General features: G+C 65.4%; 39 protein-coding genes and 1 pseudogene. 23 read left to right on the top strand and 17 right to left on the bottom strand.

Annotated elements, in window-relative coordinates; genetic code table 11:
* Positions 1–194: 194 nt before the first annotated feature.
* The 7 genes from AC628_RS23475 to AC628_RS23505 form a co-directional block, all read right to left on the bottom strand.
* Positions 195–830: a LysE family translocator gene (locus AC628_RS23475; RefSeq protein WP_050406001.1), complete on the bottom strand. Its 636-nt coding sequence runs from the start codon at positions 828–830 to the stop codon at positions 195–197.
* Between the two features lie 79 nt (positions 831–909).
* Positions 910–1,539, bottom strand: coding sequence for a LysE family translocator (locus tag AC628_RS23480; RefSeq protein WP_283806714.1), 630 nt, complete (start codon positions 1,537–1,539; stop codon positions 910–912).
* 56 nt (positions 1,540–1,595) lie between these two features.
* On the bottom strand, positions 1,596–4,649 hold the full coding sequence (gene polA, locus AC628_RS23485) for a DNA polymerase I (RefSeq protein WP_074129085.1): 3,054 nt from the start codon (positions 4,647–4,649) through the stop codon (positions 1,596–1,598).
* 221 nt (positions 4,650–4,870) lie between these two features.
* On the bottom strand, positions 4,871–5,608 hold the full coding sequence (locus AC628_RS23490; protein WP_074129086.1) for a response regulator: 738 nt from the start codon (positions 5,606–5,608) through the stop codon (positions 4,871–4,873).
* Positions 5,605–7,350, bottom strand: coding sequence for an ATP-binding response regulator (locus tag AC628_RS23495; protein WP_074129087.1), 1,746 nt, complete (start codon positions 7,348–7,350; stop codon positions 5,605–5,607). Before AC628_RS23495 ends, AC628_RS23490 begins: the two co-directional genes overlap by 4 nt.
* Positions 7,320–9,386, bottom strand: coding sequence for a sensor histidine kinase (locus AC628_RS23500; RefSeq protein ID WP_074129088.1), 2,067 nt, complete (start codon positions 9,384–9,386; stop codon positions 7,320–7,322). The genes AC628_RS23495 and AC628_RS23500 overlap by 31 nt, the downstream gene beginning before the upstream one ends.
* A gap of 34 nt (positions 9,387–9,420) precedes the next feature.
* Positions 9,421–10,419 carry a TRAP transporter substrate-binding protein gene (locus AC628_RS23505; RefSeq protein WP_074129089.1) on the bottom strand — a complete coding sequence of 333 codons (999 nt, stop codon included), beginning with the start codon at positions 10,417–10,419 and terminating at the stop codon, positions 9,421–9,423.
* A gap of 186 nt (positions 10,420–10,605) precedes the next feature.
* Between AC628_RS23505 and ugpB the strand changes: the two genes are divergently transcribed.
* From ugpB to AC628_RS23555, 10 genes are all read left to right on the top strand, one after another.
* Entirely contained in the window at positions 10,606–11,925 is a 1,320-nt protein-coding gene (ugpB, locus tag AC628_RS23510) for a sn-glycerol-3-phosphate ABC transporter substrate-binding protein UgpB (RefSeq protein WP_074129119.1), read from the top strand.
* A gap of 112 nt (positions 11,926–12,037) precedes the next feature.
* A complete protein-coding gene (locus AC628_RS23515) occupies positions 12,038–12,991 on the top strand; it encodes an aminoglycoside phosphotransferase family protein (protein WP_074129090.1) in 954 nt (317 codons plus the stop codon).
* 379 nt (positions 12,992–13,370) lie between these two features.
* Positions 13,371–14,993 (top strand): ABC transporter substrate-binding protein, encoded by a 1,623-nt coding sequence (locus AC628_RS23520; RefSeq protein WP_074129120.1) that lies wholly within the window; start codon positions 13,371–13,373, stop codon positions 14,991–14,993.
* Between the two features lie 283 nt (positions 14,994–15,276).
* Positions 15,277–16,290 (top strand): ABC transporter permease, encoded by a 1,014-nt coding sequence (locus tag AC628_RS23525; RefSeq protein ID WP_074129091.1) that lies wholly within the window; start codon positions 15,277–15,279, stop codon positions 16,288–16,290.
* A 3-nt stretch (positions 16,291–16,293) separates the two neighbouring features.
* Positions 16,294–17,193 (top strand): ABC transporter permease, encoded by a 900-nt coding sequence (locus tag AC628_RS23530; protein WP_074129092.1) that lies wholly within the window; start codon positions 16,294–16,296, stop codon positions 17,191–17,193.
* 243 nt (positions 17,194–17,436) lie between these two features.
* A complete protein-coding gene (locus AC628_RS23535; protein ID WP_074129093.1) occupies positions 17,437–19,155 on the top strand; it encodes a dipeptide ABC transporter ATP-binding protein in 1,719 nt (572 codons plus the stop codon).
* A 19-nt stretch (positions 19,156–19,174) separates the two neighbouring features.
* On the top strand, positions 19,175–19,354 hold the full coding sequence (locus tag AC628_RS23540; protein WP_074129094.1) for a DUF4089 domain-containing protein: 180 nt from the start codon (positions 19,175–19,177) through the stop codon (positions 19,352–19,354).
* 7 nt (positions 19,355–19,361) lie between these two features.
* Entirely contained in the window at positions 19,362–20,759 is a 1,398-nt protein-coding gene (locus tag AC628_RS23545) for an AtzE family amidohydrolase (protein ID WP_074129095.1), read from the top strand.
* 1 nt (position 20,760) lies between these two features.
* Positions 20,761–21,153 carry an oxalurate catabolism protein HpxZ gene (gene hpxZ, locus AC628_RS23550; RefSeq protein ID WP_074129096.1) on the top strand — a complete coding sequence of 131 codons (393 nt, stop codon included), beginning with the start codon at positions 20,761–20,763 and terminating at the stop codon, positions 21,151–21,153.
* A 17-nt stretch (positions 21,154–21,170) separates the two neighbouring features.
* Entirely contained in the window at positions 21,171–21,902 is a 732-nt protein-coding gene (locus AC628_RS23555) for a GntR family transcriptional regulator (protein ID WP_074129097.1), read from the top strand.
* 134 nt (positions 21,903–22,036) lie between these two features.
* On the opposite strand, the gene atzF is transcribed toward AC628_RS23555, so the two are convergent.
* Both atzF and AC628_RS23565 read right to left on the bottom strand, forming a co-directional pair.
* Positions 22,037–23,824, bottom strand: coding sequence for an allophanate hydrolase (atzF, locus tag AC628_RS23560; protein WP_074129098.1), 1,788 nt, complete (start codon positions 23,822–23,824; stop codon positions 22,037–22,039).
* Positions 23,825–24,060: 236 nt separating this feature from the next.
* On the bottom strand, positions 24,061–24,585 hold the full coding sequence (locus tag AC628_RS23565; protein WP_074129099.1) for a MarR family winged helix-turn-helix transcriptional regulator: 525 nt from the start codon (positions 24,583–24,585) through the stop codon (positions 24,061–24,063).
* 156 nt (positions 24,586–24,741) lie between these two features.
* On the opposite strand from AC628_RS23565, the gene AC628_RS23570 reads away from it, so the two are divergent.
* Complete coding sequence (locus AC628_RS23570; RefSeq protein ID WP_074129100.1) at positions 24,742–26,601, top strand: feruloyl-CoA synthase; 1,860 nt, start codon at positions 24,742–24,744, stop codon at positions 26,599–26,601.
* Between the two features lie 418 nt (positions 26,602–27,019).
* Here the strand turns inward: AC628_RS23570 and AC628_RS23575 are convergent, their stop codons facing one another.
* Positions 27,020–27,544 (bottom strand): MarR family winged helix-turn-helix transcriptional regulator, encoded by a 525-nt coding sequence (locus AC628_RS23575; RefSeq protein WP_050426221.1) that lies wholly within the window; start codon positions 27,542–27,544, stop codon positions 27,020–27,022.
* 82 nt (positions 27,545–27,626) lie between these two features.
* Between AC628_RS23575 and AC628_RS23580 the strand changes: the two genes are divergently transcribed.
* Positions 27,627–28,829, top strand: coding sequence for a cytochrome P450 (locus AC628_RS23580; protein ID WP_074129101.1), 1,203 nt, complete (start codon positions 27,627–27,629; stop codon positions 28,827–28,829).
* Between the two features lie 42 nt (positions 28,830–28,871).
* A complete protein-coding gene (locus tag AC628_RS23585; RefSeq protein WP_074129102.1) occupies positions 28,872–30,098 on the top strand; it encodes an ABC transporter substrate-binding protein in 1,227 nt (408 codons plus the stop codon).
* Positions 30,099–30,337: 239 nt separating this feature from the next.
* Here AC628_RS23585 and AC628_RS23590 read toward each other — a convergent pair whose 3' ends face one another.
* Positions 30,338–30,997 (bottom strand): isochorismatase family protein, encoded by a 660-nt coding sequence (locus AC628_RS23590; RefSeq protein ID WP_074129103.1) that lies wholly within the window; start codon positions 30,995–30,997, stop codon positions 30,338–30,340.
* A 148-nt stretch (positions 30,998–31,145) separates the two neighbouring features.
* Here AC628_RS23590 and AC628_RS23595 point away from each other — a divergent pair, with 148 nt between their 5' ends.
* Complete coding sequence (locus AC628_RS23595; protein ID WP_074129104.1) at positions 31,146–32,096, top strand: AraC-like ligand-binding domain-containing protein; 951 nt, start codon at positions 31,146–31,148, stop codon at positions 32,094–32,096.
* Positions 32,097–32,284: 188 nt separating this feature from the next.
* Here the strand turns inward: AC628_RS23595 and AC628_RS23600 are convergent, their stop codons facing one another.
* Both AC628_RS23600 and AC628_RS23605 read right to left on the bottom strand, forming a co-directional pair.
* Positions 32,285–33,559: an NAD(P)/FAD-dependent oxidoreductase gene (locus AC628_RS23600; RefSeq protein WP_074129105.1), complete on the bottom strand. Its 1,275-nt coding sequence runs from the start codon at positions 33,557–33,559 to the stop codon at positions 32,285–32,287.
* Positions 33,560–33,674: 115 nt separating this feature from the next.
* The gene (locus AC628_RS23605; RefSeq protein ID WP_074129106.1) at positions 33,675–35,081 is read right to left on the bottom strand and encodes an MFS transporter; all 1,407 of its coding nucleotides are present in this window, start codon (positions 35,079–35,081) and stop codon (positions 33,675–33,677) included.
* A gap of 182 nt (positions 35,082–35,263) precedes the next feature.
* On the opposite strand from AC628_RS23605, the gene AC628_RS23610 reads away from it, so the two are divergent.
* Positions 35,264–35,572: a hypothetical protein gene (locus AC628_RS23610; RefSeq protein WP_050426227.1), complete on the top strand. Its 309-nt coding sequence runs from the start codon at positions 35,264–35,266 to the stop codon at positions 35,570–35,572.
* Between the two features lie 29 nt (positions 35,573–35,601).
* On the top strand, positions 35,602–36,498 hold the full coding sequence (locus AC628_RS23615; protein ID WP_074129107.1) for an RNA polymerase sigma factor: 897 nt from the start codon (positions 35,602–35,604) through the stop codon (positions 36,496–36,498).
* Between the two features lie 183 nt (positions 36,499–36,681).
* Here AC628_RS23615 and AC628_RS23620 read toward each other — a convergent pair whose 3' ends face one another.
* Entirely contained in the window at positions 36,682–37,230 is a 549-nt protein-coding gene (locus tag AC628_RS23620; protein ID WP_074129108.1) for a hypothetical protein, read from the bottom strand.
* A gap of 391 nt (positions 37,231–37,621) precedes the next feature.
* Here AC628_RS23620 and AC628_RS23625 point away from each other — a divergent pair, with 391 nt between their 5' ends.
* From AC628_RS23625 to AC628_RS23645, 5 genes are all read left to right on the top strand, one after another.
* The gene (locus AC628_RS23625; protein WP_074129109.1) at positions 37,622–38,794 is read left to right on the top strand and encodes an ABC transporter substrate-binding protein; all 1,173 of its coding nucleotides are present in this window, start codon (positions 37,622–37,624) and stop codon (positions 38,792–38,794) included.
* A 256-nt stretch (positions 38,795–39,050) separates the two neighbouring features.
* A complete protein-coding gene (locus AC628_RS23630; protein WP_074129110.1) occupies positions 39,051–39,968 on the top strand; it encodes a branched-chain amino acid ABC transporter permease in 918 nt (305 codons plus the stop codon).
* Positions 39,965–40,912: a branched-chain amino acid ABC transporter permease gene (locus tag AC628_RS23635; protein ID WP_074129111.1), complete on the top strand. Its 948-nt coding sequence runs from the start codon at positions 39,965–39,967 to the stop codon at positions 40,910–40,912. The genes AC628_RS23630 and AC628_RS23635 overlap by 4 nt, the downstream gene beginning before the upstream one ends.
* Positions 40,905–41,672, top strand: a complete 768-nt coding sequence (locus AC628_RS23640) for an ABC transporter ATP-binding protein (RefSeq protein WP_074129112.1) — start codon at positions 40,905–40,907, stop codon at positions 41,670–41,672. Before AC628_RS23635 ends, AC628_RS23640 begins: the two co-directional genes overlap by 8 nt.
* Positions 41,665–42,408 carry an ABC transporter ATP-binding protein gene (locus tag AC628_RS23645; RefSeq protein ID WP_074129113.1) on the top strand — a complete coding sequence of 248 codons (744 nt, stop codon included), beginning with the start codon at positions 41,665–41,667 and terminating at the stop codon, positions 42,406–42,408. Before AC628_RS23640 ends, AC628_RS23645 begins: the two co-directional genes overlap by 8 nt.
* A gap of 320 nt (positions 42,409–42,728) precedes the next feature.
* Here the strand turns inward: AC628_RS23645 and AC628_RS23650 are convergent, their stop codons facing one another.
* Together AC628_RS23650 and AC628_RS23655 are read right to left on the bottom strand one after the other, a co-directional pair.
* Positions 42,729–44,165 (bottom strand): glutamine synthetase family protein, encoded by a 1,437-nt coding sequence (locus AC628_RS23650; RefSeq protein WP_074129114.1) that lies wholly within the window; start codon positions 44,163–44,165, stop codon positions 42,729–42,731.
* A 160-nt stretch (positions 44,166–44,325) separates the two neighbouring features.
* The gene (locus tag AC628_RS23655) at positions 44,326–45,684 is read right to left on the bottom strand and encodes an aromatic ring-hydroxylating dioxygenase subunit alpha (RefSeq protein ID WP_074129115.1); all 1,359 of its coding nucleotides are present in this window, start codon (positions 45,682–45,684) and stop codon (positions 44,326–44,328) included.
* A 114-nt stretch (positions 45,685–45,798) separates the two neighbouring features.
* On the opposite strand from AC628_RS23655, the gene AC628_RS23660 reads away from it, so the two are divergent.
* The gene (locus AC628_RS23660; protein WP_074129116.1) at positions 45,799–46,584 is read left to right on the top strand and encodes an IclR family transcriptional regulator domain-containing protein; all 786 of its coding nucleotides are present in this window, start codon (positions 45,799–45,801) and stop codon (positions 46,582–46,584) included.
* A gap of 110 nt (positions 46,585–46,694) precedes the next feature.
* Here AC628_RS23660 and AC628_RS23665 read toward each other — a convergent pair.
* A pseudogene (locus tag AC628_RS23665) lies at positions 46,695–47,612 on the bottom strand (helix-turn-helix transcriptional regulator); the annotation flags it as partial.
* Between the two features lie 167 nt (positions 47,613–47,779).
* Between AC628_RS23665 and AC628_RS23670 the strand changes: the two are divergent.
* Positions 47,780–49,306: a benzoate-CoA ligase family protein gene (locus tag AC628_RS23670; protein WP_074129117.1), complete on the top strand. Its 1,527-nt coding sequence runs from the start codon at positions 47,780–47,782 to the stop codon at positions 49,304–49,306.
* Positions 49,307–49,521 lie beyond the last annotated feature (215 nt).

Genomic DNA, 49,521 nt, shown 5'->3' on the forward strand with positions numbered 1-49,521 from the left:
TCATCGCTTGCGCACGGAAGCTGCTGATCTATGCCAACACTGTCGTCCAGCGCGGAACGCCTTGGCTCGAAACAACCGTCACGGCTTAATGGTTGCTACGCGCTGGAGAGAACCCCCACCCGCCGCGCTTCGGACGACGCTTCGCGTCGCTCGGCGCGCGTCGGCCTCCCCCGCAAGCGGGAGAGGCAAGCAAGTCACGCCCTCCGCGCCTCGAGCGCCATCTTCATCGCAAGCCCTGCGAGCACCGTGCCCATCAGCCAGCGCTGCACCAAAAGCCAGGTCGGGCGGGTGCCGAGGAACACCGCGATCGAGCCGGCGGCGAGCGCGATCATCGCGTTGACGCTGACGCTGATCACGATCTGGATCGAGCCGAGCGCGAGCGACTGCGTCAGCACGCTGCCGCCTGCGGGATCGATGAACTGCGGCAGCAGCGCCAGATAGAGCATGGCTATCTTCGGATTCAGCAGATTGGTGAGGAAGCCCATTGCGAACAATTTGCGCGGGCCGTCGACCTTCAGCGCCTTGACCTGGAACGGCGAGCGGCCGCCGGGCTTCAGCGCCTGCCACGCCAGCCAGAGCAGATAGGCGGCACCAGCGAAGCGCAGCGCGTCATAGGCATAGGGAATCGCAAACAGCAGCGCGGTGATGCCGAACGCCGCGCACAGCATGTAGAACACGAAGCCGAGCGCGACGCCGCCGAGCGAAACGATGCCGGCCGCCGGCCCTTGCGTGATCGAGCGCGAGATCAGGTACATCATGTTCGGCCCCGGCGTCAGCACCATGCCGAGGCAGACGAGCGCAAAGCCGAGCAGGGCGGATGTATGGGGCATGATGGGTCTCGCGAGGGGATGCAGACACTTCTAGCGTGTCATCCGCCGCGCGGCCATGCTGGAATTGCTCTCGGATCAATTATCGCGGGTGGCCGGTCGTCACCGCGAACCATATCGCGATGCCGACCAGTGCCAGCGCAAAGGCGCCGCGAATGGTCCGGCGGTTGTTCGCGACGTCGATAGTCGACTGCATGGCGCCGGCCAGCGTGACGATGGTCGAATGGATCAGCGTGGCGATCGCGACATAGATGAGACTGAGCAGCAACGTCTGCGACGCGACGGATACAGCATCGGGCCGAACGAACTCCGGCAGCACGGCAACGTAGAACACCGCGGCCTTCGGATTAAGCAGATTGGTGATCAGGCCGCGCCGAAATGCAGGCCATGGCCGCTCGTTCCGTGCCGCGTCCGCCGCGCCGTCGGCTTGACCCGACCAGGCATCCCACGCGAGCCACAGCAGATAGAGCACGCCGCCCCATCGCAGCAGGCCGTAGAGCAGCGGCGAATTGTCGATCACGGCGGCCAGCCCGAAGGCCGCGATCATGCCGTAGGTCATCAAGCCGAGTGCGATGCCTCCGACGGCGGCGAACCCGGTGCGCATGCCGCTCGATAGCGACAGCGCGGCGAGGTAAGTCATGTTGGGGCCGGGCGTGATCTCGATGACGAGCGCGGTCAGCGCGAAGGCAAGCAGCGGATGGATCTCAGCCAAGGGTCAACTAAGGCTCCCATCCACATGATGCATCCGATTGCGCCGCGAACCGCTCGTCAATGCGCCTCGTCCCAATTGTTCGCAGCGCGGGCGTCGACCTGCAGCGGCAGCGACAGGATCACGGCCGGGAACGGCGCGTCCTGCATCACCTTCTGCACCACCGGCAGCGTCGCCGCGACTTCCGCGTCGGGCACCTCGAAGATCAGTTCGTCATGCACCTGCAGCAGCATCTGCGCCGAGAGCTTCTTCTCGGTGAGCGCGTCCTCGACCCGGATCATGGCGCGGCGGATGATGTCGGCCGCGGTGCCCTGTAGCCGCGCGTTGATCGCGGCGCGTTCGTTGAAGGCGCGCACCGAGGCGTTCGACGCCTTGATGTCGGGGTAGTACATCTTACGGCCGAACAGCGTCGTGACATAGCCGTTGCGGCGGCAGGAGTCCTTGGTCTCGTCCATATAGGCGCGGATGCCGGGGAAGCGCTCGAAGTACTTCTTGATGTAGGCCGAAGCCTCCTCGCGCGCGATGCCGAGCTGGTTGGCAAGGCCGAACGCCGAGATGCCGTAGATGATGCCGAAATTGATCGCCTTGGCGCGGCGGCGCACCTCGCTCGGCATGTCCTTGATCGGCACGCCGAACATCTCGGACGCGGTCATCGCGTGAATGTCGAGCCCGTCGCGGAATGCCTGGCGCAGCACCGGCACGTCGGCGATCTCGGCGAGCAGCCGCAATTCGATCTGTGAGTAGTCCGCCGACACCAGCTTATGGCCCGGCGTCGCGATGAAGGCGCGGCGGATCTTGCGGCCGTCCTCGGTACGCACCGGGATGTTCTGCAAGTTCGGCTCGTTCGACGACAGCCGGCCCGTCGTGGTCGCCGCCAGCGCGTAAGTGGTGTGGACGCGATGGGTCTGCGGATTGACATAGGTCGGCAGCGCGTCGGTGTAGGTCGATTTCAGCTTCGAGACCTGGCGCCACTCCAGAATCTTCTTCGGGAATTCGTGGCCCTGCTCAGCGAGATCGTCCAGCACCTGCGCGGTGGTCGACCACGCGCCGGTCTTAGTCTTGCTGCCGCCGGGCAATCCCATCTTGCCGAAGATGATGTCGCCGATCTGCTTCGGGCTGCCGACATTGACCGGCTCGCCGGCGATCTCCTGGATCTCGGCCTCGACCCGCGCCGCGGTCTGGGCGAAATCGCCCGACAGCCGCGACAGCACCTGGCGGTCGATCGAGATGCCGCGGCGCTCCATTCGCGCCAGCACCGAGACCAGCGGCCGCTCCAGCGTCTCGTAGACCGTCGTCATGCGCTCGGCGACCAGGCGCGGCTTCAGCACGCGCCACAGCCGCAGGATCACGTCGGCGCTCTCGGCCGCGTATTCGGTCGCCTTGTCGATCGTGACCTGGTCGAAGGTCAGCTTGCCCTTGCCGCTGCCGACGAGGCCGCCGTAATTGACGACGGCATGGCCGAACCAGCGCTCGGCGAGCGCCTCCAGCGCGTGCGAGCCGCGGCCGGCATCGAGCGCGTAGGACATCAGCTGCGCGTCATCGATGTTGCGCAGCGTGACGCCGTGCTGCGCCAAGGTCACCGCGGTGAACTTGACGTTGAAGCCGACCTTCTGGATGCCGGCGGACTCCAGCAGCGGCTTCAGCGCCTTCAGCGCATCGGCGGTCTTAAGCTGCCCGGGGGCGAGGCCGGCATCGAACAGGCCGGCGCCGCCGCCGGCCTCTCTGTGGTTGAGCGGCACGTAGCAGGCGTCGTTTGGCGCCAGCGCCAGCGCAAGGCCCGAGAGCTCGCCCTGCATCGGGTCGATCGATTCCGACATCGCCTCGATCGCGAGATAGCCGGTGTCGTGGGCGCGCGCGATCAGGGCGTTGAGCTGATCGAGACTGCCGATCGCCTGATACGCCTTGCGGTCGAAGCCGGTGTTGCGGATCGCTTCGCCACGGGCCTCGGCCAGCGTCGCCGGCGTGCCCTTGCGGTTGGAGTTCTTGTCGTCGCGCGCGCCGGTCGGCTTGGCCTTCGCAGGTGGTGCCGCGCCGGCTATCGGTGCGTCGCCCGGCGCCGGCGTCACGTCCGACGGCGGCAGCGGCGAGAACACGCTGGCGCCGCTCTTATTGCCGGGATCGGCGTCGACATTGGCAGGGTCGATCTGCGCATAGTCGGCGACGCGGCGGGTGAGGGTGGTGAACTCCATCGCCTTGAGGAAGGCGATCAGCCGGCGCGAGTCCGGCTCGTGCACCGCGAGGTCGTCGAGCGGCACTTCGAGATCGACCTTGTCGTCGAGCAGCACCAGCTGGCGCGAGATGCGCGCCTTCTCGGCGTTCTCGAGCAGCGCCTCGCGCCGCTTCGGCTGCTTGATCTCGGTGGCGCGGAACAGCAGCTGATCGAGATCGCCATATTCGATGATCAGCTGCGCCGCGGTCTTGATGCCGATGCCGGGCACGCCGGGCACGTTGTCGGTGGAGTCGCCGGCCAGCGCCTGCACCTCGACGACCTTCTCCGGCGGCACGCCGAATTTCTCGATCACCTCCGGGATGCCGATGCGGCGGTCCTTCATCGTATCGTACATCACGACCTTGTCGGTGACGAGCTGCATCAGGTCCTTGTCTGACGACACGATGGTCGTGCTGGCGCCGCGCTCATTGGCCTGCCGCGCGTAGGTCGCGATCAGATCGTCGGCCTCGAAGCCCGCCTGCTCGAGGCAGGGCAGGTCGAAGGCGCGCACCGCCTCGCGGATCAGCGCGAATTGCGGGATCAGATCATCGGGCGCCGGCGGCCGGTGCGCCTTGTAATCCGGATAGAGCTTGTTGCGGAACGTGATCTCCGACTTGTCGAACACGATCGCCAGATGGGTCGGCCGGTTGTCCTCCGGCATGTCGCGCAGCAGCTTCCACAGCATGTTGCAGAAGCCGAGCACGGCATTGACCTGCAGCCCGTCGGACTTGCGGTTGAGCGGCGGCAGCGCGTGATAGGCGCGGAAGATGTAGCCCGACCCGTCGACCAAAAAGATATGGTCGCCCTTGGCCGCGGGCTTGCTCGCAACCGGCTTGGCGGCGACGGGCTTGGGGGCGGTGTTCGGAGCGGGCTTGGCGGGGTCTTTGGAGGCTGTTTTCGGCATGGCCGAAACTTAGGGATTTTTGCGGAGAATGACAGCCTTACGTGTGTGGATTCCGGGTGTGCCGCACAGCCAAATCGTCGTCCCGGCGAAGGCCGGGACCCATAACCACAGCCGTTCGTTGTGGAAGCCCGCTGCGCCCCATCGTCGTCTCACCGCAGGCAGTCGGGGTAATGGGTCCCGGCCTTCGCCGGGACGACGATCAAAATTCGGACGACACCGAGCTACGCCTTATCCCCGGTCGGCGAGAACAGGTAGCCGCCGCCGCGGATGGTGCGGATCACGGACGGCTTGGTCGGATCGAACTCGATCTTGCGGCGGATGCGCATGATGCGGAGGTCGACGGCGCGGTCGAAGGCCTCGGCGTCGCGCGCATTGGCCAGTTCCAAAAGCCGCTCGCGCGACAGCACGCGCTTCGGGTTGGCCGCGAACACTTTCAGCAGGCCGAATTCGGAGGCCGTCAGCGGGTGCTCATTGCCCTCGTCGTCGCGCAGCGCCTGGGCTTCGAGATCGAGCCATTTGGTGCCGAACCGCACCAGCTGCTCCTTTCCGGCCTTCGCGCTCGCCGGTTCCGGCGCGGCTGACTTCGCCGGCCCGCTCCGCCGCAGCACCGAGCGAATCCGCGCCATCAGCTCGCGCAGCTCGCAGGGTTTTGCCACGTAATCGTCGGCGCCGAGCTCGAGCCCGACCACGCGGTCGATCGGGCTGGCAGTAGCTGTCAGCATGATGACGGGGACGTTGATCTTGCTCTTGAGGTCGCGAATGATCGACAGCCCGTCTTCCTCGGGCATGTTGAGGTCCAGCACCACGAGATCGGGCGTGCTGCTCTCGATCTCCTTGCGCAGGCTCTTGCCGCCATCGCACAGCGTCACGCCGAAGCCATGCATCTTGAGGTAATCGCCGACCATCTCGCGGGCCGGCGCCTCGTCGTCGACGATGAAGATATGCGGGTTCTGGTTCATGTCTCTGTCGCCGGCAGTGTAACCGTAAAGGTCGACCCCTGTCCGGGGCCCGGGCTCTGCGCGGTCACATGGCCGCCATGCATGTCGATGATACGCTTGACGATGGAAAGGCCGAGGCCGGTCGAGCTTTCGCCCGCGGTCGGCTTGGCCGACAGCCGCTGGAACCGGCCGAACAGCCGGCCGAGATCCTCCGGGCTGAGGCCGGGGCCCTGGTCGGCGATCCGGATCACGGTGTCGTCGCCCTCGTGACTGACCGCGACCGTGATCTTGCCGCCGATCGGCGAATATTTGATGGCGTTGCTGACCAGATTGTCGATCGCCTCGCGGATCCGGTCGGCGTCGCACATCGTGACGAACTGCTGCGGCCCCGAGACCGAGATGCTTTGCTGCTTGTTGACGGCCGAGGGCAGATTGGCCTCGGTGACCTCGTTGACGAGGGCCGCGACATCGACCGGCTCGCGGCGGATGGTGATGTCGAAGGCATCCGCCATCGCATCCGAGATCAGGTGATCGACCATCGAGGTCAGCCGCTTGGTGGCGTCCCGGATGTGCTCGACCTGCGCGGTGACGTTCTCCTTCGGCGAGCCGGCGCCGATCAGTTCGGTCAGCATTTCGGTGCGGCCGAGGATCACGCCGAGCGGATTCTTCAGGTCGTGGGCGACGGTGCCGAGGATCTCGTTCTTGAAGCCGTTGGCGCGCTGCAGCCGCAGCCATTGCGCCGACAGCCGCCGGTTGGCCTGCATCAGCGCGCGGGTGCGCTGCGTGACGCGGTCCTCGAGCTGGGTGTTGGCCTCGTGCAGCTGCTGGTACAGGATCACGTTGTCGAACGCGATCGACAGCCGGCTCGAGAATATCTCGACCAGCGCACGGTCGGTGTCGGAGAGCTGGCGCTCGGCCTGCAGCAGCACCACGACCTCGCGGCCGCTGCCGGTGCGCGAATAGAGCACGCTGCGGTGGTCGGCGAATTCGTTCTTGCGGGCCTGGAAGGCCGCCTCCACCATGTGCCTGAGGTCAGGATCGAGCGCCTTCGAGGAGGTGGTGCCGATGAAGCGGCTGTAGCAGCCCGAGCAGGCCAGCACCGAGAAATCACATGCGGCCGCATTGCCGTCGTCGCGCAGCACCAGAATGCCGGCGCAATCGACGTTGAGCAGCGAGGCGAGTTGTGTCAGCACGCCCTCGGCCAGCCGCTGCATCGACTTGAAGTCGTACAGCGTCGAGGCTGCGTCGATGATGATCTCGAGCCCGCGCCGCGTCTGCACCATGCGCTCGAGCTGCTGGTAGCTGCGCAGCGCCGCGGTCAGCGAGGTGAACAGCTTGTCGGCGGTGAGCTCGGTCTTCGCCTTGTAGTCGTTGATGTCGTATTGCACGATGACGCGCCGCTCCGGCGCCTGGCCGGGCTGGCCGGTGCGCAGGATGATGCGGACGGTCTCGTTCCTGATCTCGTTGCGGATGTATTCGACGAGCTCGAGGCCGGCGACGTCGGTCTCCATGATGACGTCGAGCAGCACGGCCGCGATGTCGGGATTGTCCCGCATCAGCGTGCGGCCTTCGGCCGCAGAGTAGGCCGACAGGATCTCCAGCGTTGCGCCGTTCAGATTGTAGTCGCTCAGTGCGAAACGGGTGCCCTCATGGACGGCGTGATCGTCGTCGATCACGGCGATCTTCCATTTGCGAGCCGACGAGTCCTCCTGGGGGCTCTCGGTGTCGTCGATCAGTTGGAGGACATCGTCCTGTTCGGCCATTGACTGGTTCCGTCGGCTGCTGCGTCAGTGATCGTGGGCTCGCCCTTGGGAGCCCCCTTGGCGATCCTGGGCATGATAATGCGAAAAGTGGTGCCTTGTCCTACCCTTGACTCCAGCATCATGCGCCCGCCGAGCTGCTGGGTGACGAGGTTATAGACGATATGGAGGCCGAGGCCCGTACCACCTTCGTTGCGGCGTGTCGTAAAGAACGGGTCGAACGCCTGTCGCTGCACGTCCGGCGTCATGCCAGCCCCGTCGTCTGCGAAGATGATCTCGACATCGTCAGCGCCGCGTCCACGCGCCGAGATCGTGATGTTGCCGGAGCGGCCGTCGGCAAAGGCATGATTGACGGCGTTGAGGAAAAGATTGGTTAAGATCTGGCCATAGGCGCCGGGATAGCCGTCGATCAAGAGGCCATCGGGCACATCGACGGACAGTGCGATCGCCGCCTTCTTCAGCACCGGCCGCAGGCTCGCCACGATCTGGTCGGTGGATTCGCTTAAAGAGAACTGGCGGCGCTCGGCATGCGAGCGGTCGACGGCAACCTGCTTGAACGACTGGATCAGCTCGCCGGCGCGTTGCAGGTTCGAGACCAGTTGCTGCGATGCGTCACGCGAGGCGCGCACGAAGTCGTCGAGCCTGGAGCGGCGCAGCGGCTCGGTCTTCAAATCGTTCTCGAACATCTCGCTGCGGCGGGCAAAGCTCGAGGCGACCGTCAGGCTGATGCCGATCGGATTGTTGACCTCATGGGCGACGCCGGCAACCAGGCCGCCGAGCGCGGCGAGGCGCTCGGCATCGATCAGGTTCTGCTGCGCGGTGTTGAGCTCGAGCAGCGCGCTCTCGGCCTTCTCCTTGGCGGTGCGCAGCTCGTCCTCGGTCTCGCGCTTGGCGATCGCATTCTCGCGGAACACCTCGACGGCACGCGCCATCGCGCCGACCTCGTCCTTGGCCGACGTGCCCTGCACCGGCCGGTCGAGGTCTCCAGAGGTGATGGTGCGCATCGCGGCCATGATCTGCGCCAGCGGCAGCCGGATCGACAATGCGATCATCACGCCGGCGGACATGATGACGCCGAGGAAGATCACCGCGATCGACAGCACCCGGCGCGAGATCGACGTCAGCGTCTTGTCGAACGTCTCCTGCGCCTTCTGCTCGCGCTGGCGCATCTTCACCGAGAGATCGTCGATCGCGCCGATCGCGTCGGCCTGGCTGGCGTCGATCGAATTGCGCAACAGATCGGTGCGGTTGGTGAGCTGTTCGCTGAGCTTGCCGAGCCCGTCGCGCAGCTCGGCGGTCTTGACCTTGAGCCGCGCCAGCGCCATGCGCTGCAGATCGTTCTCGGCCAGATCGGTCATGACCGGGATCGTCTTCTCGATCGTATCGATGTTGCGGCGGGCTTCCTCGGCCGACGAGGAGGCCAGCGAGAGGTAGTAGGCGTTCGCGGCGACCAGCAGCGAGGTGAACGCCTCGCGCGATTTGCCGAGCGCGGGCCAGATCAGCGCGTCGCGATGGCCGGTGGCGCCCTCTATGATCGAATACAGCCCGGCCATGTCCCTGGTCGGCGTCAGCACCTGCTCGTCATAGGTCTTGGAGATCTTGGTCTGCACCGTGCGCAATTCGCCGAAGCCGTCGAGGAAGCGGCTGGTGGCGCGTTCGAGCTGCTCGACCGAGCCGGACAGCATCGGGTCGGTCGAGGCGCGGTTGGTCAGCGTGCCGAGCACGGCCTCGCGCAGCAGCAGGATTTCCGCGAACAGGTCCGGGCTCGGCTGGTTGATGTAGCGATGGATCAGGTTCTGCAGCCGGCTGGTCTCGCTTTCGAGCTTAGCCAGGATCTTGTCGGATTCCCGCACCTGGCGGACATCATCCCAGGCCGAACCGAGCACCTTCGAGCCGTTCCAGATCAGCACCGCGAGCACGATCACGACTGCGGAGTTGAGCAGCGCGATCGAGAGGATGCGCCAGCGGATCGGCACCGCACGCAGCAACTGGACGATGCGGAAGCGGCCCTGCGGCCCGAAGGCCGCCGGTCGTCGCATCGTCACGTCCTGTTGAGGTGCGTCCAAGATCCGGTCACTCCACGTTGCGGATGCGTTCGATCAGCGCTGCGATCGCCGGATCGCGCTCGGCCTTGGCATAGATGCCGGCCATCGCCGCCTCGAACGGCTTGCGGTCGAAGTCGGTCACGACCTTCACGCCCGCAAGCTCCGCCTGCTTGCGCGAGCGCTCCTCGAGATCCCGCCACTTCTCGCGCATGTAAAGGCTGGAGCGCTGCGCGGCGTCGCGGAAGATGGTCTGCTCGTCGGGCGAGAGGCTGGCCCAGGCCTTGCGCGACATCACCAGCACTTCGGGGCTCACGGTGTGTTGGGTCAACGTGTAATAGCCGGCATATTTGTAGTGGCCGGTGGTGACGAAGGACGGCCAGTTGTTCTCGGCACCGTCGATCAGCCGGTTGGCAAGCCCGGTCATTACCTGGCCGTAGGCCATCTGGACCGGCTGGGCGCCGAGCGCGCGGATCATATCCGACATCTGTTCGGATTGCTGCACGCGCAGCCGCAACCCCTTGAGGTCGTCGAGCGAACGCACCGGGCGCACGCTGTTATAGATCGAGCGGCCGCCGGAATCGTAGAAGGTGAGCCCGACGAAGCCGTGGGCCTCGAGACTGCCGAGGATCTCGTTGCCGATCGGCCCGTCCAGCACATGCTGCAGGTGCTCATGTGATCGAAACAGGAACGGCATCGCCAGCACGTTGACGGACGGCACCATGGTCCCGATCAGCGCGACATTGGTCCGGTTCAGATCGATGGCCCCGACCCGGGTCTGCTCCAGCGTCTCCTTTTCCTCGCCGAGCTGGCGGGAATGGAAGACCACGATGCGGTGCCGGCCGCCGGTGTGTTCGGCGATCAGACGGTCCATGTAATTCAGCGCCTGGACGGTCGGATAGTCTTCATTCTGGGTGTCGGCGGTGCGGAACTCGCGCGCAAAAGCACTCGCCGAAACCGCTGCCCATAACAGCGCGACGGCAAGCGTTATTGTCCGCGAAAGGCCGGCGCGGCGGTACACAGGCTGCATTTCCCCTTGTGATTTGTGTCCAGGGCGGGAGGAAAAGGTTCAACGCTTTTTAGCAGAATGGCGATGGTTCGCCCATCGGCCAAGCGTTAATTCGGCGCTGCAACTTGCGGTGTCGATTGAATTTGCGGTTGTAGCGCCTTATGACGGCGTGCTCGCACCCGGGAACGACTCGTCGTGAAGTTCGCCTTGAAGCTTGCCTTGAAGCTCCTGCATCTCCTCGTCGTGACCCTTCTGCTTGTGGCGCCGGCGCAAGCGGCGACCGATATCATGTGGTGGCACGCGATGTCGGGCGAGCTCGGCAAGCAGCTCGAGAAGCTCGCCGCCGACTTCAACGCCTCGCAATCCGACTACCGGATCGTGCCCGCCTACAAGGGCAACTACACCGAGACCGTCACCGCGGCGATCTTCGCCTTCCGCTCGCGCAGCCAGCCGGCGATCGTTCAGGTCAACGAGATTGCCACCGCAACCATGATGGCGGCGCGCGGCGCGATCTATCCGGTGTTCGAGCTGATGCGCGATCAGTCGGAGGCGTTCGTGCCACAGGCCTACCTGCCCGCGGTCGCCGGCTACTATGCCGATGTCGATGGCAACATGCTGTCGTTCCCGTTCAACGCCTCGACGCCGATCCTCTACTACAACAAGGATATGTTCCGCTCCGCCGGGCTCGATCCGAGCGAGCCGCCGAAGACCTGGGCCGAGCTCGGTACGATGGCGAAGCGGCTGCGCGCGGCCGGCGCGATGTGCGGCGTCACCACGTCATGGCCGTCCTGGATCAATGTCGAGAATTTCTCCGCCTTCCACAATCTGCCAATCGCGACCAGGGCCAACGGCTTTGCCGGGCTCGACGCGCAGCTGGTCTTCAACAACCCGATCGTGGTGCGTCATATCGCGCAGCTCGCGCAGTGGCAGGCCGACAAGTCGTTCGACTACAGCGGCCGCGGGCAGGCGGCCGAGCCGCGCTTCCAGAAGGGCGAGTGCGGCATCTTCATCGGCTCGTCGGGCACCCGCGCCGACATCAAGGCCAATTCGAAATTCGAGGTCGGCTACGGCATGATGCCGTACGAGGCCGACGTGCAGGGCGCGCCGCAGAACTCGATCATCGGTGGCGCCACGCTGTGGGTGCTGCGCGACCGGCCGCGCGCTGAATATGCCGGGGTGGCAAAATTCTTCGCCTATCTGTCGCGGGCCGAGGTGCAGGCGGACTGGCATCAGAACACGGGCTATCTGCCGATCACCCGCGCCGCGTTCGATCTCAGCCGCGCGCAGGGCTTCTACGATCGCAATCCCGGCGCCTCGATCTCGATCGAGGAGGTCACGCTGAAGCCGCCGACCGACAAGTCGAGGGGGGTCCGTCTCGGCTCGTTCGTGCTGGTCCGCGATGTGATCGAGGAGGAGCTCGAGCAGGTGTTCGCCGGCAAGCGTTCGGCGCAGGCCGCGATGGACAACGCCGTCGAGCGCGGCAACCGTCTGCTGCGCCAGTTCGAGCGCGCCAATCCGGACCGGTGATGGTGCAGCCGCTCTTCCCCCGTCATTGCGAGCGAAGCGAAGCAATCCATCATGCCCCACGCTCGGCTATGGATTGCTTCGTCGCTGCGCTCCTCGCAATGACGATTGTTATATGACTGCGCTCCTTCCACCCATCACCACCTACGACACCTACCGCGCCTGGCGCGGCGACACGTCGCGCTGGCTGCCGGTCGCGCGCGATATTGCCGATGGCCGCGGGCTATCATGCGCTACGCCGCATGTGTTCTCGACCGGCACCAACCTCGTCGTCGGGCTCGACGGCGACCTGATCCTGAAACTTTTCCCGCCGTTCCTGCGCCCGCAATTCGTGTCCGAGCGCGGCGCGCTCGCGCAGTTACGGGGACGGCTCGGCATTCCGATCCCCGACCTCGTCGCGGAGGGGGAGCGCGACGGCTGGCCTTATCTCGTCATTACGCACCTCGCCGGCACGGTCGGCTCGGAGGTCTGGCCATCGTTGACGGAAGCCGAGCAGGAGCGCGTGCTCGCCGAGATCGGCGCCGTGATCGCCGACGTGCAGCGCGTGCCGCCCGGCGGCCTGCTTGCGATCGAGCCGCGCTGGGAGGCCTTCATGCGAACCCAGATCGCGCAGTGCCGGGCGCGGCATGAACGGCTCGGCCTGCCGGCGAAATTCCGCACATCGCTCGATGATCTGCTGCGTGACGCCACTGAGTTGATCCCGATGCACGCGCCGCCGGTGATCCTGACCGGCGAGTACATCCCGGAGAATTTTCTGCTCGGCCGCCGGGCCGACGGCTGGCACGTCGCCGGCCTGTTCGACTTCGGCGACGTCCGGACCGGATGGGGCGAATACGATTTGCTCGGTCCCAGCGCCTTCATGGCCGCCGGGCATCCTCGCCTTGTGCGCAGCCTGTTCGACGGCTTCGGCATCCCGCGCAGTGAGGTGAATTTCACGCTGAAGCGGCGGCTGATGGCGCTCATGATGCTGCACTCGGCGAGCGATCCGCTGCGGCACATCTGCATCGCGGGCTGGCCGGACCGGGTCGATGACTTCGTGAAGTTGCAGGAGCTGATCTGGCCGGGCTAGCACTACCGCGCCAGGGTGCTCCCTCTGCCGTCATTGCGAGGAGCGCCAGCGACGAAGCAATCCATCTATCCGCGCTTGCGGCCTAATGGATTGCTTCGCTTCGCTCGCAATGACGCTGGCAGCCTTCCCGCTGCGCAGGAGTGCTAGCCATCGGCGCACGGCCACAAAACAAGCATCCTTTGTGCTGTGCATATATTTTGAGCAAACTTCCGGCCTTTGTATGCAATTTCATGTCCCTCCTCGGACGGCAGTCTAAGATACCATCGTTGATTTTTTCAAATATTACAGCGCGTTAACTCCCTCATAAGCCTTCGTTAAGGGTTGGCACAATCCTTGCGAACTGAGTTCCAAGGCCCGCTCCCGGGCGTTGGAGCATCACATGAAGCGTCGCGATTTCCTCAAATCGGTGTCTGGACTGGCCGCGGGGGCGCTGGCGCCGACCGCGCCTGCGATCTGGTCGCCGGCCAAGGCCGATGCGCGCGCCGAGACGCTGCTGATCGTCTCCGAGGGCGGTCCCAACAATCTCGATATCCACGGCGTCGGCACCAACGTGCCCGGCTATGAGGTGTCGTGGAATTGCTACGACCGCCTGATCAGCCACGAGATGAAGAGCGGCCCGGGCGGCGTGCCTTACTACGACCGCGACAAGTTCAAACCCGAGCTCGCCGAGGATTTCAACATCGGCGACATGTCGGTCACCTTCAAGCTGCGCAAGAACGCCAAATTCCATGACGGCACGCCTGTCACGGCGAAGGACGTCAAATGGTCGCTCGACCGTGCCGTCTCTGTCGGCGGCTTCCCGACCTTCCAGATGAGCGCGGGCTCGCTGACCAAGCCCGAGCAGTTCGTGATCGTCGACGACCATACGGTGCGCGTCGACTTCCTCAGGAAGGACAAGCTCACGATCCCCGACCTCGCTGTGATCGTGCCCTGTGTCGTCAACTCCGAGCTGGTCAAGAAGAACGCCAGCGAAAAGGATCCCTGGGGTCTCGAATTCACCAAGCAGCAGACCGCGGGCTCCGGCGCCTACAAGGTGACCAAATGGACCGCCGGCACCGAAGTCGTCATGGAGCGCAACGACGATTGGGTCTGCGGTCCCCTGCCGAAGATCAAGCGCGTGATCTGGCGCATGGTGCCGCAGGCCGGCAACCGCCGGGCGCTGCTCGAGCGCGGTGATGCCGACATCTCCTACGAGCTGCCGTTCAAGGACTTCCAGGAGATGAAGGCGAACGGCAAGCTCAACGTGGTCTCGCTGCCGTTCTCCAACGGCATCCAGTATATCGGCATGAACGTCACCAAGCCGCCGTTCGACAATCCGAAGGTGCGGCAGGCGATGGCCTACGCGATGCCCTACCAAAAAATCATGGATGCGGTGCTGTTCGGTCTCGCCAACCCGATGTTCGGCGCGGCCAGGGACAAGCCGACCGAGGTGGCCTGGCCGCAGCCGACCAAGTATTTCACCGACATGGAGAAGGCCAAGGCGCTGCTCACTGAAGCCGGCTACGCCAACGGCTTCGAGACCACGATCTCGTTCGACCTGAATTTCGCTGGCGTCAATGAGCCGCTCTGCGTCTTGGTGCAGGAGAGCCTCGGGCAGCTCGGCATCAAGACCACGATCAACAAGGTGCCCGGCGCCAACTGGCGCACCGAGCTCGCCAAGAAGGAAATGCCGCTGTTCACCAACGTGTTCTCGGGCTGGCTCGATTACCCCGAGTACTTCTTCTACTGGTGCTATCACGGCAACAATTCAATCTTCAACACGATGAGCTACAAGTCGCCGGAAATGGACAAGCTCATCGACGGCGCGCGCATCGCCGCCGCCAACGGCGACACCGCGGCCTACGACGCCGACGTCAAGGGCTTCGTCGATCTCGCCTACGCCGACATCCCGCGCATCCCGCTCTATCAGCCGTTCGTCAACGTCGCGATGCAGAAGAACATCTCGGGCTACCAATACTGGTTCCACCGCCGCCTCGACTATCGCGCGATGGCGAAGGGGTGAGGATCATGTCGATGGTCCGCGACGCATCGGCATCGGCAGTCGGCTCCCTCTCCCGCTTGCGGGGGAGGGTTGGGGTGGGGGCTCTCTCCGCGAGTCACATTGTGGAGAGAGCCCCCACCCGACGCGCGCTGAGCGCGCGTCGGCCTCCCCCGCAAGCGGGAGAGGCGAAGGAGGCCCGCGGACGATCTCCTCAGATGTCATATGCGATTGTCCTCACCCGGAAGAGGGCAGGGGGCCCTGCCAGTCCCGTCGGGGCATTGCAGTTGCAAATCGCGAGGCGCCCATGCTGACCCTGATCGGCAAGCGGCTGCTGTTCGCGATCCCGTCGCTGATCGGGGTCGTGATCGTGACGTTCCTGTTGACGCGCGCGTTGCCGGGCGATCCCGCGGCTTATTTCGCTGGCCCAGCCGCGACCAAGGAGGCGGTCGATCAGATCAGGAAGAAGCTCGGCTTCGACAAGCCGCTGATCGAGCAGTTCGTGCGCTACACCGGCGATCTCGCCCACGGCGATCTCGGCACCTCGCTCACCACCGGCCAGCCTGTCGCCGCCGAGTTACGCAACCGCCTGCCGGCGTCGGCCGAACTCACTTTGCTCGGCCTCGTTGTCTCGATCGTGATCGCGATCCCGCTCGGCGTGCTGGCGGCGACGCGGCCGGGCTCCTGGATCGATCATCTCTGCCGCGTCACCACGACGGCCGGCGTATCGTTGCCGGTGTTCTTCACCGGGCTCGTGCTGGTTTACGTGTTCTACTTCCGGCTCGGCTGGGCGCCCGCGCCGCTCGGCCGGCTCGACGTGTTCTATAGCGCGCCGCCGACGGTCACCGGCTTCTATCTGATCGACACGCTGATCGCGCGCGACTTCGAGGCTTTTCGTTCGGCGCTTAGCCAATTGATCCTGCCGGCGGTGACGCTCGCGATCTTCTCGCTGGCGCCGATCGCGCGCATGACGCGGGCCTCGATGCTGGCGGTGCTGGCGTCGGATTTCGTCCGCACCGCGCGCGCCAGCGGCCTGTCGCCCGGCAAGGTGATCGTGACCTACGCGTTCCGAAACGCGATGCTGCCGGTCATCACCACGCTCAGCATGGTGTTCTCCTTCCTGCTCGGGGCCAATGTGCTGGTGGAGAAGGTGTTCGCCTGGCCCGGCATCGGCTCCTACGCGGTGGAGGCGCTGATCGCGTCCGATTTCGCGCCCGTCCAAGGCTTCGTGCTGACCATGGCGGTCATGTACGTGCTGCTCAATCTGTTGATCGACATCCTCTACGGCGTGATCGATCCGCGCGTCCGGCTGGAGGGTTAGAGCATGAGCAGCGTTGCGCCGACCGTCGAACCCGCAGGTCCCGCCCGCACCTCCGGGCTCGCCGCAGTCTTCGAACAGACGCGCTATGTGCTGGGCGAGAACAAGGTCACCGGCTTCGCCTTCGTGCTCTTGATCTTGATCATGTTCGCCGCGCTGTTCGGTCCGTACGTGGTGCCGTACGACCCGCTCGCGTCCGACACCGCGGCGGCATTGAAGCCGCCGTCCGCGGCGCACTGGTGCGGCACCGATCAGCTCGGCCGCGACATCTTCAGCCGCGTCATCGTCGCAACCCGGCTCGACACCTTCATCGCGGTGGCCTCCGTCGTGCTGGTGTTCCTGATGGGCGGGCTCGCCGGCATCGCCGCCGGCTATTTCGGCGGCTGGACCGATCGCATCGTCGGCCGGATCGCCGACACCATTATGGCGTTTCCGCTGTTCGTGCTCGCGATGGGCATCGTCGCGGCGCTCGGCAACACCGTGCAGAACATCATCATCGCGACCGCGATCGTGAACTTTCCGCTCTATGCCCGCGTCGCGCGCGCGGAAGCCAACGTCCGCCGCAACGCCGGCTTCGTGCAGGCGGCGCGGCTGTCCGGCAATGGCGAGTACCGCATCCTGCTCGGGCACATCCTGCCCAACATCATGCCGATCATGATCGTGCAGATGTCGCTGACCATGGGCTATGCGATCCTCAATGCCGCGGGCCTGTCGTTCATCGGGCTCGGCGTCCGGCCGCCCACCGCGGAGTGGGGCATCATGGTCGCCGAGGGCGCCGGCTTCATGGTGTCCGGCGAATGGTGGATCGCGCTATTCCCCGGCCTCGCGCTGATGATCGCCGTGTTCTGCTTCAACCTGCTCGGCGACGGCCTGCGCGACATCGTCGACCCGCAGCGGAGGACGTGATGCGAGCCGTCATTGCGAGGAGCGAAGCGACGAAGCAATCCATCTATCCGTTATGCTGTGCGATGGATTGCTTCGCTACGCTCGCAATGACGCAAGTTGAGGGTCTGATAGAAGATGCGCGGGTCAAGCGCGCGCATGACGAGCTGAACGAGCGGAGGACGTGATGATTGTCTCGGCGCGGTGTCACGCTACCGCTCCGCTCCTTTGCATGGGGTTGTTTTCGATATTTTGTGGGAGTCGCGCATGACCGCGCAGCCGTTGCTTGACGTCAGCGACCTCACGGTCGAGTTCACCACCCGCCGTGGCATCGTCAAGGCGGTGCAGCACGTCAACATCACGGTGGCCAAGGGCGAGACCGTCGGCATCGTCGGCGAGTCCGGCTCCGGCAAGTCGGTGACATCATACGCCGTGATGCGCATCCTCGATCGGGCGGGGCGGATCGCCGAGGGCTCGGTGATGTTCTCCGGCATCGACGTCAAGGGGGCGACCGAAAGCCAGATGCGCGATCTGCGCGGCCGCGAAGTCTCGATGATCTTCCAGAATCCGCGCGCCGCGCTCAATCCGATCCGCAAGGTCGGGCACCAGATCGAGGACGTGCTGCGCCAGCATGTGCAGCAGGCCCAGGTCACCGACCGCGGCGAGACCGCGATCGAGGCGCTGGAGCAAGTCAAGATCGCGCGGCCGCGCGAGCGCTATCACGCCTATCCGTTCGAACTGTCCGGCGGCATGTGCCAGCGCGTCGTCATCGCGCTGGCGCTGGCATGTAATCCGCAGCTTCTGATCGCCGACGAGCCGACCACCGGCCTCGACGTCACCACCCAGAAGGCGGTGATGGATTTGATCGTCGAATTGACGCGGCGCCGCGCGATGTCGACGATCCTGATCACGCACGATCTCGGCCTCGCCGCCGCCTATTGCGACCGCGTCGTGGTGATGGAGAAGGGCCGCGTGGTCGAGACCGCAAAGTCGGCCGACATCTTCGCCGCGCCCCAGCACGACTACACGAAGAAGCTGATGCGCGCGACGCCGCGGCTGGGAGTGTCGCTCAGGGATTTGTTGCCGGAGGAGGATGAGGCGCCGACGACGGCCGGGACCGCGGCCGTGCCTGCGCCTGTGGAGCGCGGGCAGCCCCTCCTGTCAGTCGAAAAGCTCGTCAAGGAATACCCCCGCCAGGGCGCGGGCTCGGTGCTGACAAAGCTGTTCGGCCGCAAGCCGCCGGTCGAGGAAGACATCTTCCGCGCCGTCGACGGCATCAGTTTCCAGATCGACCATGGCGAGAGCGTCGGCCTGGTTGGCGAATCCGGTTGCGGCAAGTCGACGACGTCGATGATGGTGATGCGGCTATTGGACCAGACCTCCGGCCGCATCATGTTCGACGGCGAGAACATCGGCGGCATCCTGCCGCAATCCTTTGCGCGGCTGCCGCGGCGCAGCCAGATCCAGATGGTGTTCCAGGATCCGACCGACAGCCTCAACCCGCGCTTCACCGCGGCGCGCGCGATCGCGGACCCGATCATGCAACTCGGCGACATCAAAGGGCGCGACGCGCTCCGCGACCGCTGCGAGGAGCTGGCACGGCTGGTCGGCTTGCCGGTCAATCTGCTGGATCGCTTTCCGCATCAGCTGTCCGGCGGCCAGAAGGCCCGCGTCGGCATCGCGCGCGCCATTGCGCTGCATCCGAAGCTCGTGATCCTCGACGAGCCGACCGCGGCGCTCGATGTCTCCGTGCAGGCCGTTGTGCTCAATCTGCTGCAGGACCTCAAGCAGTCGATGGGCATGAGCTATCTGTTCGTGTCGCACGACCTCAACGTGGTGCGCCTGCTGTGCGATCGCGTCATCGTGATGCGCGCCGGCCGCATCGTGGAGCAGGGCACGTCCGAACACGTCTTGGGCAATCCGCAGGATGCCTATACAAAAGAACTGCTGACGGCGATCCCGCATCCGCCGTTGCCGGTTGCTTGAAAAACTCACTGGGAGCGAAATGGCCGATCATCTCGACGACTACGTGAATGCCGCCGCCCGCGCGATGGAGCTGCCGCTGGACGACGCCTGGCGTCCGGCGGTGTGCGCCAACCTAGAGGTCGCGCTGCGGCTGGCGAAACTGGTCGATGACTTCCCGCTGCCCGATGACGCCGCGTCGGCTGCGATCTATTCGGCCTGAGATCGCGATGTCCGAAACTCCCGCGTCCATGTCGGCCGCCGAGACCGCGCAAGCCGTCTCAAGCCGCAAGATCACCGCCCTCGCTGCGACCGAAGCTGCGCTTGCGCGTATCGCTGTTCACGACAAGGTCCTCAATGCCTTCACCGACGTGACCCCCGATCGCGCCCGCGCGAAGGCGCGTACGATCGATGCGGAGATCGCAGCCGGAAAATCCGTCGGCCCGCTCGCCGGCGTACCGTTCGCGGTGAAGAACCTGTTCGATGTGCAAGGGCTCTCGACCCGCGCCGGCTCGAAGATCAATCGCGACCTGCCGGCCTCGCCGCGCGACGCGACGCTGATCGAGCGGATGGAAGCGGCCGGTGCCGTGCTGGTCGGCGCGCTCAACATGGGCGAGTACGCCTACGACTTCACCGGCGAGAACGCGCATGACGGTCCGTCGCGCAATCCGCACGATCCGGCGCGGATGGCCGGCGGCTCCTCGGGGGGCTCCGGCAGTGCCGTCGGCGGCGCGCTGGTGCCGATCGCGCTCGGCTCCGATACCAACGGCTCGATCCGGGTGCCGTCGTCATTCTGCGGCATCTTCGGCCTGAAGCCGACCTATGGCCGGCTGTCGCGTGCGCGCTCCTTTCCGTTCGTCGCAAGCCTCGATCATCTCGGTCCGTTCGCGCGCAGCGTGAAGGATCTCGCCCTCGCATACGACGTCATGCAGGGGCCCGACACTGATGATCCCGCCTGCGTCGCGCGACCGGTCGAGCCCACAACGCCGCTGCTGACCGAAGGGATCAGCGGGCTGCGGGTTGCGATCGCCGGCGGCTATTTCCAGCAGAATCTGTTGCCGGAGGCGGTCGAAGCAATCGCGTGCGTCGCAAAGGCGCTCGGCGCGACGCAGGTCGTGGAGCTGCCGGAAGCCGCGCGTGCCCGTGCGGCGGCCTTCATTATCACCACGACCGAGGGCGCCGCGCTGCACCTCGATCGGCTGCGCAAGCGTCCGAATGATTTCGATCCGGCGGTGCGCGATCGCTTGTTTTCGGGCGCGATGGTCCCGGCGGTTCATGTCGACAAGGCGCAGAAGTTCCGCCGCTGGTATCGTGCCAGGGTGCTGGAGCTGTTCCAGTCGGTCGACGTGATCCTGGCGCCGGCAACCCCGTGCACCGCGCCGAAGATCGGTCAGGCCACCTTTACCCTTGATGGGGTCGAGCTTCCGGTGCGTCCCAATATCGGTCTCCATACCCAGCCGATCTCCTTCATCGGCCTGCCGGTGGCCGCCGTGCCGGTGCCGCTTGAACCGATGCCGATCGGCGTTCAGATTATTGCCGCGCCCTGGCGCGAGGACATTGCGCTGCGGGTCGCCTACGCGCTGGAACAGATGGGCGTCGTGGTCGCGCCGGCGCCAAGGGGATTCTAGTATGGACATCGATCTTCCCGATGTGGTTGCTGAAGTCACCGCGCAGTTCCAGCGATATGAGAAGGCGCTGGTGTCGAACGACGTCGCTGTGCTCGACGAGCTGTTCCGCAACGACAGCCGCACGCTGCGCTATGGCATCGGCGAGAACCTTTATGGCTACGCCGAGATCATGGCGTTTCGCGCCGGGCGCTCGCCGGTCGGCCTGATGCGCAAGATCGATCGTACCGTGATCACGACCTATGGCCGCGACACCGCGATCGCCTCGACGCTGTTCTATCGGGACAGCACTCCGGGTAGGGTGGGGCGGCAGATGCAGACGTGGATTCGCTTCCCCGAGGGCTGGAGAATCGTCGCGGCGCATGTCAGCGTCATCGACGAGCCTAAAGGCGTTTGAACAAGAGCGCTTGAATCATGAGCCTGGACGATCTTCCGACCCGCACGCAGCAAGCCACTGAACCCGAGCCGGCCGTGCCGCGCGTCGATCGCCCGTCGTCGCTGGTCGACAAGGTCACGCGCGCCGAAGAGCTGCGCCTGCAACTCGCCGACGAGATCGTGCGCGGCACGCTGCCGCCCGGCGCCGGTCTCGATGAGACTGACCTTGCGCGCCGCTTCAATGTCTCGCGGACCCCGGTGCGCGAGGCGTTGCGGCAGCTGGCCGCGAGCGGCCTGATCGATGCTCGCGCGCATCGCGGCGCGGTGGTGGCGCGGCCCTCCCTTGAAAGACTCACCGGCATGTTCGAGGCGATGGCCGAGCTCGAGGCGATGTGCGCCGGCCTTGCCGCCGAACGCATGACGCCGGCGGAGCGCCATGCGCTGGAGGCGATCCACGAGGAGCTGCGGGTCTTGAGCTACACCGGCAATCCCGAGCGCTTCCACGAGGTCAATGAGCGCTTTCACAACGCGATCTATGCCGGCTCGCAGAACGCTTACATCGCCGAGATCACCTTGGCGACGCGGGTGCGGGTGCAGCCGTTCCGCCGCGCCCAGTTCCGCAATCTCGGGCGTCTGGCAAAATCCCACGCCGAGCACGACCGCGTCGTCGTCGCCATCCTGCGCGGCGACAAGACAGGGGCTGCTGCGGCGATGCGCGCCCATATCGAGCAGGTGCGCGGGGAGTACGAGACCTACGCGGTGTCGGTGTAGCACTCGCTCCTCCCGTCATTGCGAGGAGCGAAGCGACGAAGCAATCCATCTGTCCATCCACGCGGAGATATGGATTGCTTCGCTTCGCTCGCAATGACGAGGGTGCGAGGCAAGGGAGCGCACCAGCCTGGCGGCTACGCTTTTGCCTTCTCCGCCATGAACGCCCGCCAGCCGCCATAGGCCGAGATATCCTTCGCGCCATGGATCGCGGCCGGCTCGACGATGAAGCCCTTGGCCTGCCGTCCGTCGGCGAGCCGGACCGTGCCGATCGAGAGCGGCGGCGGAATCGCGGCGACGAATTTTCCGAACGCGGCGGCCGACATTGCCCAGAGCTCGAGCTTGATCGATGCACCCGCGCCGGCCTCGATACGCAGCATGCCGGGTTTCGGCGGCGTGGTGTCGAGAGCATAGAGCTTGTAGTCCGCTGCGGTGGTGGTCGCTTCCAGCAGCCGCGCATCGAGCGTCGTCAGCTCATGATTCAGCGCCATGCCGGAGAGATGCGCGCCGACCACCGCGATCGTGATCTCGTCGGCGCTGGCCTGCGCCGGGACAGCGGCCAGCGGCGGCTGCGGCAGCGCCTTCGCGCCGAGCGCAAGTCCGGTGTCGGCGTGGAACACGCGGCCCATGCCGGCAAGCTTCGCATCGCAGCCGGCAGGAGCGAGCAGCGTGATGCCGAACGGCGCGCCGTCGGGACGCATCGCCGCCGGCAGCGCGAGGCCGCAGAGATCGAGCAGGTTGACGAAGTTGGTGTAGGTGCCGAGCCGCGAGTTGAGCTCGATCGGGTTGGCCAGCACGTCGGCGGTGGAATAGACCGTCGGGGCGGTCGGCAGCACGATTGCGTCGAGTTGCGCGAAGGTGCGCGCGGCCACGCCGCGCAGCGCCTGCAGGCGATAGAGCGCGGCGAATGTATCGGCCGCGGTCGGCCGCGCGCCGCCGATGGTGATCTCGCGGGTCACCGGATGGATCGCGTCGGGCGACGATGCCAGCAGGTCGCGGATCACGAGATAGCGCTCGGCGACCCACGGGCCCTCATAGAGCAGCCGCGCGGTCTCGTAGAACGGCTCGAGGTCGAACTCGACGAGTTCGGCGCCGAGCGCCTGCCAGCGTGTCAGTGCCGCGCCATAGGCCGTTTCGGCTTCGCGATCGCCGAAGAAGATCAGCTGGCCGCTCTTGGGAATGCCGAGCTTCAGCTTCGCCGGGAACGCCGCGAGCGGCCCGAGCGGCCGGTCGCGCGAGAACGGATCGGCATCGTCAGGCCCGGCCATCACGGCAAGCGCGGCCAATGCGTCATCGACGGTGAGCGAGAACACCGAAATGCAGTCGAGCGTGCGGCAGGCCGGCACCAGCCCTGCGTTCGAGATCAGCCCGAGGCTCGGCTTGAGCCCGACGATATTGTTGAGCATCGCCGGGACGCGGCCGCTGCCCGCGGTGTCGGTACCGAGCGACAGCGGCACGAGGCCCGCCGACACCGCGACCGCAGAGCCCGAGCTCGATCCACCCGGCACGAGGTCGCCGCGCACCGGGTTCCTGGGAATGCCGTAGGGCGAGCGCACGCCGACCAGGCCGGTGGCGAACTGGTCGAGATTGGTCTTGCCGATGATGATGGCGCCGGCCGCGCGCAGCCTGGCGACAACAGTGGAATCCTTCGCGGGCAGATAGGAGAATGCCGGGCAGGCGGCGGTGGTCGGCAGCCCCGCGACGTCGATATTGTCCTTCACGGCGACCGGCACGCCATAAAGCGGCAGCGTCGGGTCCGTGAGCCGCTCGGCTTCGGCGAGCGCCTCCTGCTCGTCGCGCAGGCTGATAAAGATGGCGGGATCGTTGTGCTCGCGAATGCGCTGGTAGCTGCTCGCCACGGTTTGCGCCGGCGTCATGGTCTTGGTGCGGTGTGCGGCAACGATCGCGGCGACAGTTTCAGTCACGTGGTTGGCTCGTCTGTTGAGCGACTGGGCATGGGGTGCCCGCCGCGAGGGAATTGCAGCCTGATCGAAGCAAGCAATGTGCCATTGTGTACAATTCATCCGCGGTCGCGATGCGACGAATTATTACACAATATCAGCTGTTTGAAATGCTCGCTGGTAGCTGATGCAGGCTGACTTGCGAGTGTCGATGCCTAATTTTAGAGCAGGTGTGACCAGGCCGAAATCCGGCCGCGGGATCAGGTGAAGCAGGCGAGTATCTGCAGCAGCCGCTCGCGGTTTTCCTTGCCGATCTTCTCGGCGACATGCCGCTCGTGCTCGGCGGCGAGCCGCTTGAACTGCGCCAGTGCGGTCTTGCCGCGCGTGGTCAGATGCAGTGCGTGGGAGCGGCGGTCGGTGGCCGAGGGGATGCGGCTGACGAAGTCGCGCTCCTCGAGGCTGTCGAGCAGATGCACCAGCCGCGCGCGCTCGATCCCGAGCCGCTTGGCGACCGCCATCTGGCTGAGGCCTGGATTGGCCCCGATCACGGTCATGACCGAATATTGGGTCGGACGGATATCGACGGTCGCCAGCGTCTTGATGAAGTCCTGGAAGATCCAGAGCTGGAAGCGCCGCACCGCATAGCCGGCGTGGCCGACCAGTGCGTCAAGGCCGATGTCGTCACCGGTGTCGCCGGCATACGCCCCGTCATTGGCCGCCCGCGCGCGGGGCCGGCGGATTGCCGCTGCTGCCGCCTTGCGCGAAGTCTTTTGCTTGCTTGCCATGACTGCGATGCTAGCGCGTCGCCTTCAGGAGGGAAAGATTGTTGTTGACGACAACAATTGATGTCCGCAACATTATCGCCAAAGAGCCCCGCAGGGATCAGTGCGCCGCATCATGTTGCGGCGCGATCCCGAAACGACACGGGCGAGGAGGAAGCCATGGCTGCCGTCAGCGCAGACAATCCGAATAGCCTGTTCGCGACGCCTGCCATCGTGGCGGATCGACGTGGCGACGGCAGCATCCTGGTCCGCTCCACCACGCCCTTGAAAGAAAGCGCCCGCTGCATCGGCGACTGGCTGGAGCATTGGGCGCGGCAGGCACCGGATCGCATCTTCCTCGGAGAGCACACCAGCACCGAGGCGCCCTGGACCACCGTCAGCTATCGCGACGCGCTCGGGATCGTACGGCGCGCTGCATCGTGGATTTTGGCGCAAGGGCTGAGCACCGAGCGGCCACTCGTCATCCTCTCCGACAACGGCATCGATCACGCGCTGTTCGCGCTCGCCGCGCAGCATGTCGGCGTGCCCTCGGCCGCGATCTCGCCGGCCTATTCGCTGATGTCGAAGGACTTCGACAAGCTGAAAGGCATGATCAGCCTGCTCGATCCCGGCGCGATCTATGTCGCGGGCACGAAGCCGTTCTCCGCCGCGCTTGTCGCGATCAAGCCGCTGCATCGCGCAACCATTGTCAGCGGCAATATCGATGATGCCGACGCGCTGGCATTCCCAGCCATTGCAGCGACGCTGGAATCGCCGGACGTGGCAAAGGCCTTAGCCGCGGTGACGCCGGACACGATCGCAAAATTCCTGTTCACCTCGGGCTCGACCGGCACGCCGAAGGCCGTGATCAACACCCAGCGCATGCTGACCTCGAGCCAGCAGGCCAAGGCGCAGACCTGGACGTTCCTGGAGCAACCGGGCGCCGAACTCGTCATTCTGGACTGGCTGCCCTGGAGCCACACCTTCGGCGCCAACCACAATTTCAACCTGGTGCTGCGCAACGGCGGCACGCTCTATATCGACGGCGGCAAGCCGGCGCCGGGTCTGTTCGCGACCTCGCTCGCCAATCTGCGCAGCGTGGTGCCGACGGTCTATTTCAATGTGCCACGCGGCTTCGACATGCTGATCGCGGCACTCCGCACCGACGAGGAACTGCGCCGCAAGTTCTTCGCGGGCACCAAATTCGCCTTCTATGCCGGCGCGGCGCTGCCGCAGAATCTGTGGGATGCGCTGGAGGAATTGTCGCTGCAGACGGTCGGCCGCAGGCTGCCGATGGTGTCGGCCTGGGGCTCGACCGAGACCTCGCCGCTGGCGACCGATTGCCACTTCCTGGCAAACCGCTCCGGCAATATCGGCGTGCCGATTCCCGGCACCGAGCTCAAGCTCGTGCCGTCGGGCGACAAGCTCGAGGTGCGCGTGCGCGGGCCCAATGTCACTCCGGGCTATTGGAAGGCGCCCGAACTCACCGCGGAGGCCTTCGACGACGAAGGCTTCTACATGATCGGGGACGCCGTCACCTTCGCCGATCCTGACCGGCCGGATCTCGGCCTGTTCTTCGACGGCCGGGTGGCGGAGGATTTCAAACTCAATTCCGGAACCTGGGTCAGTGTCGGCACCTTGCGCGTCGCCGGCATCGCGGCGCTTGCACCGCTCGCGCAGGATATCGTCGTGACGGGCCACGGCCGCGATGAGGTGCGCTTCCTGGTGTTCCCGAATCTGGCCGCCTGCCGTTCTCTGGCGGGGCTGGCCGAGACCGCCGATGTACGCGAGGTGATCGATCACCCGGCAGTCCGTTCCGTGATCGGGCAGGGGCTGGCAAAGCTGAAGGCGCAAGGCGGCCATTCCTCCGGCCATTCCACCCGTGCGCTGTTGCTCGCCGAGCCGGCCTCGGTCGACGGCGGCGAGATCACCGACAAGGGCTACATCAACCAGCGCGCCGTGCTGACGCGCCGCGCTGCAGCGGTGGCGGTCCTGGAGGACGACGCGTCGTCCGAGCCGATCGCCTGCACGGGCTCGTGACGCGATTTGCGCCGGTGGGTCGCTGGGAGGATGCCACGCCCACCGCTGTCGTCCCTGCGAAAGCAGGGACCCATACTCCGCGGCCGACGTTGTGAACGAAGGTCGTCGTTCCGCTGGCGTGCAATAATCAGCATCGGTGGTTATGGGTCCCGGCTCGGAGGCCGGGACGACACCGAGTTGTGGCACGATTGGCGGACCGTCCGCTCGTCCCGACTGTATCGGTTCCCTGGAGCTTTTGCTCCGCATCGGCTCGTATTTTTAGTTGCCATAGCAACTAATCTGTGCGAGTTTTGCCCCAATCGGGACAGGGCCGGTCAACGGCCTCGCATTTGGGAGGATCATGTTGCGCAGCAGCGTACGAGCAGCACGCTTGGAACAGCCGGTGAATGCCGCGGTGGCGCAGGGCCCCGCCGTGCGGTCAGGTCGTGCTTTGCCCGGTTACGGCGCCGAGATTCTCGTGCAGCCGGCGCAGCAGGTCGATCAGCACCTCGCGCTCGTCCTTCTTCAGGCACGACAGCAGCCGCCGCTCCCGCTCCAGCGCTGCGACGATGACCTTGTCGTGGACGGCGCGGCCGCGTGCGGTCAGCGTGATCGAATGGGTGCGGCCGTCGTCGGGCGCGGTACGGATCGTCAGCAGGCCGCGCTTCTGCAGCGCCGCGAGGTTGCGGCTGACCGGCCCCTTGTCGAAGCCGATCACCTGGCAGATCCGGGAGGCGGGAATCCCCGGCTCGATCGCCAGCTGCGAGATGATCCGCCACTCGGTGACGTTGACGCCGAAATTCTTCTGGTAAAATGCGGTGGCGCTGTTCGACAGCTTGTTGCCGATGAAGGTGATGAACGCCGGCACATAGCGATTGAGGTCCAGCAGCGGGCCGTCAATGGCGTCTGCGGGATCGGCCGGTCTTGGCCGGCGGGGCTTTCGGGGGAGGGGCTGGCTGCTCATTTCTCAAATCATCGCTGCGAAACTGTTCGGGAGCAAGTGACATGCGGCCCGTGTTGACAAGATCAAACCTCGGGAGGTCCCGATGACTGCAACAGACGATGCGTCCGTCCCGCATCTGGACGTCGATCCGTTCGCGCTCGACTTCTTCGCCGATCCGTTCCCGACCCATCAGCGGCTGCGCGAGGCCGGGCCGGTGGTTTATCTGGACAAGTGGAATGTCTATGGGGTGGCGCGCTACGCGGAGGTGTACGCCGTCCTGAACGATCCCGCCACGTTCTGCTCCAGCCGCGGCGTCGGCCTCAGCGACTTTTCCAAGGAAAAGCCGTGGCGGCCGCCGAGCCTGATCCTGGAGGCCGACCCGCCCGCCCACACCCGAACCCGCAATGTGCTGAGCTCGGTGCTGTCTGCGACGGTGATGAAGCAGCTTCGTGGGCGATTTGCCGAGGCCGCGGAGGCCCGCGTCGATGCGCTGCTGGAGAAGCGCAGGTTCGATGCGATCGCGGACCTTGCGGAAGCCTATCCGCTGTCGATCTTCCCGGATGCGCTCGGCCTGAAGCCGGAGGGTCGCGAGAATCTGCTGCCTTACGCCAGCCTGGTGTTCAACGCCTTCGGGCCGCCGAACGAACTGCGCAAGCAGGCGATCGAGCGCTCTGCGCCGCACCAGGCCTACATTGCCGAGCAGTGTCAGCGCGACAACCTCACCCCGGGCGGCATCGGCGCCTGCATCCACGCCCATGTCGACAGCGGCGCCATTACCGCGACCGAGGCGCCGCTTCTGGTGCGCTCGCTGCTATCGGCCGGTCTCGACACCACCGTCAACGGCATCGGCGCCGCCGTCTACTGCCTCGCCCGCTTCCCCGACCAGTTCGAGAAGCTGCGCAACGATCCGACCTTGGCGCGTAACGCCTTCGAGGAGGCCGTGCGGTTCGAAAGTCCAGTCCAGACTTTCTTCCGCACCACGACCCGTGATGTCGAGCTCAGTGGGGCCAGCATCCCCGAGGGCGAGAAGGTGCTGATGTTCCTGGCTGCGGCCAATCGTGATCCGCGCCGTTGGGAAGAGCCCGACAGCTACGACATCACGCGCCGCACCTCGGGCCATGTCGGCTACGGCTCGGGCATCCACATGTGCGTCGGCCAGCTGGTCGCCCGCCTCGAAGGCGAGGTGATGATGGCGGCGTTGGCGCGCCGTGTTGCCAGGATCGAAATCACAGGCGAGCCGAAGCGCCTGTTCAACAACACGCTGCGCGGGCTCGAGAGGCTGCCGGTCGAAATCACGCCAGCCTGACGAATTCGCCGGCTGCGAAATGACGCAAAGGGAGGGGATAGGATGAGGGGCTTTGGGGTTGGGCGATTCAGGATTGGACTTGCGCTGGCATTGGCCTGCGTCGCGGGCAGCGCACGCGCGGAGATATCAGACAATGTCGTGCGCGTCGGCGTGCTGAACGACATTTCCGGCATCTTCCAGGACACCAACGGCATGGGCTCGGTGGAGGCCGCGCGGATGGCGGCAGAAGATTTCAACGGCGGCGGCAAGGGCATCAAGGTCGAGATCGTCTATGCCGATCACCAGAACAAGGCCGACGTCGGCTCCGCGATCGCGCGCAAATGGCTCGATGTCGAAGGCGTCGACGCCATCGTCGACGTGCCGAACTCGGCCGTCGGCCTCGCCATCAACACCATCCTGCGCGATAGCAGGATGACGTTCCTGGCGTCATCGACCGCGAGCTCCGATCTCACCGGCAAGGCCTGCTCGCCGAACACCATTCAATGGGTCAACGACGCCTGGGCGACCGGCAACACCACCGCGGCCGCGATGATGCAGCGTGGCGGCAAGGACTGGTATTTTGTCACGGTCGACTACGCACTGGGCAAGGGCATCGAAGCCGAGGCGACCAACTACATCGAGAAGCATGGCGGCAAGGTGCTGGGATCGAGCAAGCATCCGCTCGGCACGTCGGACTTCGCGTCCTTCCTGCTGCAGGCGCAGAGCTCGAAGGCCAAAGTGATCGGTCTCGCCAATGCCGGCGGCGACACCATCAACGCGGTGAAGCAGGCGGCCGAGTTCGGCATCCAGCAAGGCGGCCAGACCATGGTGGCGTTCCTGCTGTTCGTGAACGACGTCCACGGCATGGGCCTGAAGGTCGCCCAGGGCCTGCAGCTGCTGGAAGCCTTCTACTGGGACATGAACGACGACACCCGCGCGTTCGCAAAACGCTTCGCCGCGCGTCCCGGCATGAACGGCAAGATGCCGAGCGGCAACCAGGCCGGCGTCTATGCCTCGACACTCGCCTACCTCAACGCCGTTGCCGCGACCGGCAGCGACGACGCCAAGGTGGTGGTGCCGCAGATGAAGACCTTCAAGGGCAAGGATAAGCTGTTCGGCGAGACCACGATCCGCCAGGACGGCCGCGTCGTCCACCCGATGTATCTGTTCGAGGTGAAGAAGCCGGAGGAGTCGAAGTACCCCTACGATTATTACAAGCTGATCGCGACCATTCCGGCCGACCAGGCGTTCCGCCCGCTCGCCGATGGCGGCTGCTCGCTGGTGAAGTGAGCTGCTTGCCGCGGTGCTCTTCATCCTCCCCTGGAGGGGTCGAGACGAGCGAAGCTCGCTCTGGGATCGGTTCGCATGAAATGCGAACCGAGGTGGGGTGACGGTCTCTCCGTTGAAGCGGTGCCCGAGTGGAGGGATCACCCCACCCCGGAGCGCATGTCGCTGCGCTCCATGCACTCCGACCCTGCCCCTCCAGGGGAGGGTGAAAGGGGGAGCTTCTGCGTTGTGATCGAACTTCACTACGCTGCCTTCGCTGCTCCGTCACCCGCCTTCACCCGCCCCAGCATCTCGGCCGCCGTCATCACATGCGCCGTCGAGAACGCGAGGATCGTCAGCGTGGCGCGATGCACCTCTTCGGCGGAGAGGGCGCCCTGGCCGACATCGGGATAGTCGAACGTGCCGGTCGCATCCGACAGGAACACGACCTTGTAATTGTGGAACATGGCGTCGCGCGCGGTGGCGTGGCAGCAGTTCTCGGTGGTCGTCCCCGAGATGATCACCGTCGTAATGCCCCATTCGCGCAGGATGAGGTCGAGATCGGTGGCGAAGAACGCGCTGTAGCGGTGCTTCTTGATGACGTGCTCGCCGGGGGCGGGCGCAAGGTCGTTGAAGATCTCGACGCCCGCGGTGCCATCGACCAGCGACGAGCGGTCGGCGATCGGCGCATAGAGATCGTCATACAGCCCCATATCGCTGCCGTCGCGGCGGTGCACATGCGCGGTGTAGATGACGCGGATGCCCTTGTCGCGGCAGGCCTTCAGGGTCTGCGCCAGAAGCGGCACCATGGCGGCGGCCTGCGCGGAGCGCAGCTTGGCGCCCTCCGCCACGAAGTCGTTCTGCATGTCGACAACGATCATGACGGTTCTGGCCGGATCGATGACGTCGCATTGATAGCCCATGTGGTGTCTCCTCTCCTGTGGAAGACATTTTCTACGCCGGTTCCTGCGGTCGTTCTTGGCTGTGCGGGCCAATCGATGGACTCGGCTTGCCAGATGGGAGGGGTGGACGCAGAATATCCCGCTGCCGGGTTCGGCGGGAGCAAGGCCAATGCAAACCCCAGATCACGCAGTCGTCGCGCACACGCTTGTTGCGCCGGGCGACAGTTTCGATCGCTGGCATCACGTCACCTGCCGCGAATTCTCGCTGACCGAGTGCCGCCGCGTCGCCGACGAGGCGTTTGCCGCGTCGATCTCGATCCGCCATTTCGGCTCGCTTGCGATCAACGACATCTGGTCGTCGACGCCGGCCGCCGACCGCATCCGGGTGATGCGCAGCGCGAGCGATGTCCGCAGGGACCCGCGCGACTATTTCATGCTGTGGCTCACGTTGCGCGGCGAGGTCGGCTTCGCACAGGGCGGACGCGAGGTGCGGATGCGCCGCGGCGACCTCATGCTGCATGACCAGGCGCAGCCGTTCACGCTCGAATTCGCTCCGAGCGCGCGGTCGATCATGGTTTCGATCCCGCGGCAGCTGCTGCTCGCGCGCCTGCCGGATGCGCAACGCCTGACGGCGCGGCGGGTCGGCAACGCGTCGAAAATCGGGGCGCTGGCGGGATCGCTGATCCGTCGGCTGACGCACCTCGATGACGAAGCTGGGCCTGCTGCGATACGGCTCGGCGCCTCAGCGCTCGATATCTTCGCGACCACGCTCCAGGCCGAGCTGACGGATGACGTGCCACGGCACGGCGACGAACGGCTGGCGCGGGTCAAGGCCTACATCCTGGCCAATCTCGACGACCCCGAACTCGACCTCGATGCGATCGCCACGGCGCAGAACATAGCGCCGCGCACGCTCAATCGCCTGTTTGCGCGGGAAGGCACGACGCCGATCCGCTGGCTCTGGCAGCAGCGGCTCGCCGGCGCCTACCAGGCGCTGGCCGAGCGGCGCTTCGCCCATGTCACCGATGTCGCGCTCAGCTTCGGCTTCAGCGACGTCTCGCATTTCAGCCGCGCCTTCAAGGCCGCATTCGGGCGGTCACCGCATCAAGTGATGGTGTGAGGGGGCTCGCGGCTTGTCGCGCAACGGTGAAACACTGCACCGATCGCGATTCCGTCATCCTGAGGTGCGAGCGGAGCGAGCCTCGAAGGATGCACGGCCACCAGCCAGGCCGTTCACCCTTCGAGGCTCGCAAGGGCTCGCGCGTCAGGATGACGGAGATAGAGTGAGCGCGCGCGCCCCGCGACGCTCTACTGCGCGACCTTGCTGCTGCCCTGCGTAATCAGCCGCGCGGCGCGCTGGTCGCGGGTGTGGATCCAGAGCCAGTTCATCGCCACGGCAATCCGGTGGCGCACGCCGATCAGGAAGTAGATGTGGGCGAGACCCCAGATCCACCATGCCAGTGAGCCGCGCAGTTTGAGCCAGCCGAAATCGATCACCGCCTTCTTCTTGCCGATCTGCGCAAGGCTGCCGGCATGCTTGTAGCGGAACGGCGGCAGCGTCTTGCCGTCGAGCCGGGCCTTGATCAATGCGGCGACGTAACGCCCCTCCTGCTTGGCGGCCGGCGCGATGCCGGGCACCGGATTGCCGTCGGGGCCCTTGATCGTGATGGTGTCGCCGACCGCGAAGACATCGGGATGGCCGGGCACGGTCAGATCAACCTCGACCTGCAGCCGATGCGCGCGATCCGCCGGCGCATTCAGCCACTCGGCCGCGCGCGAGGCGCGCACGCCGGCGGCCCACACGATGGTGCGGGCCTCCAGTCGCTTGCCGCCGAACACCACGCCATCGGCGGAGCATTCGGTGACCGGCTCGCCCAGCATCACCTCGACGCCGAGTTTTTCCAGCGACGCCTGCGCATAGGCCGAGAGATCGTCGGGGAAGCCGGCCAGCACGCGCGGGCCGGCCTCGATCAGCACCACGCGCGCCTTGCGGGTGTCGATGTGGCGGAAGTCCTGCGGCAGCGTGTCCTTGGCGAGGTCGGCGATGGTGCCGGCCATCTCGACGCCGGTCGGCCCGGCGCCGATGATGACGAAGGTCAAGAGCGCCGCGCGTTTGTCGGGATCAGTCTCGCGCTCGGCGCGCTCGAAGGCGACCAGGATGCGTCGCCTGAGCGTGGTGGCGTCCTCCAGCGTCTTCAGGCCGGGTGCGAACGGCTCCCATTCGTCATGGCCGAAATAGGCGTGACGCGCGCCGGTGGCGAGGATCAGCGTGTCGTAGGGAATGCTGCCGCCGTCGTCGAGCTGCACGCACTTCGCCGCGGCATCGACGCCGCAGACATTGGCGAACAGCGTCGTCACTTCGGGGCGGTCGCGGAGGAGATAGCGGATCGGCCAGGCGATCTCGCTGGTTGCGAGCGATGCGGTCGCGACCTGGTAGAGCAGCGGCTGGAACAGATGGTGGTTGCGGCGGTCGATCAGCGTGATCTCGACCGGCGCGCCGCGAAGACCGAAGGCGGCTTCCAGTCCGCCGAAGCCGGCGCCGACGATCACCACGCGATGAGGTTTGGCCGGCGCTTGCGTCATCTGATGTCGCCCTCGGTTTCGAACGGCTTCGTCGCTTGATTATGTATTCATTCGCGGCCTCATTCCAATACGAATTGCCTGATCGCCCGATAGCAAAACCCAATCGCTGCGCGCCTCACGCGTCCTGCGGCGCGGCCTTGGCGACGACCTGTCGTCGCATCGGCAGAAACAGTCCCGCGACTGCGCCGGCGAATGAGAGCATTGCCGCAAGGCTCATCGCCGCAGCGAATCCATTGCTGAAATGTCCGGACGAATCGGCCGCGCTGGTGGCGACGAAGCTCGCCACCAGCGCGGCGATCCCGAACATGCCGCCGAGGAAGCGGCCCATGTTGAAGATACCCGACGCCTTGCCCATCTCGCTGACGGCAACGGAGCTCAGCACCGCGTTCTGCGCGGCCGGCATCGCCATCGAGACGCCGACGCCGGCGAGCACCAGCGGCGCGACCAGCGCCGAATAGGACACCGTGGGGCTCACGATCTCGCTGATCCAGCCGAGACCGATCGCCTGCATCAGGAGGCCGGTGACCACAAGCGTGCGCTCGCCGAAGCGGTTGACCACGGCGCCGGCGATCGGCGCGGTGACGAACAATGTCGCGGTCCACGGGATCAGGCGAAGCCCGGCGCCGAAGGCGTCGAAGCCGAGCACGATCTGCAGGAATTGCGGCAGCAGGAACAGCACGCCATACATCGCGGCGTAGAACAGCACGCTCGCAGCCATACCGGATGCAAACGGCCTGGCCGCGAACAGCCGCATCGGCACCATCGGGCTGGTGGCACGCAGCTCCCACAGCACGAACATCATGGCCAGTGCGGCACCGGCGATCAGCGCGCCCATGACTTCCGCGCTGGCCCATCCGATGCCGTTGCCGCGCAACAGGCCCCAAACCAGCGCCAGCGCCGCGAGCGCGACCAGCGTCAGTCCGGTGACGTCGAGCGGCGCTGCCGGTCCAAAACTCTCGCGCAGCCGGGCCAGCACGAGACCAATCGCGACCAGGCCGATCGGCAAATTGATCCAGAAGATCCAGCGCCAGCCGAGATGCTCGGTGATGAAGCCGCCGATCGCGGGGCCGATGATCAGCGCGCAGCCGGTGATGCCGCTGAAGATGCCGAGCGCGCGGGCGCGCTCCTCGCGGCCGAAGGCGCCGCTCAGGATCGCCATCGCCAGCGGCATCACCAGCGCCGCACCTGCGCCTTGTAGCGCCCGTGCCGCGATCAGTGAAGCGGCGTTGCCGGCCAGCGCGCAGGCCGCGGATGCCACGACAAACAGGCCAATCCCGGCCGCGAACATCCTGCGCCGCCCGAAACGGTCGCCGAGCGCAGCACCTGTCAGCAGCAGCACCGCGAAGGTCAGATTGAAGGCGTTGACGGTCCATTGCAGCGTCTCCACGGCGCTACCGAAATCGGCGCGGATGGTGGCGAAGGCCGTGGTCATGATCATGGCGTCCAGCGCCATCATGAAGGATGCCAGCGCGGTGAGGCCGAGCACCCAGCGCTGTTCGGTGCGTTGTTCAGGGGTCTGCATGGTGGTTCTCCGCTGACGTGCCGCGGGGCTTGCGGCGCGCTTCGCCGGCAAGGACGAGCCGGGGCAGGCAAAGGATTCGGCCAAAGATTATTTTTGCCGGACCGCATCCTTTGGCGGTCCGCAGACGTCCTTGGGTCTGACGCGGCCGGTTCAGGCTGCAAAACCAGGCCAAGGAGGTTGCAATGAGACGGACCCTGATCAGGTACAAGACCAAGCCGGAAATGGCGGAGAAGAATGCCGCGCTGGTTGCGGCCGTGTTCGCCGAGCTGAAGGCGGCCAGCCCGGATGGCGTGCGCTACATGACCCTGCGGCTGGAGGACGACACCTTCATCCACATGGTCGAGACCGCGGCTGACGACGGCTCGAGCCCGATCCCGAAACTGGCCGCGTTCCAGGCCTTCCAGGACGGCATCCGGGATCGTTGCGCCGAGCCGCCGCTGGTTCGCAGTGCGGTGATTGTCGGGAATTATCGTATGCTGGATGAGCCGTGAACCGAGCGAACCGACTTGGCGGAGCCATCATGACGTCATCACCCCAGGCGCCGGCCGCGACCGATGTCGACGCGTTGCTGGCGGCGATGCGGCCAAGGCTGCATCGCTACTGCGCCCGCATGGTCGGATCCGTGATCGACGGCGAGGATGTGCTGCAGGACGCGCTGATCAAGGCGATGCAAGCCTCCACATCCGCGGCTCCGATCCAGAACCCGGAAGCCTGGCTGTTCCGGATCGCACACAACACCGCGCTCGATTTCCTCAGACGGCGCAACCGCCAGGACGCGCTCCACTCTTCGGAGGAGGTGGACATGATGGCCGCAGAGCTTGACGATGTCAGCCGTCGCGAGATCGCGGCAAGCAGCCTGCGCACCTTCATGCGGCTGCCGGTGGCGCAGCGCTCCAGCGTGATCCTGATGGATGTGCTCGGCTGCTCGTTGCAGGAGGTTTGCGGCATCATGGATTTCAGCCTGCCCGCGGTGAAGGCCGCGCTGCACCGCGGACGCACGCAGCTGCGCGCGTTCGCCCGCGAACCTGACGATGCGCCGCGGCCCGGCCTGTCGGCGGATGATCGTGTCAGGCTGAACGCCTATGTCGGCCGCTTCAACGCGCGCGACTTCGACGCGATCCGCGCCATGATCGCCGATGACATCAGGCTCGAGCTCGTCAACCGGACGCGGCTCAACGGCAAGGCCGAGGTGTCGCGCTACTTCGGCAATTACGCGAAGATCAGCGACTGGCACCTGGTGACCGGCCAGGTCGAGGGACGTCCGGCGATCCTGGTGTTCGATCCCGACGCTCTGGACGCGCCGCCGCGATCGTTCATGCTGCTCGACTGGTCGGCCGACAAGGTCGCGACAATCAGGGACTTCCGCCACGCATCCTATGCGATCGACGGCGCCGAATGGGCGGTGGATCAGGGGTGAGTGCCTTCGCCCAGTTTCTAGCACGGTGACCGCGCCACAAACTCCGTGTCGTCCCGGCGAAAGCCGGGACCCATAACCACCGTTCGTTGTGCTTGAGCGAGCTGGGGCTACCGCTCACTTCAACGACACGATGCTGTGGTTATGGGTCCCTGCTTTCGCAGGGACGACGGAGAGAGAGCGCCGCTACCGCGTCTTGCCGCCGAATTCGCCACTGGCAATCCGCGCCACGCGGCTGCCGGATGCGGCCGGTGGGCTGCTTCGTTCGAACATGCCATCACCGCCGCTCTCGCGAGGCAAGGACGACGCTTCATCGACATGGCCGCGGCCCGGCCAGAACGTCAGGACCAGGTTCATGACGCCATTGACGGCCGTGCCGACCACCGTTGCGGTGTGCTGATAGGTCAGCGCATATTCGGGAAATCGTCCGGCAACGGCCCGGTCAAGCACCATGAGGGCGATCCATGCCGCCATCACGCAGACCGGATCCCATCCGATGTCGCGCACCCGCATCGACTGCAGCATGAAGCAGACGACGAGCATGCCATAGAAGGAAAAGATCAGGGCGGGGCTGCTCGCTGCCTGCGCCAGCAGCACGTCCATCCTGCCGCTCGCCGGTGCGTTGCCGGTGATGCCGTAGACCAGCATCAGAAAGCCGACGCCTGTCACGAAGCTGCAGAAGAAGAAGGCCAACCGGCCCATCCGGGCATTGAAGCCGAAGATGTAATTCAGCATGTGACGCACCCCTTGGCGGCAGCGTCGCCCGGTGATGCTTTCCGGACCATGAAGCCCGCGAGCGCGTGCGGGCCTGTGGTTTCCGCGTCCTTTACCGGATCGTTAAAGCCTGCTGCATTGCGCGCCGGGGGCGTTGGCGGGAGCCGGGCCCTGCGACAATCGTTGCCTACGCAACCGGCATTATATTTCTTGCCATGGCCGAATTGGATGAATTATGATGCACGGTGCTGGGGTATGCGCCGAAGGTTCTAATCGAGGGCCGTCGGTTCATGCTTGCTGCACACTTGCGATATCGCGCACAAAATACGTCACAGAACGACGCGCGCAAAGCGTGACCCCCGGGGCGCCTGATCGAGCCTCGTGGGATCTTTGGTTGAGGAGGGGAGTGAATATGAAAAAGACATTTTGGCTGGCAGGCGCCATGGCTTTGGCGCTCGCGCAGCCTGCGACGGCGGCTGACAGCGTCAAGATCGGTTTTGTCTCGACCTTCAGCGGTCCGACCGCCGTGATCGGCAACGACATGCGCAATTCCTTCGAGCTCGCGCTCGACCATCTCGGCCGCAAGATCGACGGCAAGCCGGTCGAGGTGATCTACGAGGACGACCAGCAGAAACCCGACGTCGGCAAGCAGAAGACCGAGAAGCTGGTGCAGTCCGACAAGGTCGACTTCATCGTCGGCTACATCTGGTCGAACGTGCTGCTGGCGTCGCTGAAGACCGCAGTCGATTCCAAGACCTTCCTGATCTCCGCCAATGCCGGTCCGTCGCAGCTCGCCGGTGAACTGTGCTCGCCTTACGTGTTCTCGACCTCCTGGCAGAACGACCAGACGCCCGCCGCAATGGGCCTCTACATGAACCAGAAGGGCGTCAAGTCGGTGTTCCTGATCGGCCCGAACTACGCCGCCGGCAAGGACATGCTGGCGGGCGTGAAGAGCACCTTCAAGGGCGAGGTGGTCGGCGAGGAATACACGGTGTGGCCGAGCCAGCTCGACTTCTCCGCCGAGCTGACCAAGGCGCGCAACTCCAAGGCCGAGTCGATCTTCGTGTTCTATCCCGGTGCCGCCGGCGTCCAGTTCCTGAACCAGTACGCCCAGGCCGGCATCAAGGCGCAGATCCCGCTCTACACCGCCTTCACCGTCGACGAATTGTCGCTGCCGCTGCAGAAGGATAACGCGATCGGCATTCCCGGCGCGCAGGAATGGGTCAACGACCTACCGAACGCCGAGAACAAGAAGTTCGTCGAGGACTATCACAAGAAGTATCCCGGCCTGCGCCCGACCTATTACGGCGCCCAGGCCTATGACGCCGCCCAGCTGATCAACAGCGCCGTCGTCGCGGTGAAGGGCGACCTCACCAAGAAGGATGCGATGAAGGCCGAGATGGAGAAGGCCAACTTCAAGTCGCTGCGCGGCCCGTTCAAGTACGGCAACAACCACATCCCGATCCAGAACTTCTATCTGCAGGACGTGGTCAAGGACGCCGACGGCCAGCTCTCGCTGAAGACGGTCGCGACCATCGTCAAGGACGACCAGGATAAGTTCCACGACAAGTGCCCGATGAAGTGATCTTTTGCGCCGTGTTGGCGCGTAGCTTGCTTCTCTTCACCTCGCCCGCTTGCGGGGGAGGTGGATTGCGAAGCAATCGGGTGAGGGGGACCCTCCACGAGTCCAGTCTGCGGAGGCAGCCCCTCACCCCAACCCTCTCAGGGCGAGCTTTGCTCGTCCCGGCCCTGCAAGAGCGGGGCGAGGGAGAACACGCAGCGAGCAATGCGGCGGTGAACATGCACTGCCGCTGTTTTTTTAGGGATGATGTAGCCTCACGATGTATCTCGTCGTCGAACAACTGCTGAACGGCCTGCAATTCGGCCTGCTGCTGTTCCTGCTGGCAGCTGGCCTCACGCTGGTGTTCGGCATCATGGATTTCGTCAACCTGGCGCACGGCTCGCTCTACATGATGGGCGCCTATTTCGCGGCGACCTTCGTGGCCTGGACCGGCAGCTTCGTGCTCGGCGCACTGATGGCGCTCGGTGCCACGCTGTTGCTCGGCATCGTGCTGGAATATGTCGCGCTCAGGCATCTCTATGGCCGCGACCATCTCGACCAGGTGCTGGCGACGTTCGGCCTGATCCTGTTCTTCAACGATGCCGTCCGGCTGATCTGGGGCCCGGCCGGCCTCGCGCTGCCGCTGCCGGCCTGGCTCACCGTGCCGGTGCAGATCATTCCCGGGGTGTACTACCCGGCCTACCGGCTGATGATCATCGTGGTCGCGCTGGCGGTCGCAGCCTTGCTCTATCTCGTCGTGATGCGCACCCGCGTCGGCATGCTGATCCGCGCCGGCGCCTCCAATCGCGAGATGATCGGCGCGCTCGGCATCAACATCAAGCTGCTGTTCACGCTGGTGTTCGGCCTGGGGGCCGCGCTCGCCGGCCTCGCCGGGCTGATGCAGGCGCCGATCCTCACCGTGCAGATCGGCATGGGCGAGAACATTTTGATTTTGGCCTTCGTCATCATCGTGATCGGCGGCATCGGCTCGATCCGCGGTGCCTTCATGGCCGCGCTCTTCGTCGGCATCATCGACACGATGGGCCGTGCCTTCCTGCCCGACCTGCTGCGCAAGGTCTTGAGCGGGGCCGCCGCCTCGACCGCGGCGCCGGCGCTGTCCTCGATGCTGATCTACCTCTTGATGGCCATCATCCTCGTACTGCGGCCCGAGGGGCTGTTCCCGGCGGCCAAACGATGAAGCCGAAGCTCAACGCCTCCAATGCGGTCGCGGCGCTGATGTGCGCCGCGCTCATTCTGCTGCCGGTCTATTCGGCAGCCACCGGCAACATCTTCATCCTCACGCTGTTCACCCGCATCGTGATCTTCGCGCTGGCCGCCGCGAGCCTCAATCTGATCATGGGCTATGGCGGCATGATGAGCTTCGGCCATGCCGCCTATCTCGGCATCGGCGGCTATGCCGTCGGCATCCTCGCCGCCGAGGGTATCGGCTCCGGCTTCATCCAGTGGCCGGTGGCGCTTGTGGTCTCGGCGCTGTTTGCGCTGTTGATCGGCTCGCTCAGCCTGCGCACCCGCGGCGTTTATTTCATCATGATCACGCTGGCCTTTGCGCAGATGGCCTACTACGTCGCCTCCGCGCTGTCGCGCTACGGCGGCGACGACGGCCTCACCGTCTACAAGCGCAGCGATTTCGCCGGCCTGATCAATCTGTCCGATCGCACGCAGTTCTATTATCTCTGCCTCGGTTGCCTGTTCGGCGGCCTCTATCTGATCTGGCGCATCGTCAATTCGCGCTTCGGTCTCGTGGTGCAGGGCGTCCGCTCCAACGAGCAGCGCATGCAGGCGATCGGCTTCCACGCCAACCGCTATCGCCTGGTCTGTTTCGTCATATCAGGCACGATCTGCGGCCTGGCCGGCGCTCTGCTCGCCAACAACACCGACTTCGTCAGCCCGGCGGTGATGTACTGGACCCGCTCCGGCGACCTGATGGTGATGGTGATCCTGGGCGGCATGGGCTCGCTGTTCGGCCCTGTGATCGGCGCGATCGTCTATCTGCTGCTCGAGGAGTTGCTGTCGCAGTTCACCGAATATTCCGGACTGATCCTCGGCCCGGTGCTGCTCTTGATCGTGTTGTTCGCGCGCGGCGGCATCATGGGTCTGCTCGGGAGGATGCGCCGTGCCTGATCCCTTGCTCCGCGTCGACAATCTGGTGCGCCGCTATGGCGGCATCACCGCGACCGACAATCTCTCGATGGAGGTGGTACCCGGCGAGCTGCACGCCATCATCGGCCCCAACGGCGCCGGCAAGACCACGCTGATCAGCCAGCTCACCGGGCAGGTGATGCCGAATTCCGGCACCATCCGCTTTGCCGGCCGCGACGTCACGGGCCTGCCGTCCTACAAGCGCTCCAGGCTCGGGCTGGCGCGCTCGTTCCAGATCACCTCGCTGCTGAAGGATTTCTCGGCGATCGACAATGTCGCGCTGGCGGCGCAGGCGCATGACGGCCACTCGTTCCGCTTCTGGGGCAATGCGCGCAAGGAGCGGCATCTGCGCGACACCGCGCGGTCGGCGCTGGAACGCGTCGGCCTCGGCAAGCGCGCCGATATCGTGGTCTCGCAATTGAGCCATGGCGAGCAGCGCGAGCTGGAGCTCGCGGTCGCGCTCGCGACCAAGCCGCAGCTTCTGCTGCTGGACGAGCCGATGGCCGGGCTCGGCGTCACCGAGTCGGCGCGGATGGTCGCGCTGCTCAAGGAGTTGCGCAAGGAAGTCACCATCGTGCTGGTCGAGCACGACATGGAGGCGGTGTTCGCGCTGGCCGACCGCATCACGGTGCTGGTCTATGGCCGCGTCATCGCCTGCGACGTGCCGGACGCGATCCGCAGGGATGAAGAGGTCAGGCGCGCCTATCTCGGCGAGCAGCATGCGGTGACGCGTCATGACTGAAGCAAAATCGGCTGAAGCGAAAACTGCTGAAACGTTGCTTGAAGTCGATGGCATCGAGACCTGCTACGGGTTGAGCCAGGTGCTGTTCGGCCTGTCCTTGCAGATCAAGTCGGGCGAGATGGTCGCGCTGATGGGCCGCAACGGCATGGGCAAGACCACCACGATCCGCTCCATCATGGGCCTGACGCCGGCGCGCTCAGGCGCCATCCGTTTCGCCGGCGAGGCGGTGCGCGGCCTCCCGTCCTACAGAATTGCAAAACTCGGGATCGGCCTGGTGCCGGAAGGCCGCCAGATCTTCCCGAACCTCACGGTGCGCGAAAACCTCGTTGCCGCCTCAGGCAATCGGCTCGGCGCGTCCGATCCGTGGACCATCGACAAGATCCACGCGCTGTTTCCGCGCCTCGCCGAACGCACGAATAATATGGGCGTCACGCTGTCCGGCGGCGAGCAGCAGATGCTCGCGATCGGCCGCGCGCTGATGACCAATCCGAAGCTGCTGATCCTCGACGAGGCGACCGAAGGCCTCGCGCCGTTGATCCGCGACGAGATCTGGAGCTGCCTCTCGATGCTGAAGGGGCGTGGGCAGTCGGTGCTGGTGATCGACAAGAACGTCGGCAACCTCGCCCGCATCGCCGACCGCCACTACATCATCGAGCGCGGCAAGACGGTGTGGAGCGGCACCAGCGAGCAGCTGCTCGCCGAGCCGGAGTTGCAGCACAAGTATCTGGGGATTTGAAGCGGGACCAACGCGCCAGCACCCATCCCCGTCACCCTGAGAGGATGTGAAAGCTTTGTCCTCATCCACTGTTGTCGTCGCCCGGCTTGACCGGGCGACCCAGTACGCCGCGGCCTATCGGCTCAAGCACGACCGTCTCTGGAATACTGGATCACCCGCATGCGCGGGTGATGACAATGAGCAAGCTGAGTAAGCCAATTCCGTCACCCTGAGGAGCGCGTAGCGCGTCTCGAAGGGTCGACGGCCACCAGCCGGGCCGTGCATCCTTCGAGGCTCGCAAGTGCTCGCACCTCAGGATGACGGGACGGACAGCGCCGAGTTCAAAACATCTCGAAATATTCGCGCTGCTCCCAGTCCGACACCTCGGCCTGGAAACGCTCGATCTCCGCGTTCTTGATGAAGACGTAATAGTCGACGAACTCCGGCCCGAGTGCCTGGCGAAAGAACGGATCGTCTTGCAGCGCGAACACCGCCTCGCGCAGCGACTTCGGCAGCAGCGCGGCCTTGGTCTCGTAGGGCGTGTCGGCGGACGGGCCGGGATCGAGTTTGCGGTCGACGCCGTCGAGACCGGAGAGGATCTGGCTCGCCATGTAGAGATAGGGATTGGCGGCCGGCTCGCCGATCCGGTTCTCCAGCCGTGTTGCCGGATCACTGGCGCCGCCGAGCACGCGGATCATCACGCCGCGATTGTCGCGGCCCCAGATCGCGCGGTCCGGCGCCAGCGAATAGGAGCGGTAGCGCTTGTAGCCGTTGATGGTCGGCGTCGTGAACACGGTCGAGGCCCGCGCGTGCTCGATCAGGCCCGCGAGCCAGGCGCGGCCGAGCGGGCTCAAGGGCTCGCCGTTCTCCTTCGCCATGAAGACGTTCTCGCCGCCCGCGCGCGACACCACTGACTGATGCAGATGCCAGCCGCTCGCGAACACGTTCGGCAGCTTCGGCCGGCACATGAAGGTCGCGTGATAGCCGTGGCGGCGCGCGATCTGCTTCACCGCCGAGCGGAACAGCACCATGTTGTCGGCTGGCTCGAGCCCCACGGTCGGCGCGAAGGTGAATTCGCACTGGCTCGGGCCGAACTCGACCTCGACCGAACGCAAGGGCAGGCCAAGCGCGAGGACGTCGCGGCGGATGATCTCGAGTGCCGGCTCCATTTGATCGTAGCGTTGCTCGGTGAGGTACTGATAGCCGTGCGACAGCAGGCTGACCGACGGGGGCCGTCCGGGCTGGCCGGCGTCCTCCGGCGCCATGTGCGGGTCGTCGAGCTTGAACAGATGGAATTCGACCTCGAGCCCGGCGACGAAATCATAGCCGCGGCCTGCGAGCTGATCGAGCACCTTGCGATAGAGGTTGCGGGTCGCGAACGGCACCGGTCGGCCGTCGCTGAAATAGAGGTCGCATAACACCCAGCCGGTATTCTCCGCCCAGGGCAGCACACGGAACGTGGTGGGGTCGGCGACCATCAGCACGTCGGCCGCGCCCTCCATCTCCTTCATGCCGAAGCCGCCGCCTGATGTGAACACCGGAAACACGGTCTTGTGCGAGGTGTCCTTGGCGAGCATCGTCGTGGTGATCGAGCAGCCGCCTTCCAGCGAGCGCACCGCTTCGCTGGCGATCAGCGTCTTGCCGCGCAATATGCCATGCTGGTCGGGGAACGACAGGCGGATGACCTCGAGGTTCTTCTCCTCGACGATGCGGCGGAGGCGCTGCGCGGCCTCCTTCTGCTCATCCGACCACAGGCCATGACGCTCGACAAAGCTCACCGCGTCACTCCTCTCTCAGTCGTCATTGCGAGCCACCCGGTCGGCGCGAAGCGCCGCCGGATGACAGGCTCCGCGAAGCAATCCACGCATCCACAAGCGCGGAAAGATGGATTGCTTCGTCGCTTCGCTCCTCGCAATGACGGTGGGGTCATCGGGTACATCACTCCGCCGCCGTCAGATGCTGCACCTTGCCCGCGATCTCGCGCGGCACGGGCGCGGCCCACGGCGCGCCGCGGCGGCGCTTGACGTCGACTTCCATCCAGTAGAGCTCCCAGCCGAGCGTCGGCCCGATGCCGTCCATCGTGGCCGGGCCCTGGATGCTGCGTGCCGAGGCGTCGTCGAGGAACAGCATCGGCTTTTCGCCGCCGCCGACCTTCTCGATCTCCTGCCGCAGCAGGCGGCGATACTGCACGATCGCCTTGTCGCTCTGGCCGAGATGCTCGTTGGTGCGGTCCTGGATCGCTCCCATCGATTCCACCGCCCACTGGTCGTGGACGTTGATGTCGGTGCCCATGCCGGTATAGGTCTCGGTCGCCTGCTCGTGTGGATCGAAACCGTAATCGTTGCTGCGGTTCTTGCGCGACTTGTAGTCGGGCAGCGTGTAGAGCTCGAGCCGCTGGTCGCGCATCTTCTGCTTGTCGACCGGCGCCGCGTAGCTGGTGAAGATCGCGTACCAGTAGCAGTTCTCGTCATCGACCGGCACGTGCCACTGCGTGATCGTCATCTCGGTCGACATCGGAATCACGAAGCCGTGCGGGAACAGCTGATTGGTGACGCGCACATGGGTCCGCTCTTCGTCGAGCTCGCGCAGCGCGATCAGGCGAAGGCCGTATTCGGTGTGCTCGACATTGATGATCGGCCGATCGTATTCGCGCAGGATTTTCGTCATCGGCATGTCGCTGCCGGCGGAGGCGCCGCGGAATTGCTTGCCGTAGGCCGCCGAGGTGTCCTCGTCCTCGAAGAAGCGATGCAGGAAGGAGGCGTGCGCCGGATCGATGCCGACTTCGAGCGCCTGCAGCCAGTTGCAGTTCATGTGGCCCTTGAACGCGAACGTGTGGCTGCCCGGCGCGACGAAGCAGTCGAGCTCCGGAAAGGCCGGCGGCGCGCCTTCGCCCAGGTAAGCCCACAGGATGCCGCTCTTCTCCACCACTGGATAGGAGCGCTGCTTGATGCCCTTGCAGAGCTGCGAGCCGGCCGGCTCCGCCGGCGTCTCGATGCACTGACCTGATGTGTCGAACAGCCAGCCATGGAAGGCGCAGCGCAGCCCGCCGTTCTCGAGCCGGCCGAAGGCGAGGTCGGCGCCGCGATGCGCGCAGTGGCGATCGATCAGGCCGTAGCTGCCGTCCTCGCCGCGAAACAGCACCAGGTTTTCGCCGAGCAGGCGCACCGGCCGGACCGGGCGCGGTCCTTCCAATTCGTCGACCAGCGCTGCCGGCTGCCAGTAACTCCGCATCAGCTTTCCGCACGGGTCCTTGCGACCGGTGCGGGTGATCAGATCGTTCGCTTCCTGGCTCATCATGGCGGCGTCTCCCGGATTTGGATTTGTTCGCCTATTGAACGAATGTGCGAATTATGCCATGTCTGATCCGGACAGCAAGCGCAATTTTTGAACCGTTCAAAGCCGCAGACCCCGATGCCCAAGCTGAAACGGACCGATCAGGACGAGCGCGCCACCGATTTCGTCGAGGCGCTCGATCGCGGCCTGCGCCTGTTGCAGGTGTTCGGCACGGTTACGGGTCCTGCAACGCTGAGCGATCTAGCGCGCGCCGCCGATCTGCCGCGCGCAACGGCGCGCCGCATCCTGTTCACGCTGGCGCATGGCGGTTTTGTCACCACCGACGGCAAGCTGTTCACGCTGACGCCGCATGTGCTGACGCTCGCCGGCTCGTTCCTGCAATCCAACCAAGTGGTGACGGTGCTGCAGCCGGTGCTCGATCGCATCGCCACCGCAGCGCAGGAAATCGCTTCGCTTGCGCTGCTCGACGGCGACGACGTCGTGTTCGTCGCGCGCTCGAGCCCGACCCGGGTGTTCTCCGCCGGTCTCGACATCGGCTACCGGCTGCCGGCGTTCTGCACCTCGGTCGGCCGCGCGATGCTCGGCCGGCTCGATGATGCCGAGCTTGCAGCGCGGCTGAAAGCGATGCGCCGCGATCCGGTGACGCCGCAGACCGTGACCGACCCGAAGAAGCTGCTCGCGACGATTATCGCCGATCGCGCGCAAGGCTACTCACTGGTCGACCGCGAGGCCGAGCCGCACTTCCGCTCGATCTCGGTGCCGGTGCGCCGCTATGACGGCACCATCGTCGCCGCCATCAACATGGGCGCGCATGTCGACCGCGTGCCGGCCAGGGAATTGATCGACCGTTTCCTGCCGCTGCTGCGCGACGGCGCGGACGATGTGAAGAGCCGGTTGTTGTAGATCTTCGCCGCTAATTTCCGTCATTGCGAGCGAAGCGAAGCAATCCACGCATCGGCACACGCGGAAAGATGGATTGCTTCGCTTCGCTCGCAATGACGCGCGAAGCGCGACTAAAGCGCCACGCTGCGTAACCCGAAGCTCCGCGCCTCGTTCTGCAGCACCGGGCGCACAGAGTCGATCAGCCGCGCGGCGGCGGCGTCGACCGAGAGGCCGGCGGTGTCGACCACCGCCGATGCGCGGGCGTAGAGCGGCTCGCGGCTGACCAGGATGTTGCGCAATTCGGCCATCGCCGAGCGGTCGTCGGCCATCGGGCGCAGATCGCCCTGGCGGCGGACGCGGGCCATGTGCTCTTCCGGCTCGGCCTTCAGCCAGATCGTGTAGAACGACGACAGGATCAAATCGAAGGTCAGCGCCTCGGAGACGATGCCGCCGCCGGTCGCCAGCACCATCAATTCCTTCCGCGCCAGCAGCTGGGTCAGCGCGGCCTGCTCCATGCGGCGAAAGCCTTCCTGGCCGTACAGCGCGATGATCTCGGCGACCGAGAGGCCGTTCTGCGCCTCGATCTCCTTGTTGAGCTCGACAAAGCTCCAGCCGATCTTCTTCGCCAGCATCCGCCCGAGCGTGGTCTTGCCGGCGCCGCGCAGGCCGATCAGCGCGATGCCGGAGAACGAGGCGCGGCGCGGCGCCAGCGGGCTGCTGCCGGCAAGCATGTCCTTGGCCTGCGCGATCTGGCTCGGCGACGCCTTGCGCAGGAGATCGCGGATCACGGCCCAATCGGGCACCGGCTCGCTGGAGGGGATCAGGTCCTCGAGATGCGCGCCCATCGCGCCTGCGACACGGCGCAGCAGCACGATCGAGACATTGCCTTTGCCGCTTTCGAGCTGGGCGATGTAGCGTTCGGAAATGCCAGAGACCTTGGCGAGCACCTTGCGCGACATGCCGCGCAGCGCGCGCATGGTGCGCACGCGCTGGCCGAGTTGCTCGAGGAAGTCGGTTTCCGGATCGTTGGCTGCGGTCATGATCCCTGTGCGACGCGCGCGGTCCTGCCTGAATCAGACCGAGGTGTGAGGAAACATAATGCCGATGAGGATTGACAGCAAGCCGATCTGGTGGCTTTGTATGAATTATAATTCTTAAATCTTGACGGGAGAGGGCAGGCGCGACGCGCCTGCGCCTGCGCCTTGAGGAGCGGGCCATGACCTACAACGCAGTGACTTGGCTGCTCGACCGCAATGTCGATGAGGGCCGCGGCGACAAGGTCGTGTTCGACGATACGGTGTCGCAAATCACCTACGGCCAGTTGCAGCAGCAGACCCGCCGCGTCGGCAACATGCTGCGCCGGCTCGGCGTGCGCCGCGAGGAGCGGGTCGCCATGATCATGCTGGACACGGTCGATTTCCCGATCGTGTTCCTCGGCGCGATCCGCGCCGGCGTGGTGCCGGTGCCGCTGAACACGCTGCTGACATCAGAGCAGTTCGCCTACATCCTCGGCGATTGCCGTTCGCGCGTGCTGTTCGTGTCCGAAGCCCTGCTGCCGGTGCTGAAGGATGTCATCCCCCTGCTGCCCGATCTCGAACATGTCGTGGTCTCCGGCAAGGAGGCGCATGGCCACAAGTTGCTTGCGGACGAGCTGGCACGCGAGAGCGACAAATTCACGACCGCGCCAACTCATCCTGAAGAGCCGGCATTCTGGCTCTATTCGTCGGGGTCGACCGGCATGCCCAAAGGCGTCCGGCATCTGCAAGCCAGCCTGCAGGCGACCGCCGACACTTACGGCAAGCAGGTGCTTGCGGTCAGGGAGGACGACGTCTGCCTCTCGGCGGCAAAGCTGTTCTTCGCCTATGGGCTCGGCAACTCGCTGACGTTCCCGATGTCGGTCGGTGCCAGCACGGTGCTCAATTCCGCGCGACCGACGCCGGCGCTGATGTTCAATCTGATGAACACATACAATCCGACCATCTTCTACGGCGCACCGACGCTGTTTGCCGCGATGCTCAACGACGAGGCGTCGAAGGGCGCGCGGGCCGGGACGCGGTTGCGGATCTGTGCGTCCGCCGGCGAGGCGTTGCCGGAATCCGTCGGCCATAACTGGAAGTCGCGGTTCGGCGTCGACATCCTCGACGGGATCGGCTCGACCGAGCTGCTGCACATCTTCCTGTCGAACGCGCCAGGCGACATCAAATACGGCACGTCCGGCCGTCCCGTTCCCGGCTACAAGGTTCGTCTGGTCAGCGATGCCGGTGACGATGTGCCGGACGGCGAAGTCGGCGAGCTCCTGGTCGAGGCGCCATCGGCGGGCGAGGGCTATTGGAACCAGCGCAGCAAGAGCAAGAACACCTTTCAGGGGCATTGGACCCGCACCGGCGACAAATATGTCCGCAATGAAGACGGCCGCTATACCTTCTGCGGTCGCGCCGACGACATGTTCAAGGTATCGGGCATCTGGGTCTCGCCGTTCGAGGTCGAGAGCGCGCTGATCACGCACCCCGCGGTGCTGGAAGCGGCTGTCGTGCCGGAGGCCGATCCGGAAGGGCTGTTGAAACCGAAGGCCTATGTGGTGCTGCGCGCAAGCAGTGCGACCGACAATCTCTTCGAGGCGCTCAAGGAACACGTCAAGCAGAAGATCGGCCCGTGGAAATATCCGCGCTGGATCGAGGTGGTCGACGATCTGCCGAAGACGGCGAACGGCAAGATCCAGCGGTTCAAGTTGCGCGAACATTAGCACTGCCTCTACGTCGTCCCGGCGAAAGCCGGGACCCATACGCCGCGGCATTCGTTTTGAGAGACGCTGTTCAACGGCTTGTGCGCAAAAACTAACGCCTGTGGTTGATGGTGTGGACGGCCCCCTACGGCATCAGTGTGCCAGAATGAGGTTGTGCAATCTCAAACGAGGGGACCGTCCGTGAAGCAGATTATCCGCATTGGAATGGATACGTC

This window comes from Bradyrhizobium sp. NAS96.2, assembly GCF_001908235.1.
In the GTDB taxonomy this organism is placed as follows: Bacteria; Pseudomonadota; Alphaproteobacteria; order Rhizobiales; family Xanthobacteraceae; genus Bradyrhizobium.

What these genes read in the sequence shown, in the direction of transcription:
- AC628_RS23475 (WP_050406001.1), bottom strand. Translation starts at nt 830, where the DNA reads ATGCCCCATACATCCGCCCTGCTCGGCTTTGCGCTCGTCTGCCTCGGC.
- polA (WP_074129085.1), bottom strand. Translation starts at nt 4,649, where the DNA reads ATGCCGAAAACAGCCTCCAAAGACCCCGCCAAGCCCGCTCCGAACACC.
- AC628_RS23490 (WP_074129086.1), bottom strand. Translation starts at nt 5,608, where the DNA reads ATGAACCAGAACCCGCATATCTTCATCGTCGACGACGAGGCGCCGGCC.
- AC628_RS23495 (WP_074129087.1), bottom strand. Translation starts at nt 7,350, where the DNA reads ATGGCCGAACAGGACGATGTCCTCCAACTGATCGACGACACCGAGAGC.
- AC628_RS23500 (WP_074129088.1), bottom strand. Translation starts at nt 9,386, where the DNA reads ATGCGACGACCGGCGGCCTTCGGGCCGCAGGGCCGCTTCCGCATCGTC.
- AC628_RS23505 (WP_074129089.1), bottom strand. Translation starts at nt 10,419, where the DNA reads ATGCAGCCTGTGTACCGCCGCGCCGGCCTTTCGCGGACAATAACGCTT.
- AC628_RS23515 (WP_074129090.1), top strand. Translation starts at nt 12,038, where the DNA reads ATGACTGCGCTCCTTCCACCCATCACCACCTACGACACCTACCGCGCC.
- AC628_RS23520 (WP_074129120.1), top strand. Translation starts at nt 13,371, where the DNA reads ATGAAGCGTCGCGATTTCCTCAAATCGGTGTCTGGACTGGCCGCGGGG.
- AC628_RS23525 (WP_074129091.1), top strand. Translation starts at nt 15,277, where the DNA reads ATGCTGACCCTGATCGGCAAGCGGCTGCTGTTCGCGATCCCGTCGCTG.
- AC628_RS23530 (WP_074129092.1), top strand. Translation starts at nt 16,294, where the DNA reads ATGAGCAGCGTTGCGCCGACCGTCGAACCCGCAGGTCCCGCCCGCACC.
- AC628_RS23535 (WP_074129093.1), top strand. Translation starts at nt 17,437, where the DNA reads ATGACCGCGCAGCCGTTGCTTGACGTCAGCGACCTCACGGTCGAGTTC.
- AC628_RS23540 (WP_074129094.1), top strand. Translation starts at nt 19,175, where the DNA reads ATGGCCGATCATCTCGACGACTACGTGAATGCCGCCGCCCGCGCGATG.
- AC628_RS23545 (WP_074129095.1), top strand. Translation starts at nt 19,362, where the DNA reads ATGTCCGAAACTCCCGCGTCCATGTCGGCCGCCGAGACCGCGCAAGCC.
- hpxZ (WP_074129096.1), top strand. Translation starts at nt 20,761, where the DNA reads ATGGACATCGATCTTCCCGATGTGGTTGCTGAAGTCACCGCGCAGTTC.
- AC628_RS23555 (WP_074129097.1), top strand. Translation starts at nt 21,171, where the DNA reads ATGAGCCTGGACGATCTTCCGACCCGCACGCAGCAAGCCACTGAACCC.
- AC628_RS23565 (WP_074129099.1), bottom strand. Translation starts at nt 24,585, where the DNA reads ATGGCAAGCAAGCAAAAGACTTCGCGCAAGGCGGCAGCAGCGGCAATC.
- AC628_RS23570 (WP_074129100.1), top strand. Translation starts at nt 24,742, where the DNA reads ATGGCTGCCGTCAGCGCAGACAATCCGAATAGCCTGTTCGCGACGCCT.
- AC628_RS23575 (WP_050426221.1), bottom strand. Translation starts at nt 27,544, where the DNA reads ATGAGCAGCCAGCCCCTCCCCCGAAAGCCCCGCCGGCCAAGACCGGCC.
- AC628_RS23580 (WP_074129101.1), top strand. Translation starts at nt 27,627, where the DNA reads ATGACTGCAACAGACGATGCGTCCGTCCCGCATCTGGACGTCGATCCG.
- AC628_RS23585 (WP_074129102.1), top strand. Translation starts at nt 28,872, where the DNA reads ATGAGGGGCTTTGGGGTTGGGCGATTCAGGATTGGACTTGCGCTGGCA.
- AC628_RS23590 (WP_074129103.1), bottom strand. Translation starts at nt 30,997, where the DNA reads ATGGGCTATCAATGCGACGTCATCGATCCGGCCAGAACCGTCATGATC.
- AC628_RS23595 (WP_074129104.1), top strand. Translation starts at nt 31,146, where the DNA reads ATGCAAACCCCAGATCACGCAGTCGTCGCGCACACGCTTGTTGCGCCG.
- AC628_RS23600 (WP_074129105.1), bottom strand. Translation starts at nt 33,559, where the DNA reads ATGACGCAAGCGCCGGCCAAACCTCATCGCGTGGTGATCGTCGGCGCC.
- AC628_RS23605 (WP_074129106.1), bottom strand. Translation starts at nt 35,081, where the DNA reads ATGCAGACCCCTGAACAACGCACCGAACAGCGCTGGGTGCTCGGCCTC.
- AC628_RS23610 (WP_050426227.1), top strand. Translation starts at nt 35,264, where the DNA reads ATGAGACGGACCCTGATCAGGTACAAGACCAAGCCGGAAATGGCGGAG.
- AC628_RS23615 (WP_074129107.1), top strand. Translation starts at nt 35,602, where the DNA reads ATGACGTCATCACCCCAGGCGCCGGCCGCGACCGATGTCGACGCGTTG.
- AC628_RS23620 (WP_074129108.1), bottom strand. Translation starts at nt 37,230, where the DNA reads ATGCTGAATTACATCTTCGGCTTCAATGCCCGGATGGGCCGGTTGGCC.
- AC628_RS23625 (WP_074129109.1), top strand. Translation starts at nt 37,622, where the DNA reads ATGAAAAAGACATTTTGGCTGGCAGGCGCCATGGCTTTGGCGCTCGCG.
- AC628_RS23630 (WP_074129110.1), top strand. Translation starts at nt 39,051, where the DNA reads ATGTATCTCGTCGTCGAACAACTGCTGAACGGCCTGCAATTCGGCCTG.
- AC628_RS23635 (WP_074129111.1), top strand. Translation starts at nt 39,965, where the DNA reads ATGAAGCCGAAGCTCAACGCCTCCAATGCGGTCGCGGCGCTGATGTGC.
- AC628_RS23645 (WP_074129113.1), top strand. Translation starts at nt 41,665, where the DNA reads ATGACTGAAGCAAAATCGGCTGAAGCGAAAACTGCTGAAACGTTGCTT.
- AC628_RS23655 (WP_074129115.1), bottom strand. Translation starts at nt 45,684, where the DNA reads ATGATGAGCCAGGAAGCGAACGATCTGATCACCCGCACCGGTCGCAAG.
- AC628_RS23660 (WP_074129116.1), top strand. Translation starts at nt 45,799, where the DNA reads ATGCCCAAGCTGAAACGGACCGATCAGGACGAGCGCGCCACCGATTTC.
- AC628_RS23670 (WP_074129117.1), top strand. Translation starts at nt 47,780, where the DNA reads ATGACCTACAACGCAGTGACTTGGCTGCTCGACCGCAATGTCGATGAG.